This is a genomic window from Rhodopila sp. (genome assembly GCF_965276935.1).
Lineage (GTDB): Bacteria > Pseudomonadota > Alphaproteobacteria > Acetobacterales > Acetobacteraceae > Rhodopila.
Window position 1 is genome coordinate 1,198,006 of the sequence record NZ_CBDIBS010000004.1, and the last position, 55,588, is coordinate 1,253,593.

The 55,588-nt window shown below is 63.9% G+C and carries 54 protein-coding genes, 1 tRNA gene and 1 riboswitch (1 of these 56 cut by a window edge); of the genes, 22 read left to right on the forward strand and 33 right to left on the reverse strand.

The annotated features are described in order from the left end of the window. Positions 1-747: the 3' portion of a LysR family transcriptional regulator gene (locus ACQY4S_RS21825; protein ID WP_428487301.1), read on the forward strand. Its footprint begins 138 nt before the window's first position; the window shows 747 of its 885 coding nt (coding positions 139-885); the start codon falls outside the window, past its left edge; the stop codon is at positions 745-747. Between the two features lie 160 nt (positions 748-907). Here ACQY4S_RS21825 and ACQY4S_RS21830 read toward each other — a convergent pair whose 3' ends face one another. Next, positions 908-1,816, reverse strand: a complete 909-nt coding sequence (locus ACQY4S_RS21830; protein ID WP_428487302.1) for a LysR family transcriptional regulator — start codon at positions 1,814-1,816, stop codon at positions 908-910. 94 nt (positions 1,817-1,910) lie between these two features. Here ACQY4S_RS21830 and ACQY4S_RS21835 point away from each other — a divergent pair, with 94 nt between their 5' ends. Further along, positions 1,911-2,813: an alpha/beta fold hydrolase gene (locus ACQY4S_RS21835; protein ID WP_428487303.1), complete on the forward strand. Its 903-nt coding sequence runs from the start codon at positions 1,911-1,913 to the stop codon at positions 2,811-2,813. A 612-nt stretch (positions 2,814-3,425) separates the two neighbouring features. Here ACQY4S_RS21835 and ACQY4S_RS21840 read toward each other — a convergent pair. The 3 genes from ACQY4S_RS21840 to ACQY4S_RS21850 are packed head-to-tail and all read right to left on the reverse strand — an operon-like array spanning position 3,426 to position 7,311. Next, complete coding sequence (locus tag ACQY4S_RS21840) at positions 3,426-5,105, reverse strand: M3 family oligoendopeptidase (protein WP_428487304.1); 1,680 nt, start codon at positions 5,103-5,105, stop codon at positions 3,426-3,428. Positions 5,106-5,108: 3 nt separating this feature from the next. Beyond that, a complete protein-coding gene (locus ACQY4S_RS21845) occupies positions 5,109-6,887 on the reverse strand; it encodes an ABC transporter ATP-binding protein/permease (RefSeq protein ID WP_428487305.1) in 1,779 nt (592 codons plus the stop codon). 7 nt (positions 6,888-6,894) lie between these two features. Next, positions 6,895-7,311 carry a DUF1499 domain-containing protein gene (locus ACQY4S_RS21850; protein WP_428487306.1) on the reverse strand — a complete coding sequence of 139 codons (417 nt, stop codon included), beginning with the start codon at positions 7,309-7,311 and terminating at the stop codon, positions 6,895-6,897. 193 nt (positions 7,312-7,504) lie between these two features. Here ACQY4S_RS21850 and ACQY4S_RS21855 point away from each other — a divergent pair, with 193 nt between their 5' ends. Continuing rightward, the gene (locus ACQY4S_RS21855; RefSeq protein ID WP_428487307.1) at positions 7,505-8,338 is read left to right on the forward strand and encodes a TauD/TfdA dioxygenase family protein; all 834 of its coding nucleotides are present in this window, start codon (positions 7,505-7,507) and stop codon (positions 8,336-8,338) included. 100 nt (positions 8,339-8,438) lie between these two features. On the opposite strand, the gene ACQY4S_RS21860 is transcribed toward ACQY4S_RS21855, so the two are convergent. Genes ACQY4S_RS21860 through ACQY4S_RS21880 form a run of 5 tightly spaced genes read right to left on the reverse strand, consistent with a single transcriptional unit; the run spans position 8,439 to position 11,447 of the window. Continuing rightward, on the reverse strand, positions 8,439-8,852 hold the full coding sequence (locus ACQY4S_RS21860; RefSeq protein ID WP_428487308.1) for a hypothetical protein: 414 nt from the start codon (positions 8,850-8,852) through the stop codon (positions 8,439-8,441). After that, positions 8,849-9,025 carry a hypothetical protein gene (locus ACQY4S_RS21865; protein ID WP_428487309.1) on the reverse strand — a complete coding sequence of 59 codons (177 nt, stop codon included), beginning with the start codon at positions 9,023-9,025 and terminating at the stop codon, positions 8,849-8,851. The genes ACQY4S_RS21860 and ACQY4S_RS21865 overlap by 4 nt, the downstream gene beginning before the upstream one ends. 13 nt (positions 9,026-9,038) lie before the next feature. Then, positions 9,039-9,584 (reverse strand): 3-phenylpropionate/cinnamic acid dioxygenase subunit beta, encoded by a 546-nt coding sequence (locus ACQY4S_RS21870; protein WP_428487310.1) that lies wholly within the window; start codon positions 9,582-9,584, stop codon positions 9,039-9,041. Next, a complete protein-coding gene (locus ACQY4S_RS21875) occupies positions 9,581-10,945 on the reverse strand; it encodes an aromatic ring-hydroxylating oxygenase subunit alpha (RefSeq protein ID WP_428487311.1) in 1,365 nt (454 codons plus the stop codon). The genes ACQY4S_RS21870 and ACQY4S_RS21875 overlap by 4 nt, the downstream gene beginning before the upstream one ends. A gap of 34 nt (positions 10,946-10,979) precedes the next feature. Continuing rightward, the gene (locus ACQY4S_RS21880; protein ID WP_428487312.1) at positions 10,980-11,447 is read right to left on the reverse strand and encodes a molybdenum cofactor biosynthesis protein MoaE; all 468 of its coding nucleotides are present in this window, start codon (positions 11,445-11,447) and stop codon (positions 10,980-10,982) included. 398 nt (positions 11,448-11,845) lie between these two features. Here ACQY4S_RS21880 and ACQY4S_RS21885 point away from each other — a divergent pair, with 398 nt between their 5' ends. Continuing rightward, the gene (locus tag ACQY4S_RS21885) at positions 11,846-13,171 is read left to right on the forward strand and encodes a cytosine deaminase (RefSeq protein ID WP_428487313.1); all 1,326 of its coding nucleotides are present in this window, start codon (positions 11,846-11,848) and stop codon (positions 13,169-13,171) included. A 238-nt stretch (positions 13,172-13,409) separates the two neighbouring features. On the opposite strand, the gene ACQY4S_RS21890 is transcribed toward ACQY4S_RS21885, so the two are convergent. The 10 genes from ACQY4S_RS21890 to ACQY4S_RS21935 form a co-directional block, all read right to left on the reverse strand. Continuing rightward, entirely contained in the window at positions 13,410-13,952 is a 543-nt protein-coding gene (locus ACQY4S_RS21890; protein ID WP_428487315.1) for a Uma2 family endonuclease, read from the reverse strand. 132 nt (positions 13,953-14,084) lie between these two features. Beyond that, positions 14,085-15,293: an ABC transporter substrate-binding protein gene (locus ACQY4S_RS21895; protein ID WP_428487316.1), complete on the reverse strand. Its 1,209-nt coding sequence runs from the start codon at positions 15,291-15,293 to the stop codon at positions 14,085-14,087. 76 nt (positions 15,294-15,369) lie between these two features. Next, a complete protein-coding gene (gene upp / locus ACQY4S_RS21900; RefSeq protein WP_428487317.1) occupies positions 15,370-15,999 on the reverse strand; it encodes a uracil phosphoribosyltransferase in 630 nt (209 codons plus the stop codon). Between the two features lie 92 nt (positions 16,000-16,091). Continuing rightward, positions 16,092-17,321: an AMP-binding protein gene (locus ACQY4S_RS21905; RefSeq protein WP_428487318.1), complete on the reverse strand. Its 1,230-nt coding sequence runs from the start codon at positions 17,319-17,321 to the stop codon at positions 16,092-16,094. Continuing rightward, on the reverse strand, positions 17,312-18,085 hold the full coding sequence (locus ACQY4S_RS21910) for an ABC transporter ATP-binding protein (RefSeq protein ID WP_428487319.1): 774 nt from the start codon (positions 18,083-18,085) through the stop codon (positions 17,312-17,314). The genes ACQY4S_RS21905 and ACQY4S_RS21910 overlap by 10 nt, the downstream gene beginning before the upstream one ends. Further along, complete coding sequence (locus ACQY4S_RS21915; protein WP_428487320.1) at positions 18,082-18,858, reverse strand: ABC transporter ATP-binding protein; 777 nt, start codon at positions 18,856-18,858, stop codon at positions 18,082-18,084. The genes ACQY4S_RS21910 and ACQY4S_RS21915 overlap by 4 nt, the downstream gene beginning before the upstream one ends. Continuing rightward, entirely contained in the window at positions 18,855-19,931 is a 1,077-nt protein-coding gene (locus ACQY4S_RS21920) for a branched-chain amino acid ABC transporter permease (RefSeq protein WP_428487321.1), read from the reverse strand. Before ACQY4S_RS21920 ends, ACQY4S_RS21915 begins: the two co-directional genes overlap by 4 nt. After that, on the reverse strand, positions 19,931-20,812 hold the full coding sequence (locus tag ACQY4S_RS21925) for a branched-chain amino acid ABC transporter permease (RefSeq protein WP_428487322.1): 882 nt from the start codon (positions 20,810-20,812) through the stop codon (positions 19,931-19,933). Before ACQY4S_RS21925 ends, ACQY4S_RS21920 begins: the two co-directional genes overlap by 1 nt. Before the next feature lie 301 nt (positions 20,813-21,113). After that, entirely contained in the window at positions 21,114-22,337 is a 1,224-nt protein-coding gene (locus ACQY4S_RS21930) for a PA0069 family radical SAM protein (protein WP_428487323.1), read from the reverse strand. A gap of 301 nt (positions 22,338-22,638) precedes the next feature. After that, complete coding sequence (locus ACQY4S_RS21935) at positions 22,639-23,772, reverse strand: ISAs1 family transposase (RefSeq protein WP_428483659.1); 1,134 nt, start codon at positions 23,770-23,772, stop codon at positions 22,639-22,641. A 175-nt stretch (positions 23,773-23,947) separates the two neighbouring features. On the opposite strand from ACQY4S_RS21935, the gene ACQY4S_RS21940 reads away from it, so the two are divergent. From ACQY4S_RS21940 to nusG, 3 genes are all read left to right on the forward strand, one after another. Then, positions 23,948-24,024, forward strand: a tRNA-Trp gene (locus tag ACQY4S_RS21940). A 67-nt stretch (positions 24,025-24,091) separates the two neighbouring features. Next, positions 24,092-24,304: a preprotein translocase subunit SecE gene (secE, locus tag ACQY4S_RS21945; RefSeq protein WP_428488474.1), complete on the forward strand. Its 213-nt coding sequence runs from the start codon at positions 24,092-24,094 to the stop codon at positions 24,302-24,304. Between the two features lie 14 nt (positions 24,305-24,318). Then, positions 24,319-24,849 carry a transcription termination/antitermination protein NusG gene (nusG, locus tag ACQY4S_RS21950; RefSeq protein WP_428487324.1) on the forward strand — a complete coding sequence of 177 codons (531 nt, stop codon included), beginning with the start codon at positions 24,319-24,321 and terminating at the stop codon, positions 24,847-24,849. Positions 24,850-25,175: 326 nt separating this feature from the next. On the opposite strand, the gene ACQY4S_RS21955 is transcribed toward nusG, so the two are convergent. After that, entirely contained in the window at positions 25,176-25,913 is a 738-nt protein-coding gene (locus tag ACQY4S_RS21955; protein WP_428487325.1) for a response regulator transcription factor, read from the reverse strand. Positions 25,914-26,281: 368 nt separating this feature from the next. On the opposite strand from ACQY4S_RS21955, the gene ribA reads away from it, so the two are divergent. Both ribA and ACQY4S_RS21965 read left to right on the forward strand, forming a co-directional pair. After that, on the forward strand, positions 26,282-27,412 hold the full coding sequence (gene ribA / locus ACQY4S_RS21960; protein WP_428487326.1) for a GTP cyclohydrolase II: 1,131 nt from the start codon (positions 26,282-26,284) through the stop codon (positions 27,410-27,412). Positions 27,413-27,493: 81 nt separating this feature from the next. Further along, the gene (locus ACQY4S_RS21965; RefSeq protein ID WP_428487327.1) at positions 27,494-27,751 is read left to right on the forward strand and encodes a DUF3126 family protein; all 258 of its coding nucleotides are present in this window, start codon (positions 27,494-27,496) and stop codon (positions 27,749-27,751) included. Between the two features lie 118 nt (positions 27,752-27,869). On the opposite strand, the gene ACQY4S_RS21970 is transcribed toward ACQY4S_RS21965, so the two are convergent. Then, positions 27,870-28,787, reverse strand: coding sequence for a Tim44 domain-containing protein (locus ACQY4S_RS21970; protein ID WP_428487329.1), 918 nt, complete (start codon positions 28,785-28,787; stop codon positions 27,870-27,872). A gap of 338 nt (positions 28,788-29,125) precedes the next feature. Between ACQY4S_RS21970 and ACQY4S_RS21975 the strand changes: the two genes are divergently transcribed. Then, the gene (locus ACQY4S_RS21975; protein WP_428487330.1) at positions 29,126-30,481 is read left to right on the forward strand and encodes an MFS transporter; all 1,356 of its coding nucleotides are present in this window, start codon (positions 29,126-29,128) and stop codon (positions 30,479-30,481) included. A 101-nt stretch (positions 30,482-30,582) separates the two neighbouring features. Here ACQY4S_RS21975 and ACQY4S_RS21980 read toward each other — a convergent pair whose 3' ends face one another. Together ACQY4S_RS21980 and ACQY4S_RS21985 are read right to left on the reverse strand one after the other, a co-directional pair. Next, positions 30,583-31,914, reverse strand: coding sequence for a TldD/PmbA family protein (locus tag ACQY4S_RS21980; RefSeq protein WP_428487331.1), 1,332 nt, complete (start codon positions 31,912-31,914; stop codon positions 30,583-30,585). A gap of 134 nt (positions 31,915-32,048) precedes the next feature. Next, positions 32,049-33,314 carry a M16 family metallopeptidase gene (locus tag ACQY4S_RS21985; RefSeq protein ID WP_428487332.1) on the reverse strand — a complete coding sequence of 422 codons (1,266 nt, stop codon included), beginning with the start codon at positions 33,312-33,314 and terminating at the stop codon, positions 32,049-32,051. Between the two features lie 541 nt (positions 33,315-33,855). Here ACQY4S_RS21985 and fliF point away from each other — a divergent pair. The 7 genes from fliF (at position 33,856) to ACQY4S_RS22020 (ending at position 41,916) form a co-directional block, all read left to right on the forward strand. Continuing rightward, complete coding sequence (gene fliF, locus ACQY4S_RS21990; protein ID WP_428487333.1) at positions 33,856-35,511, forward strand: flagellar basal-body MS-ring/collar protein FliF; 1,656 nt, start codon at positions 33,856-33,858, stop codon at positions 35,509-35,511. Positions 35,512-35,526: 15 nt separating this feature from the next. After that, on the forward strand, positions 35,527-36,528 hold the full coding sequence (locus ACQY4S_RS21995) for a flagellar motor switch protein FliG (RefSeq protein WP_428487334.1): 1,002 nt from the start codon (positions 35,527-35,529) through the stop codon (positions 36,526-36,528). A 171-nt stretch (positions 36,529-36,699) separates the two neighbouring features. Beyond that, complete coding sequence (locus ACQY4S_RS22000; protein ID WP_428487335.1) at positions 36,700-37,350, forward strand: hypothetical protein; 651 nt, start codon at positions 36,700-36,702, stop codon at positions 37,348-37,350. Next, on the forward strand, positions 37,340-37,639 hold the full coding sequence (gene fliN / locus ACQY4S_RS22005) for a flagellar motor switch protein FliN (RefSeq protein ID WP_428487336.1): 300 nt from the start codon (positions 37,340-37,342) through the stop codon (positions 37,637-37,639). Before ACQY4S_RS22000 ends, fliN begins: the two co-directional genes overlap by 11 nt. Before the next feature lie 2 nt (positions 37,640-37,641). Then, positions 37,642-38,820: a sigma-54 interaction domain-containing protein gene (locus ACQY4S_RS22010; protein WP_428487337.1), complete on the forward strand. Its 1,179-nt coding sequence runs from the start codon at positions 37,642-37,644 to the stop codon at positions 38,818-38,820. A gap of 260 nt (positions 38,821-39,080) precedes the next feature. Further along, the gene (gene flhA, locus ACQY4S_RS22015) at positions 39,081-41,144 is read left to right on the forward strand and encodes a flagellar biosynthesis protein FlhA (RefSeq protein ID WP_428487338.1); all 2,064 of its coding nucleotides are present in this window, start codon (positions 39,081-39,083) and stop codon (positions 41,142-41,144) included. 319 nt (positions 41,145-41,463) lie between these two features. Next, positions 41,464-41,916 (forward strand): DUF29 domain-containing protein, encoded by a 453-nt coding sequence (locus ACQY4S_RS22020; protein WP_428487339.1) that lies wholly within the window; start codon positions 41,464-41,466, stop codon positions 41,914-41,916. 293 nt (positions 41,917-42,209) lie between these two features. On the opposite strand, the gene gcvP is transcribed toward ACQY4S_RS22020, so the two are convergent. From gcvP to ACQY4S_RS22045, 5 genes are all read right to left on the reverse strand, one after another. Beyond that, entirely contained in the window at positions 42,210-45,098 is a 2,889-nt protein-coding gene (gene gcvP / locus ACQY4S_RS22025) for an aminomethyl-transferring glycine dehydrogenase (protein ID WP_428487340.1), read from the reverse strand. Between the two features lie 2 nt (positions 45,099-45,100). Continuing rightward, on the reverse strand, positions 45,101-45,487 hold the full coding sequence (gcvH, locus tag ACQY4S_RS22030; RefSeq protein WP_428487341.1) for a glycine cleavage system protein GcvH: 387 nt from the start codon (positions 45,485-45,487) through the stop codon (positions 45,101-45,103). 13 nt (positions 45,488-45,500) lie between these two features. Next, positions 45,501-46,658, reverse strand: a complete 1,158-nt coding sequence (gcvT, locus tag ACQY4S_RS22035) for a glycine cleavage system aminomethyltransferase GcvT (RefSeq protein ID WP_428487342.1) — start codon at positions 46,656-46,658, stop codon at positions 45,501-45,503. Between the two features lie 152 nt (positions 46,659-46,810). Continuing rightward, positions 46,811-46,904: riboswitch (glycine riboswitch) on the reverse strand. 176 nt (positions 46,905-47,080) lie between these two features. Further along, positions 47,081-48,469 (reverse strand): amidase, encoded by a 1,389-nt coding sequence (locus ACQY4S_RS22040; RefSeq protein WP_428487343.1) that lies wholly within the window; start codon positions 48,467-48,469, stop codon positions 47,081-47,083. After that, the gene (locus ACQY4S_RS22045; protein ID WP_428487344.1) at positions 48,466-48,663 is read right to left on the reverse strand and encodes a hypothetical protein; all 198 of its coding nucleotides are present in this window, start codon (positions 48,661-48,663) and stop codon (positions 48,466-48,468) included. Before ACQY4S_RS22045 ends, ACQY4S_RS22040 begins: the two co-directional genes overlap by 4 nt. Positions 48,664-48,902: 239 nt before the next feature. Here ACQY4S_RS22045 and ACQY4S_RS22050 point away from each other — a divergent pair, with 239 nt between their 5' ends. The 3 genes from ACQY4S_RS22050 (at position 48,903) to ACQY4S_RS22060 (ending at position 50,859) form a co-directional block, all read left to right on the forward strand. Continuing rightward, entirely contained in the window at positions 48,903-49,052 is a 150-nt protein-coding gene (locus tag ACQY4S_RS22050) for a hypothetical protein (RefSeq protein ID WP_428487345.1), read from the forward strand. 60 nt (positions 49,053-49,112) lie between these two features. After that, positions 49,113-49,298 carry a hypothetical protein gene (locus ACQY4S_RS22055; protein ID WP_428487346.1) on the forward strand — a complete coding sequence of 62 codons (186 nt, stop codon included), beginning with the start codon at positions 49,113-49,115 and terminating at the stop codon, positions 49,296-49,298. 121 nt (positions 49,299-49,419) lie between these two features. Further along, entirely contained in the window at positions 49,420-50,859 is a 1,440-nt protein-coding gene (locus ACQY4S_RS22060) for a 4-hydroxyphenylacetate 3-hydroxylase family protein (RefSeq protein ID WP_428487347.1), read from the forward strand. A 78-nt stretch (positions 50,860-50,937) separates the two neighbouring features. Here ACQY4S_RS22060 and ACQY4S_RS22065 read toward each other — a convergent pair whose 3' ends face one another. The 3 genes from ACQY4S_RS22065 to ACQY4S_RS22075 all read right to left on the reverse strand — a co-directional run bounded on the left by ACQY4S_RS22065 (position 50,938) and on the right by ACQY4S_RS22075 (position 53,243). Further along, complete coding sequence (locus ACQY4S_RS22065) at positions 50,938-51,597, reverse strand: hypothetical protein (protein ID WP_428487348.1); 660 nt, start codon at positions 51,595-51,597, stop codon at positions 50,938-50,940. Between the two features lie 129 nt (positions 51,598-51,726). After that, the gene (gene gmk / locus ACQY4S_RS22070) at positions 51,727-52,356 is read right to left on the reverse strand and encodes a guanylate kinase (protein ID WP_428487349.1); all 630 of its coding nucleotides are present in this window, start codon (positions 52,354-52,356) and stop codon (positions 51,727-51,729) included. Beyond that, on the reverse strand, positions 52,353-53,243 hold the full coding sequence (locus ACQY4S_RS22075; protein ID WP_428487350.1) for a YicC/YloC family endoribonuclease: 891 nt from the start codon (positions 53,241-53,243) through the stop codon (positions 52,353-52,355). The genes gmk and ACQY4S_RS22075 overlap by 4 nt, the downstream gene beginning before the upstream one ends. Positions 53,244-53,324: 81 nt before the next feature. On the opposite strand from ACQY4S_RS22075, the gene ACQY4S_RS22080 reads away from it, so the two are divergent. Together ACQY4S_RS22080 and ACQY4S_RS22085 are read left to right on the forward strand one after the other, a co-directional pair. Then, a complete protein-coding gene (locus tag ACQY4S_RS22080) occupies positions 53,325-53,948 on the forward strand; it encodes a ribonuclease HII (protein WP_428487351.1) in 624 nt (207 codons plus the stop codon). A 120-nt stretch (positions 53,949-54,068) separates the two neighbouring features. Next, the gene (locus ACQY4S_RS22085; protein WP_428488475.1) at positions 54,069-55,118 is read left to right on the forward strand and encodes a site-specific DNA-methyltransferase; all 1,050 of its coding nucleotides are present in this window, start codon (positions 54,069-54,071) and stop codon (positions 55,116-55,118) included. Positions 55,119-55,134: 16 nt separating this feature from the next. Here the strand turns inward: ACQY4S_RS22085 and ACQY4S_RS22090 are convergent, their stop codons facing one another. Beyond that, a complete protein-coding gene (locus ACQY4S_RS22090) occupies positions 55,135-55,347 on the reverse strand; it encodes a type II toxin-antitoxin system HicA family toxin (RefSeq protein WP_428487352.1) in 213 nt (70 codons plus the stop codon). Next, on the reverse strand, positions 55,344-55,547 hold the full coding sequence (locus tag ACQY4S_RS22095; protein ID WP_428487353.1) for a type II toxin-antitoxin system HicB family antitoxin: 204 nt from the start codon (positions 55,545-55,547) through the stop codon (positions 55,344-55,346). Before ACQY4S_RS22095 ends, ACQY4S_RS22090 begins: the two co-directional genes overlap by 4 nt. Positions 55,548-55,588: the final 41 nt, after the last annotated feature.

Here is a 55,588-nt window from a genome sequence, read left to right on the forward strand (position 1 = left end):
TTGTTCCATCGCCATGCGCGCGGCCTGATCCTGACCGAGCAGGGCGAGTCGCTTAATCGTACGGTGCGCGAAGTGTTCGCCAAGCTCGCGATCACCGAGGCGCTGCTGACCGAGAGCAAGGAAAAGCCGGCCGGCCGCCTGAAGGTGACCACCACCGTTGGCTTCGGCGCATCCTGGCTCGCGCCGCGGCTACATGGCTTTCTGGAAGCCTACCCGGACGTATCGGTGTCGCTGCTGCTGGACGACGCGGAGCTTGATCTGGCGATGCGAGAGGCTGATGTGGCAATTCGCATGCATCCGCCGAAGCAGCCCGATCTGGTGCAACGTCATCTGATGACGCTGCAATGGCATATCTGCGCGTCGCCGGAATACCTGAAGAAGCATGGCGTGCCGCAACGCGCCGAAGACCTGGACGCGCATCGCCTGATCATGTTCGGACAGCACCATCCGCCGGTGCAGGAGATCAACTGGCTGGCCGAGGCGGGACGCCGGCCCGGCAATCCGCGGCGGGCGGTGCTGGAGGTCAACTCAACCCAGGCGATCCTGCTGGCCATCCGCTCCGGCATGGGCATCGGCGTCCTGCCGGATTTCGCGATGACGGACAATCCGGACCTTGTACAGGTGCTGACCGATCTGAAAGGCCCCAAGGTGGACGTGTTTTTTGTCTATCCGGAGGAGTTGCGGAATTCAAAGCGCGTTGCGGTATTCCGCGACTTCCTGCTGGCCCGGCTGGCGGAAATGCACTAATCGGCGACCGTCACGGCTGCCGACGAGGGGATTTGGGAAGTAACGGAAGGGAATGTATGTAAGGGAGCCGGGTGAGCTGACGGAAAACCCCTACTCGGAGATACCCGCACATTCCCTCAATCCGACCCGGTTGATACCGCTTGCGCGATCAACACAATTCTCATGCTTCCCGGCAACTGCTTTCTGCATAGCGTGTCAGTTCCAACGCCAGGTAATCGAACATTAGCCGGATCCGACGATTGCCGCGCAAGTCGGGATGCATCGCAACCCACACCTCCATAGAAAATATCAGCTCGGCATGAAGCACGGGAACGAGATTGCTGTCTCTCCTTGCGATTCCAAGTTGGCTTGCGCCGATGCCGAAACCTGCACGTAATGCCGCGAGCTGCGCAAGATCGCTATCCGAGCGAAACCCGAACATATCGCGGGTGAACGACGCTTCCATCGTCTCAATCATCCGCGCGTACGCTTGGTCACGATCATATCCAATCAACGCGTGTTGACGCAGATCCTGGATGCTCCGTGGCATTGCATGCGCTTGCAGGTAACGCCGGTGGCCGTAGAGTCCGGCGTCGATCCGCCCGATTCGTTTGGCAACCAGCGCGCCCTGGGTGGGCCGGACCATCCGGACGGCGATATCCGCATCGCCGCGCAACAAATCCTCATTGCGGTTCGACAGTGCGAGCTCCACCGAGATTTGAGGGTGAAGAGCATGAAAGTCCGCGAGGATCGTGGGGAGAACTTCGCCTCCAATGACTTCGCTGGCGGTGATGCGTATGGTTCCTCGCTCCTCATCGACCTCACCGGATGCAGAGCGCTGTGCTGCCTCAGCGGCGGCGGCCATAGCCTCTGCCGACGGGATCAATCGCAAGCCCGCTTCTGTCGGTGACAGGCCATCAAGCGAGCGAGTGAAAAGCTTGACACCGAGCGACGCCTCAAGGGCGGCCACTTGGCGACCCATGGTGGGCTGTGTGGTTCCAAGCGCGCGGGCGGCGCTGGACAGGCTTCCCGCGCGCACAACCGCGAGAAACGCCCGGAATAAGTGCCAATCTGGAATTTGCGTAGCCATGCGTTACTGTATACGCAATGTGCATTGTTAGGCGATTAATGTTTATAAAACGGCGGCTTAGGATGCGGACGATCAACCAGACCTGGAGAACTCCATGGCCATGAAACTCACGTCCCCCGCCCTGGTCGGCACTGCCCCGGTTCCCGCCATTACCCCTATCCCTCACATGCAGGCCGTAGGCTCAACAGCCTCGGAGACCCGCTTCCTGGCCGTCGATGGCGGCCAAATCGCGTATGACGACACCGGCGGAAATGGCCCGCTGATCCTCGCGATTCCAGGCATGGGGGATCTGCGGTCTGAGTATCGGCTGTTGCGCCCGGAGCTACAGGGAGCAGGCTACCGGGTCGTTACGATGGATGTGCGTGGCTTTGGTGAGACGTCGGCGCGGTGGGATGATTACTCGGCGCACGCGGTGGGCGGCGATGCGCTCGCCTTGATCGGACATCTCAATGCGGGTCCGGCAGTGATCCTCGGCAATTCGTTCGCTGCAGGGTCGGCGCTGTGGGCAGCGCACGACGTGCCGGCGCGTGTCAGCGCCGTGGTGCTGCTGGGTCCCATTGTGCGTGACCTGAAGGCGCCGTGGTGGGCAATGCTCGCTCTGAAAGCCGGCCTTGCGGGACCGTGGCGCGTGTGGTTCTGGAGCACTTACTGGAACAGTCTGTTCCCGACGCACAAGCCCGCGGACCAGGACCAGGTCAAAGCTGCAATCACAAGAAATCTGAACGAGCCAGGACGGATGGCTGCGCTTCAAGCGATGATCGGCCTCTCCAAGGCCGACACTGCAGCCATCTTACCCGCGAGTCGGGTGCCGGCCCTCATCGTGATGGGTACCCGCGATCCGGACTTCCCTGATGCAATAGCCGAAGCTCGTTGGCTCGCCACGCAGCTTCACGCCGACAGCCTGATTGTAGACGGGGCGGTGCACTATCCACACACCGAGATGCCGGAGAGGGTTGCGCCTAAGTTGCTGTCCTTCATTGCTCAAGCGCATGGCTAACTTTCAGAAGCCGCTGCATCAGTAAGGCGCGCTGAAACCGCTTCATTGGCCCGCTCGATGCTTGCGGCTTGTTGATGGCTGATGAGAGCCGCCTCGTTATTTCTGGCGGCGAGCATCGACTGCTGTGTGGGAGGATCAGTTCGGTGGTCCACTTTTCACTCGATCAACGACCCGGCTGCTGCCGACAGACCTTGCCTAGAGCGTGATCGCCTGAGGCTGACCCAGTCAGAAGGCGTGAATCAAGCGATCAAACAATAAGTTAAAGCGCGATTCGTGGGTCAACCTAAACCATTCGCGCTTTAACGCGTGATGATCCATGCGGGAGCGATAAAGGCTTCCGCCGGGACCATGCCCTGCGCGGCAACCGTAGGACCCGACAGCATTGGCGGTGTAGTCCGGCTCACCGCAAGCAAGATTGTCGGCGCGGAGGTGCTGTCCCTATCCGGCCAAGCTTGAGTTTAAGACGTTTACATGGGTTTTACGGCCCATTGCTCCCCAGGCCCCACGACGTGATGCGACGATGAAACAAGCCTTGGGTTGCCGCTCATGCGGCAGACGGCGGTAGCCATGAGCCACGATGGCTAGAGGAAAGTGCGCCAGGATCATGGTTGGTTACACCCCGAGAACCACTGCCGCCTCCCGCACCACATCCGACAAAGCCTCGTCGGCGAACGGCGAGACCAAACCGGCGGAACTGACCAGATCCTGAAATGGCGCCGAACCACCGCGTCCGCATAGCGCAACATAGGCCTCCAGCGCCGCCTGATAGTCCCGCCGTGAGCGGACCCAGAACTGCATCGCGCAGCACTGCGCCAGGGTGTAGTCGATGTAGTAGAATGGCGAGCCATAGATATGCGGCTTCGCCTGCCAGCGGCCGCCCTTGTTCAGGAATTCCAGGTCGCCGTAATCGGTCCACGGCATGTAGATACGCTCCAGCCGGCGCCACATCGCGTGACGGTCCGCCGGAGAGGCATCAGGGTTGGCGTAAACCTCATGCTGGAAATGATCGACGCAGACACCGTAGGGCAGGAACGCCAGCGCGCCGATCAGGTGCATGCGGCGGAAGCGATCGGCGGCGGCCTCACCCACCAGCTTGCCGATCCCGGGATAGGCCAGGAACTCCAGGCCCATCGAATGGATTTCCGCTGCCTCCATCGTTGGCCACAGATAATCCACGCCGGGCTGCTCGCGGCTTTGCCAGTTCTGGAAGGCGTGGCCCATTTCGTGCGTGAACACGCCAATGTCGTGATGCGTGCCGTTGAAATTGGCGAAGATGAACGGCACGCCGACGGTGGGGAACGAGGTGCAGAAGCCGCCGCCCGCCTTCCCTGGCCGGTTCTTCAGGTCGAGAAACCCGCCCTGGTTCATCAGGCCGTAGAACGCGTCCAGCCGCGGGTCCATGCCTGCGAACATGTCCTGCGCCCGCGCCACCAGCGTATCATGGTCGCCAACCGGCCTGGGGTTGCCGGCGGGATCGATCAGCGCCTCATCCCAGAAGCGCAGCCGGTCCCAACCATGTTCGGCCCGCCGCGCTTCCAGCAACCGGGCGACCAGCGGCACCACATGGGTGACCACCTGCTCACGATAGCGCGCCACGTCATCGGGTCCGTAATCGACCCGTCGCAGCCGGCGATAGCCCAGCGGCGTATAGGTGGCGAAGCCCAGCTTGCACGCCATGCCGTGGCGCAGTCTGACCAGTTGATCGTACAACTCATCCAATTCGGCGCCGTTGGCTGCGAAGAAGCCCCAGCGCACCTGCTCCGCCCGATGGCGGACCGCCCGGTCCGGATCCTCGGCATAAGGCCCCAGTCCAGCCAGGTTTACCGTCTGACCGTCAATCTCCAGCTTCGCGGAGGCGAGCAGTTCGGTGTAGCGGGCGGTAAGCCGGGATTCTTCTTCCAGTTCCGGCTTGATGGCGGGATCAAAGGTGGTGACATCGGTCTCCCAAAGCCGCAGCGCGTGCTCGCCCACCAGGGCGGCAAGGCCTATCCGATCGGGATCGGACAGAAGGCGGCGCTTGAGGCCGGTTTCCAGGTCGGCGGCCTCCGGTGCCAGGGTATCGGCATAGTCCCGGGCAGCGCGCGCCGCCGCATCGGCGGTATCCTGCGCGAAATGCAGATGCACCAGCGCCGACCATGTGTCATAGCCCCGTCGCAGCCGGTCCCATTCGTCCAGCGCGCCAGCACGGTCCCCGCTGTCCAACGTTGCACCGATCGCGGCATAGCGATCGCCCAGTTCCGCCTGGGACGGTGTCGGTTCACTGATAGCCTCGAAACGCAGCGCCGTGGTCATCTTCTATTCTCCCGCCGCTTCGGGCATGACAGACGACGGTATCATCGTGCCGGGCGTGTCCAGGTCTCGTCTGAACGTCAGCCGCTGTTCGTGAAAAGCCGCCACCGACGGGCGGTGCGCGATGGATACCAGCGTGGCGTTTGGCAGCCGTTTCTTCAGAACGCGATAAAGCTCCTCCTCGGCTTCCGGATCCAGGCTGGCGGTGGCCTCGTCCATGAAGATCCAATCCGGCTTCGCCAGCAGTGCCCGGGCGAAGGCCAGACGTTGCTGCTCGCCCATCGACAGGCGCATCGGCCAGTTGTCGTCGCTGTCCAGCCGGTCGCAAAGCTGTGGCATTCCACAGTCACGCAGCACCTGAGCCATGTCCTCGTTGCTGAAGGCATCCACCGCATTCGGATAGGTGATCACGTGGCGCAAGGTGCCCAGCGGCACATAAGGACGCTGCGGCAGGAAGAACGAGTTTGGCGGAATCTGAACCCGCCCGGTTCCGAACGGCCAAATGCCGGCGAAGGCGCGGAACAGGGTGGTCTTGCCAGATCCCGAGCGGCCGGTAATGACCACGGAATGGCCTGGGGTCAGCATCAGATCCGCGCCTTCTAGCAGCTTGGTCCCGTCCGGCAGGCTCATGGTCACGTCATGCAGCCGCACGTTTCCATCCGACGCCACGGCGGACACGAAGCCTTCGGCGGCGGCGGCACGCGCCTTGACGATCGCCCGATGGAAGGTCGACAGACGCTCGACGATGGCGCGCCAGGTGGCAAGCTGGGCATAGGCCGAGACAAACCACGACATCGAGCCTTGCACGGAGGCGAAGGAGCCGACGGTCTGCATCAGACCACCCAACTGCATGGCACCGGAGAAATAGCGGGGCGCGGCGACGACGATCGGGAAGATGACGGCAACCTGGTCATAGCCCACGACCAGCGAGTTCAGCAGCTTCGTTCGCGTCATGATCTGCCGCCAGTTGACGACAACGGCGGCGAAGCGCTCACGCAGCGAAACGGTTTCCTCCTGCTCGCCGCGATACAGCGCAATGCTTTCCATGTTCTCGCGAATGCGAACCAGGGCGTAGCGGAAGTCCGCCTCCACGCGCTGCTGCTTGAAGCTTAGAAGCGCCAGCGGTCGCCCGACGAGGTGCGTCAGCCAGGTGCCAATGACGGCATAGGCCAGGGCGACCCAGACCATGTAGCCCGGGATCGGAATGCCCAATACCTCAATCGCGCCTGACAGACCCCATAGGATGCCAACGAAGCTGCACAGCGACACGATGTTGGACAGCAGCCCCAGGCTTAAAGTCAGGGTGTTGTCGGTGAAGTCACGCAAATCCTCCGCCACCCGCTGGTCGGGATTGTCGGTGCCCACCGCGGCCCGGTCGGTGGTCAGGCCAATACGATAGTAAGCGCGGTCGGCGAGCCATTCGTGCAGGAACTGGCGGGTCAGCCAGCGTCGCCAGCGGATCTGCAGCAACTGGTTCAGATAGACCTCATACACCGCCAGGATGATGTGGATGGCGGCGACCTCACAGAATCCCGGCAGCAGGCCGATCGGGGTATTGCGATAGAGGAACAGCAGCTCCAGGAAGGCTCGCCAGTCCTTGTTCTGCAACGAGTTGTAGAACTCCCGCCGCCAGAAGCTCAGGACGACGCTCAGGCCCACCAGTGTCAGGTCCATGGCGATGATCGCCAACAGCAGGCCGCGGGCGGACCAGCGTTCCTCCGACGTGACGAAGTAGGGGCGGGTCAGCCGCCAGGCGTCTTTCAGGAAAGGACCGATACCACGCATGAACGGGTCATCTCTCGCTAGATGGGGGGAGTTTCTTGTCGATCGCGCCAAGCCAGGTTTCGACGCGCTGGCGGTTCACGCCGAGGTCGCCCCTGCCATACACACTTCGAGAATACAGGATCAGGTCGCTGGTGTCTTGCGCCTCCGGCCGCACCTGAACCATGACCAGGTCCGGGAAATTGAACAATGCGCTGCGGACGACGTAGTGGACCTGACGCTGGTCCGTGTAGACCGCGGCCTGGTATGTGCGGGGCTGGCGCATGGCAACCGCCTGGACCAGGGCGAAAAATCGATCCGCCGATAGCTTGTAGTGTGGTGTGATGATGTCAGGCTTCGGGCTGAAGCCGCTCGGTGCGGCGAGGGCGGTATTGGCGCTGGCATTGCGGATAATGTGCGCCACGTCCATCAATGGCGGAGTCGGCAAACCCTGCGCCCCTGGAAAGCCACAGGCGGGGAGAACGAGGCCCAGGAGCCAAGCAAGCGGGTTCATACAGCGGCGGTTGGCTTCATCGGTTCCGTGATGCCTGGATTGCTGGAACGCGGCAAGAGGATTACGGTAATTCGATTGTCTCCGGGCACGGTGGCGGAGACGCCGACTGCCGCGCGCGGGAGGATGCATGCAAAGCAACACGATCAGGGTCTCGCCAGTCGGTGCAACCGTCGGCGCCGAGATTGCCGGCGTAAACCTCGCCGAACCCTTAATCGATCAAGCGGTGGCCACGATCAGACTCACGCTTGCCGACCGCGGTGTGGTGTTTTTCCGCGACCAGACGCTGAGGCAGGACCAGCACATCGCGCTGGCGCGCCAGTTCGGCGCCATCAACATCAACCGCTTCTTCGCCCACGTTGAGAACTATCCGGAAATCGCGCTGGTGGTGAAAGAGCCGCGGCAGACCCGGAACATCGGCGGCGGCTGGCATACCGACCACAGCTACGACCAGATCCCGGCGATGGGGTCAATGCTGTATGCGCGGGAGGTGCCGCCGACCGGCGGGGATACGCTGTTCGCCAGCATGTATGCCGCCTATGACGCGCTGTCCGACGGGTTGAAGCAGACGCTGCTGGGCCTGCGCGCGGTGCATTCAAGCCGGCACGTGTTCGGTGTGGCGCGCGACGACATGAAGGGCCGTATCGGCAATGCGGAACTGGCGACGCAGGATGCGGTGCACCCGGTGGTGATCACGCACCCGGACAGCGGCCGCAAGGCGCTGTATGTGAACCCCGGCTTCACCTTGCGCTTCGACGGCTGGACCGACGAGGAATCGCGCCCCCTCCTCGATCTTCTCTACCGCCACGCCGCTCGGCCTGAATTCACCTGCCGGTTTGCCTGGCGCACCGGGTCGATGGCGTTCTGGGACAACCGGTCAACCTGGCATTACGCGCTGAACGACTACCAGGGTGAGCGGCGGCTGATGCACCGGATCACGCTGGAGGGATGTGAGATCGGTTAGAGCGTGATCGCCCGAGGCTGAACCAGTCAGAAGGCGTGAATCACGCGATCAGACAACGAGTTAAAGCGCGACTTCTGGATCAACCTAACCCAATCGCGCTTTAGACGGTCACGGCCGTGAAGTCGACGCCCAGGAAGTCGTCGGTATATTCACCGCGCGACACCTTCACCGTAATGCCGTCCACCGTGCCGCAATCCAGCGCCTCGGACCCGGCGATGCGGCCCGGTTCGGCCAGATCATCCAGCCGATCAGCAAAGCCAGCCGCGAGGTCAGCCGGAACGCGCCAGACGAACGCGCTTTTGTCGCGGCGCTGAACGCCCGCCGAACCAGCCGAACCGGTCAGCAGCAAGTCGATTCCAGCAGTCCGGCAGAACCCCAGGTCGCGAAACGCAAGGTCCCTGCCCTCCCGCGCGAACCGCCGCAACACGCCGCCGAGTGCACGGATATCCTCGGCTTCGGCGAGCATCAGGATCATCGGGTTGAAGTCGCTGGGCAGGAAGCCGATGCGCATCATGCGGTCTCCACCACGTCGGTCGCGTGGCATAGTTCCTCGCTGCCGACGGCCTCGCCGGACAGAAGCCTGACCCGAAGCCATTCGCCGTCGCCGATGTTTTCCGTCACCTCGGCGGTCAGGCCGCCGGCGATGAGCAGCTTCGTGCCGACTGGGATATCGGTGACCGCCAGCATGATGGGTCCTCCGTCAGAACAGGATGCTCAGGTTTTTCGCCAGCAGGACGTTTTGCTCCAGGATCAGTTCGCGCCGAACGATCAGCCAGCCGCCATCGTGCCGCCGCAGGATGTCGGTGCGGCGGCCGATGAAGGTCTGGGTCTCGTACTCGACACGGTTCTGGTGCACCAGAAAGCGGCAGCCGACCGTAACTTCGGCCGGGTCGTCCACCGATGGCCTGACGTCGAGCAATCGCACGTTGCTGACCATGTGGGTGACGCGGGACAGCGGTTCCTCGGCATAATGAACCCCCGTCAGGATCTGCTCGACGCGTTTGCCCAGCGTCCACTTGTCTTCGTCGAACCAGGAGATGCCCTCGCCTTGGCGGGTGTTTTCCTTCTCGGCGTGCTGACCAAACTTCACGTTGCGACGGATCGGCATGAAGTAGACCAGATCCTCGGCCAGCAGATCAAGCCAGTCATGGAATTGCCGCTGATCCAGCAGGTCCGCTTCCCTGTACAGGAAATCCTCGATCTCCTGCTTCAGGGCGAACCAGGACAGCCCATGCTGCACCGTCATTCCGCGGCTTGCCGCAGGGCATCGGACCGGCCGAGCAGGGACTCCCAGACTTTGCCTTTGAGGTAACGGGCATAGACCTGATAATAGTTGCGGGCGTTCTGCTCGGTGATCTGCATGCTGACATCGCCGCGGATCGGATCATTGCGCCTATAGGCGCCCATCGACTGCTGGTAGTTGAATGGATAGCGGCGGGCGATGGTGCCGGTGCTCGCGGATGTCGCATACAGCCAGTTCTCCATGTCGTCCTGCTCGGTCATGCCGGCGGGACCGGAATAGCGCATGTAGAAGCGACGCAGCACGTCCTTGACCTCGGCTGGCGCATCGGCATCGACCAAAAAGAAGCGCCAGGCTTCGGTTTCGGTCGGGCTGTGCGGATGCCAGACACAAAGGCCGCGGGGCTGGCGTCCGTGATAGGATGTGTTTGGGAACAGGTTGCCGGTGAACGGCATGATCCGCGCCTTGTCGCCCTGCCGGCGCTTGCGCTCCTCGAAGCAGTGCCGAAAGTATTCGTCGACGATCGGGTACTGCACGTAGGATGGTTGATACGCGTGGTCCTCCGGCATCCAGACGCTGTGCACGCCATGCCCTTGCGGGAAGCTGACCCAGACGTGCTGGCCCTTGTTGTACTCATTGTCGCGCCGTCCGGATTGGCCAGCCCCGTTATGACCAGTTCGGGCGCTGGGGCCGATGCCGATCATGTCCACTGATCGATGCGACGGATTATGGTAGGTGTCGCCGAGGAAATTCTCGGCGGCGAACTTCCAGTTCGCGGGCAGGATCCATTTGTGGATGCCGATGACCTCCGATCCGCCAGGCCGTCCGTCGCGGCAATCCAATACCTGGTCCAGATGGTCCACCGCGTCGCCCAGATAGGTCATGAAGTCCGGTGCCTCGGGATCCCACGATGCCCAGACCGTGCCCTTGTAGCGATGCAGCTTCGGCACCTCGATCAGCGACCAGTCGGCGCGGTCCAATTGGCCTTCGTACAACACCCGATACAACGGCACGCCTTGCAGCTTGCCGTCCGTGGTATAGCTCCAGGAATGGTAGGGGCAGACGAACAATGAGGTGTTGCCGGATTCGTAACGGCACACCTTCATGCCGCGATGGCGGCAGGAGTTCAGGAAGACATGTACCGCACCGTGGGTGTCGCGGCACAGGATGACGGATTCCCCGCCCATGCGGGAGACGAAGAAGTCGCCGGGATCGGGGATCTGGCTTTCGTGGCCGACGAACAACCAGGCGCGGGTAAACAGCTTCTCCAGTTCCTCTCGATGGAAGTCGGGCGAGACAAAGATCTCGCGGCTGATGGTGCCGCGATCGGTGTCGATCATGTCATCGATCGGCAGTGTTGTCGTCATTCCGCCTCTCCCCTGCTACACTTGAACCGTCAGGTCATGTCGTCATCCAGCGTGACGCGGCGGCGTCATCTTCCTCGCGCGCGTCCACCCAGGCGCCGTCGCCAGTGGTGAAATCCTCGCGCTTCCAAAACGGCGCCTTGGTCTTCAGCCAGTCGATCAGGAAGCCGGTTGCGTCCAGCGCCGCCTGCCGGTGCGCCGAGGCGGTGAGCACCAGCACGATGTTCTCGCCCGGGCGCAGCGCGCCAATGCGGTGGATCACGGTGCAACCGAGAAGCGGCCAGCGGTGCATCGCTTCATCGGTAATGCGGGCGATGGCACGCTCGGTCATGCCGGGATAGTGTTCCAGCGTCATGCCCGCGACGGCCTGCGCCGCGCCCTTCACGTTGTCCCGCACGGTGCCGACGAAGCAGCCGATCCCGCCAATATCGGTGCGACCGGCCGTCAGCGCGGCGATCTCCGCGCCAACGTCGAAATCCTCGGTCTGTACCTTGATGTGCGCCATGACAGATGAACGCTACAGGCGATCCGCCGATTTGTCATGCGGCGAGCAGGGCGGCTCTGCTACCGATATCGCGATCTCTCCCGGTGGTGCCACACTATTGCCCCTGAACCTCCCAACGCCGGACATGAACCAATATTACATAGCCCCTGTGCCCCAGGGCACATCTTCGGCACCTCAGTCGCGGCATTGTCGTGTCACATCAAAGGGGACAGATCATGCGCGCCTACATTCGAGCGATTGCGATCATTCTGGGACTGATCGGCACTTATGCGGCGCTGGTTCCGCTGGTGAGCTGAGCCGCCGGCCCTGCCCGCATCCGGTCATCGGTCTATTGCAGGCTCGTTCATCATGCCGCTGCGAGGTATGGTTCATCAGGTTCACGCACATCGGATGCCACCATGATCGCTTTCTGGTTTCCCACTTCCCTGCCCTCCGACACATGGCTTCGACGGGTACGGGTGCCGCACGCGCTGCTGGACAACATGACGGCACCCGTAGACGCCGAGGGGCTGGCATTGCTGGACCTGCGCATCACCGCCGGACGCATCGCCGTCGTGGCGCCAGCCGGGACGGCGGAGGCTGGCATCGACCTTGATCGTGGCCAGCTCTGGCCCTGCTTCGTCGACGGGCACGTGCATCTGGACAAGACGCAAACCTGGCCGCGGCAGCCCAACCCGGACGGCACGCATTCCGGTGCCAGGAACGCCGTCATCGCCGACCGCGGCCGCTTCTATTCAGAAGCCGATATCGAGCCGCGCTTCGACTTCGGATTACGCTGCGCCCACGCCCACGGCACCGCCGCGATCCGCACCCATCTGGATAGCGACTGGCCGAACGCCCGCGCGCATTGGGCGGTGTTCCGCCGGCTGCGCGACGCCTGGGCCGGACGGATCGATTTGCAGGCTGTCTGCCTCTGCCCGCTGCAACGCTTCGCCGGCGATGACGGCACAGCGCTGGCCAACGAGGTCGCCGCGTCCGGCGGCATCCTGGGCATGACAACCACCGGTGAAGCCGGCCAGGCCACCTCCCCCGCATTTCAGGCGCTGCTGGACCGGTTCTTTGATCTGGCGGAGGAGCGCGGGCTGGCGCTGGACCTGCATCTGGACGAAACCGGCGATGCTTCGTCGCGCACCCTGAACGCAGTGGCGCGCACCGCGCTGCGCCGGGGGTTCAAGGCGCCGATCCAGGTCGGCCATGTCTGCTCCCTGTCGATGCAGTCGGAAGACGATGCGATGGCCACGATCGGACTGTGTGCGCAGGCCGGGCTGCGGGTAATCAACCTGCCGATGTGCAACATGTATCTGCAGGGACGCGAAGCCGGCCGTACCCCGCGTTGGCGGGGCATCACCATGGTGCATGAATTCCGCGCCGCCGGCGTGCCGGTCGCCTTCGCCTCCGACAACTGCCGCGATCCGTTCTACGCCTACGGCGACTACGACATGATGGAGGTGTACCGGGAAGCCGTGCGCATCGCGCAGCTCGACCACCCGTTCGGCGACTGGGCGGCTTCAGTGGCTGCAATCCCAGCCGCCTCCTGCGGTTTCCCCGATCGCGGGCGAATCGGTGTCGGCGCACCCGCCGACCTCGTCCTGTTCCGCGCCCGCTCCATGACCGAGCTTCTCGCTCGCCCGCAATCCGACCGGGTGATCCTGCGCGGCGGTGCGGTGCTGGATGCGACGCTGCCGGATTTCCGGGAAATGGACGCTATCGTGGGCGCGCCATGATCCCCTTTCAGCCAGTCACCAGCACATGCTTGGCAGGTATCGGAGGACCACGCTGATCTTCCATGGCCCAAGGCCGTAGCTCGCCTTTGTCGCGAGTGGCTCCGCCAAAACCAATCACGGTTGACCTGAGCCTCCCCACCATACGAAGGAATTCGCCAGACTGATCCGTGGCGCCGCACTACTGGCGCTGACGGATGAAGCCTTGGGGCATCGGGAGTGCCGGCCGATGCTGGCGGGATCAATCGTCGGTTTCAGGCGACGGCAACTCTATGTTGGCATACAGGTCCTTCAGCCGCAGTTCGACGCCAATCTCCGGCATCGCCAGAACAGCGTCATCGAGCAGCACTGTGCCAACCCAGTTGCTGCCGTCGCGAGCGAAGACCGTGGCGCCGACGCGGACCTGTTCCAGCATCACATAACGCTGGATCGAGGCGGTCGCGGCGTATTCCGCGTTCTTGGTCACCCGGTCCATGGCGGCTGTACTGGCTGACAGGACTTCGAACACGACGACCGGACTTGGAAGAATGTCGGATTGCCCGTCAATCGGGGAACAGGTGACCGCGGCGTCAGGGTAGCGCACCCGACCGGCGACCAGGATTTTTACATCGCCGCGATAGACACGGCATTGGTTCGAAAGCCTGTTCTCGAGCAAGTTCGCCAGCCTTGTCGCAATCGCCGAATGATTAAGCGTCCCACCCGTCATGGCGGAAGGCGCGAACCCGTCGAACTCGTAGCGCAATTCCTGCCGGCGTTCCCACTCCAGGAACTCATCGACCGTCATCGGCTTGCGCTGTGCGATGCTCGTACCTGTGTCATATCACATTCACGGTCGAGCGCACTGCGGTTCGGCGCCCGTTGCGCGCCAGCCAGAACCCGCCCTTGCTAAGTATTCGGCCGCCGTCACTGGCGTGGCTTACGCTGTCGTCCCCTCCAGCACCTTGCCGAACAACTCGAAGTGCTGGCCGGTCCAGCGCGTCAGTTGCATCTGCTGGATCGGGTGAAAGTTGGTCGCGCTGGTATTGACCTTGATTCCGGGCAGCAGCACGGGAACCTCCACATCGTGCAGGCTGGCGGCCTGCTTCATGATGTTGCTGCGAGAAAAGTCTGTGCCGCACTGCTTCAGCACCTGCCACAGGCACATCGTCACGCCATAACCGAATACTGTTCCGCCATCAGTCAGGTCCGCATCCGGCATGTACTTTGCCATGAAGCCGCGCCACTGGTTCATCCCTCCATCGTTCTTCCAGCTTGGGTCCGTCGGGTCCTTCAGATAGGCCGCGCTGATCAGACCAACCGCGTTCTCCGGCCCAGCCGGGGTGATGACGGAACCCACCGAGATAGACACGTTGGTCAAGAAGTGCAGCGGTTTCCAGCCGAGGCCGGCAATCTTGCGGATGGTCTGCGCGGCGAATTTTGGCGTTGCGGCGGTAATCAGGACATTGGCGCCGGCACCCTGCAACGCGACCGCCTGCGAATCGATCGTCGCATCGGTCGTTTCATAAGAGACGACCTTGACCACCTTGCTGTCGAAGTCGGCACCCAGAACGTCGCGCACACCGGCCGGATAGTCTTTGCCGAAATCGTCGTTCTGATAAAGGATGCCGATCTTCGCGTCCGGCTTCTCCCGCAGAATGTAACGCGTATAGATCTGAGCCTCGGTCCGGTAGCTCGGCTGCCAGCCCATCACCCACGGTGCGGTTTTCGGCTCGCCCCACTTGCTGGCGCCGCTGCCCAGGAACAGCAGTGGCACGCCCTTGCCATTGGTGTAGCGGGAAATCGCGGTGTTGGTCGGCGTGCCGATGGTGGCGAAGATAAAGGCGACCCGATCCTGCTCCACCAGGCGGCGCACCTGGTCCACCGTCTTGGGCGGACTGTAGCCATCATCCAGCGAATCATAAGTGATCATCCGCCCGCCGACACCGCCTTGGTCGTTGATCATCTTGAACACGGCGGCCTCGGTACGGGCAATGATCCCGTAGGCTGAGGCAGGGCCGCTGTAGGCGGCGGTATTGCCGATCTTGAGCTCGGTCGCCGTGACGCCCGGCGTGTCGGCGCGCGCGCCACGGACGGTGACAGGCAGACAGGTCGCGGCAAGGCCAGCCAGGAACATGCGTCTGGACATCGGTTTCCCCTTTTTTGTTTCGAAGGAACTCTACATGGTTGGCTCCGTCGGGGTGGAAAATTCCTTGCGAGCCTGCTCACCGCGTTCCGTAAAACCGGTCGCCCGCGTCGCCCAGCCCAGGCCTGATGTAGCCATGGCTGTCCAGCTCCCGATCGATCGCCCCGGTGAACACCGGTACGTCCGGATGCGCCTGGGTAAACCCGGCAATCCCCTCCGGCGCAGCCAGCAGGCAGACGAACTTCATCGTAGCCACGCCGGCCTGCTTCAGGCGGAACGCGGCGGCCGTGGCGGAATGGCCGGTCGCCAGCATCGGGTCCACCAGGATAACCAGCCGCTCCGCGATGTCGTTCGGCAGCTTCAGGTAATACTCCACCGGTTGCAGCGTGACGGGATCACGATACAGGCCGATATGCCCAACCCGGGCCGAGGGAACCAGGTCCAGCATTCCGTCTAGAATCCCATTGCCGGCACGCAGGATGGAGACGATGCACAGCTTCTTTCCCGCGAGGTGCTCCGCCCGCATCGTCTCCAGCGGAGTTTCAATCTCGACCGGCTCCAGCGGCAGATCACGCGTGACCTCATAGGCCATCAGCAGGCTGATCTCTCGCGCGACTTGGCGGAACTTTCCGGTTGTGGTGCCTCTGTCGCGCAGCAACGTCAGCTTGTGACGCAGTAGCGGATGATCCAGCACGGTCACCAGCGGCATGATTTCGCCTCCCCCCTGGCCGCGGGATCGACCGGATCAATACCCCATCGCGGTTTCCCGCGCCGGCTCCCAGTGGCCATCCTGTCGGCGCTTCAGGCGGGAGCACCCTGCATCAAGCTATGATGGCGTGCATCCGGCTGGTGGCCGGTCGGAACGGGTTCGTCAATGCGGTGGATCGTGATGCCCAGACAATTTGCCCAATCCTGTGTCGCCGCGCTGACCGGTCCGCCGCCGACATAGGCCAGCCGCAGCTTGTTCAGCCCCAGTTCGCGCCGCACCGCACGAAGCACAAGCAAATTGGCCAGCGCCGAACCGAGGCCGCCCCTGGGGCTGCCGCTGGGACTGCCCCTGGGACTGCCCCTGGGACTGCCATGTCTTCCGGCGCGCAACGCCCACTCATAGGCCATCCGCTGCGTCGCCGTGGCAGCCTTCGCGAAGCGCGAGGCACGGCCATGCAGGTGCGCCCAGGCCTCGGCGTCCGCACCCAGGACCGTCGGCTGCAACTCCTGCAGGTTCTCCGCCGCGGTGTCCGGACTCTCCAGGTAGTTGCTGATGCAACCAGCATCCAGCGCAACATACAGGCCCCACACGCGCTCCTCCAGATCAGCCAGCCGCAACACCGCCAGCCGCTCGTCGTTCGGCCGAAGCGGCAGCCTGGCGCGGGCGCCGGCGACCATTTGCAGCACCTCGCGGTGAGTCAGGACGCGTCCTTGCGGCCGAGGCTCGTCGCGCGGGAACAGCATGACCGCCGGCTGGTCCGGCATGACGGCGTTGACCGCGGCACTCCAGTCGGCCGCGCTGCTCCGGCCGGCCGCGCCACTGGGGGTGACGAAGCTGGCCAGACTGACACATGCTTGATCCGAGAATTCCCGCAGCCCCTTCATGTCGAAGATGACAATGCGGACCAGCGCCGGACACCGGTCGCGGACCGTCAGGATCCTGTCGAGCTGTTCCTCGCTCTCCACGAACACCAAGCGGCAGCCGGTGGATTGCAGGATATGTCCGATCCGGTCGGCATCCTCCTCCGGGTGGATCATGATACTGGCGGCGCCGGTGCCTTGGATCGCCAGATCGGCATAGACAGCCTCTGGCTTGGTTTCAGACATGATCGCCGCCGAACCGCCGCGGCCAAGATCGCAGGCGAGCAACGCCTCGCCGATCGCCTTTACCTGGTCCGCCAGTTGCGACCAGCTTACCGCCTTCCAGATGCCGCGGTCCTTGCGGCGCAGAATGGTCTTGGCGGCGTGCATCGAGGCGCGCTGAGCGATCAGCGCGGGAATGCTCGCGGCGAAATCGGGCGTGCCGTTGCTGGCTAATTCCACAATCGTTTCTTCTTCCAGCGTCGCTGGCCGCGAACGCCTGCTTCCTTCTGGCCCAGGTAGAATTCCCTGATGTCGGCCCGTTGCATCAGGGTCTTGCAGTCATCCGCGGCGACAATGCGTCCGACCTCCAGCACATAGCCGAAATCGGCGGTCTGCAGCGCCAGGTGGGCATTCTGCTCGACCAGCAGGATGGCGACGTTCTGCTCCTGGTTGATGCGGCGGATGATGCCGAAGATCTGCTGCACCAGCAGCGGCGACAGGCCCAGCGACGGCTCGTCCAGCAGCAACAGCTTCGGTTTGCCCATTAGCGCCCGCCCGATTGCCATCATCTGCTGCTCGCCGCCCGACAGCAGACCGGCGCGCTGATGCTGGCGCTCCTGCAGCCGCGGGAAATAGCTGAAGCAAAGCTCGATATCCTGGGCGATGCCGGCCGTATCGCGGCGCGTATAGGCGCCCATCATCAGGTTTTCCCGTACCGTCAGGAACGGAAAGGTCTCGCGTCCTTCCGGCACATGGCAAATGCCGCGGCGCATCACCTGATCGGGCGGCAGGCGGGCAATGTCCTGTCCGTCAAATACCACCTGACCACGCTCGGGATCCAGCACGCCGGAGATGGTGCGCAGCACCGTCGTCTTGCCGGCGCCGTTCGCTCCCAGCACGGTAACGATCTGCCCGGCATCGACATCAATCGTGACACCACGGATCGCCTGGATCGGACCATAGAAGGTCTCGACGGAATTCACCCGCAGCAGAGGCTCGGTCATGCCGCCGCCTCCAGATCGCCGCCGAGGTAGGCGCGAATCACTTCCGGATGAGTCTGCACCTGCTGCGGCGTCCCCATCGCCAGGACCTTGCCATAGTTCAGCGCCATCACACGGTCGGACACCTGGTTCACCAGCGCCATGTCGTGCTCCACCATGATAACGGTGATGCCGAGGTCCTGCTTGATGTCGTCGATCCAGAATCCCATGCCTTCGGTTTCCTCGACGTTCAGGCCGGAAGACGGCTCATCCAGCAGCAGCAGCTTCGGTTCCATGCAGAGCGCCCGTCCGAGTTCAACCACCTTGCGGACACCGTAAGGCAGGTTGGCGATCAGCGACTCACGATACCTTTGCAAGCCGAGGAAGGCGATGACGTCCTCCACCTTCTCCCGGTGCTTCAGTTCCGTCCGCCGGACCGAGGGCAGGAACGCCATCTGCGGCAGGAAGCCGACGCTGGAGTGGCAATGCCGCCCGATCAGCAGGTTCTGCAGCAACGTCGCGTTGGCAAACAGCTCGATGTTCTGGAAGGTCCGCGCGATGCCAAGTCCGGCGATGCGGTTGGCCGGCGTGCGGGTGAACTCCTGCCCTTCGAACAGCAGCCGGCCAGAGGTCGGGGTATAGATGCGGCTGATCAGGTTGAAAATCGTCGTCTTGCCGGCGCCGTTCGGGCCGATGATCGCGAAGACCTCGCCGTGATGCACATCGAAACTGACCGAATCGACCGCGCGGATGCCGCCGAAACGCACCGAGATGTCGTCGGCCTGGAACAGGATCATCGCAGCCGCTCCGACTTCGCATAGGATTTCTGCCGGCGGAAGCCAGCCTGCCGCTTGAACGGAAATTCCTGGAACCAGCTCTTCACCTTCAGCCACATCCCGTTCAGGCCGCCTGGCTGGAACAGGATCACCAGGACCAGGACCAGACCGAACAGCGAAGGCTCCAGCCCTGGCAGGCGGCCGATGCCGAAGGGCAGGTCATCGCGCACGATGGCGATCAACTGCGGTAGCAGGCGGACGAACATCGCCCCCAGGATGGCGCCGCGCAGCGACCCCAGGCCGCCGATGAAGACAATGGTGACGAACTGCACCGACAGCAGGACGTCGAAGGCATCCGGCGCCAGGTAGCGGACGTAATGCGCGAACAAGGCACCCGCCAGGCCGGTCATGCCGGCGCTGATGGCAAACGCCAGCGTTTTGTACCAGGCCAGGTTGATGCCCATGCTCTGCGCCGACACCTCGCTGTCGCGGATGGCGACCATGGCTCGGCCGACCGGGGAGCGCAGCAGGTTGGCGGAAATCCACAGCACGAACAGCAGCACGACAAGGGAGACGTAGTAGATGCCGGTGGCGCCGTCGACCGGGATGCCGAAGACATACGGCGTCGGCACGGCGAAACCGTCGAACCCGCCGGTCACCGCGGTCCATTTCTGGAAGACAGTGCCGACGATGCTGCCGAAAGCCAGGGTGGCAATGGCGAGGTACAGCCCGCTCATGCGCAAGGTTGGCCGGCCGATCGCGGCGCCGCACAATGCGGTGAAAAGGCCTGCGAGCGGCAGCGTCACCAGGAACGGCACCCCCTGCGCCAGCAGCACGGCGTTGAAATAGGCACCGATGCCCAGGAACGCGGCATGGCCCAGGCTGATCAGGCCGGTGTAGCCGACCAGCAGCATCAGGCCGACGCCGGCGATGGCGAAGATGAACACCGCGCCCAGTTCGCCAATGTAGAATTCGCCCAATACCTGCGGCGCGATCAGCACAAGGACCACCAGCAGGCCATACCAGAAGCGGTCGCCGTTGTGGCGAAACAACGCGATATCCTGCCGATACTGGGTGCGAAACAGATGGCGCATCAGACCCGCTTTCCCATGCGTTCGGCGAACAGGCCCTGCGGCCGGATCATCAGCATCAGCAGCAGAACGACGTTCGACGTGACCTCCTGGAAGCCGGCGGGCAGCTTGTAGCCGGCGAACTGCTCGACAATGCCGACGATGACGCCGCCGATCAGGCAGCCCGGTATGCTGCCAAAGCCGCCGATCACCGCCGCGGCGAACGCCTTGATGCCGAGTGACCCCATGTTCACGTCGATCATCGAGACCGGCGACAGCAACACGCCCGCCAGGCAGGCGACGCCGGCACTGATCGCCCAGATCAGCGAGAAGATCCGGCGCACCGGAATACCCATGTAATAGGCGGCAAGCTGATTCTGCGACGCCGCCTGCATCGCCACCCCGACTCGGGTCTTGCTGAAAAACAGGTACAGCACAGCGCACAGCAGGACCGTGCCGACGATGATCGACAGATTATCCTGGCCGAGGATCAGGCCGCCGACGTTGACCGTCTTGTTGGTGAACGGCGTATTGAAGCCGACCGAGTCATAGCCCCAGGTAATGCCCGCGGCGGCACGGAATATGAATCCCAGCCCCAAGGTCAGCATGACCACGGCGAACTGCGGCTGTCCAATGACTCTTCGTATCACGAACGCATCCAGCACATAGCCGAATGCCGCGGTAATCACGATCGCCAGGAAAGCACCGACCCAATACGGCAGGCCGAAATGGACGATCAGGCTGTACGCGACGAAGCCGCCCAGCATCATGATGTCGCCCTGGGCGAAGTTCACCATCTCGGTGGCTTTGTAGATCAGCACGAAGCCAAGGGCGATCAGCCCGTAGATACAGCCTGCCGCTGCACCGTTGACGACAAGCTGCAATACACGCGCAGCATCTTCCACCGCGGATAGCCTCCCTGACTGAGACCAGGATCGTCTCTTATATTATTCGCTCGGAAGATAGATTGCCGCCCGCCCGCGCGTCAATCTCGGGCCTGCGGCGGGGAGGAAGGCGGGGGCTCCGCCCCTCGACCCCGCCAAGGGCTGACGCCCGTGGAACCCATTTAGGGGTTTGGGAGAGAGGGGGCGACCGAGGCGCTTGTAACAACTGTGTCGCCCCCTCTCCCCCAAACCCCTGGACGGGGATCAAAGGGGCATCCGCCCCTTTGCGGGTCCAGGGCAGCGCCCTGGCCTTTTCCCGTCCTCAGAACAGCGACATCTGACCCGAAGTGGCGGCGGCAGCATCGCCAGGGACGGCGAAGCGATCACAAGCGAGTTGGGCATCGTGGTCGCCCAGTCCAAGCTGGCGGGAAATGCGGGCGTAGCGACGCATCAGCAGGTCGGCGTGGACGCCTTGGCCGGAGAAGCGATGATGGAAGCGCGGGTCGTTCAGGCTTCCGCTGCGGGTTTCGCGGATCAGGCTGAGCACGTGACGGGCTCGGTCAGGGAAATGCGTCTGCAGCCATGCCTCGAACATTTGCCGCAGTTCCAACGGCAGGCGCAGCAGTACATAGCCCGCATGCGTGGCCCCGGCGCGAGCCGAGGCTTCAACGATCTTTTCCATTTCGCTGTCGTTCAGCGCGGGGATCATCGGTGCCACCAGCACGCCGGTGGGCACCCCGGCCCGGGCGAGTTCGGCAATCGCCTGCAGGCGACGCGCGGGCGTCGCGGCGCGTGGCTCCATCACGCGGGCCAGGCGTGGATCCAATGTGGTGACGGACAAATAGACGCGGACGAGATTGCGGCTGGCCATTGAGGACAGGATATCGAGGTCGCGCAGCACGCCGGTGGACTTGGTGACAATGCCGACCGGATGGTTGAACCGATCCAGTACCTCCAGCACCGACCGCGTCAGCTTCAGCGTGCGCTCCACCGGCTGGTATGGATCGGTATTGGAGCCAAGCGCGAGGGTCCGGGCGACATAGCCAGGCCGGCGCAGCTCCTTCTCCAGCAACTCCGCCACCTGCGGTTTGAAGATCAGCTTGGTTTCGAAGTCGAGCCCGGGTGAGTAGCCCAGATAGGCATGGGTTGGGCGGGCATAGCAGTAGATGCAGCCATGCTCGCAGCCGCGGTAGGGATTGACGGCTCGATCAAAGCCAATGTCCGGGGAGGTGTTCCAGCTTATCGCGGAGCGCGTGGCGTCACGCATCAGGCTGGTGTCCAGGCGCGGCAGGTCGCCAACATCCTGGGTCAGCGTGTCCCATCCGTCATCAAAGGCGGAGCTGGCGTGCATATCAAAGCGAACCTGCGGATTGCTCACCGCGCCTCGCCCAGCGGCGCGGCGGCCGGGCAGGCGCTGATCCGCTTCAGGGTCCGGCAGGCCGACGTTTTCCAGCGCCACGATGGCAGCGTGATCTGCCGCATCTTGGTCAATGGCATCATATTTGATGGCATCATGGTCGATCACCACATCCGCGCGCTCAAGCATGATTGTTCTCTGTCCGTTCGACCCTCTTCATCTAATGGGCCATCTCACCTGTCCGTCTCACAGGGCGCGAACGATGTCAAGAACAAATAGGGATCGACGCCGGTCAGGCTGGTGTTGTGGGCTGCCACTCTGGGCTACCAGCCTGGGCTGCGGGTCCGGCTGCCAGGCCGGCTGCCAGGCTAGGCTGCCGGTCTAGCTGCCAGGCCGGCTGTCAGTTTGGGCTGCCAGGCTGCCAAGCTGCCAAGCTGCCAGTCTGCGCTGCTACATGGCACGACACTCCCAGGGGAATCGCTTGAGTGTCTCATGCGATGCGCCGGATGACGTTTTCCAGATAATCCTGATTCCAGCCGGCCTTTTTACGGCGGTTCTTAAAGCTGGTGACGGGTTTCGCCTGGTTCAGTAAATTCATGGCAGTATGTTTCACGACCGCCATGTTGGCAGGGCCATGAGCGGTGCGCAGGCGCGCCAAATCGTCGTGGAATACCACATCCAGCACCCAGTGCAGCCGGTTCTCAATGCCCCAGTGGCTCCGCACGACCCTGGCGAGGGTCTCGGCACTGAGTTTGGTTGAGCACAGGTAGTATCGGGTTTCTGTCTGGATAACGCCGCCCCGCTCGGTTTCGCTTTCGATCATGCCGATGGCGGTCAGGCCAGGGAATGCAAATTCGCCCGGATGACGCCGCTCGGCGAACAGCCAGTTGATGTCGTGGCAGATCGTATGGCGGCGGGTTTCGATCCGGCCATGGTCGCCATCGACGGTCTCGAAGCTTTGCAGCGTCAGCGTTGGTGGTGGATCGGCAAAGACGGTTTCCACTTCGGCATAGGTCGCTGGCCAGTTCTCCTTCAAGGCCAGCACGTAATCGCCACCACCCTCGATGATCGTCTGGGCAATCTCCTTCTGCGTGCCCATGGCATCGATGGTCACCAACGCGCCGGCCAGTTCCAGACGACGCAGCAGCACAGGAATGGCGGTGATCTCATTGGATTTCGCCGACACCGCCTCTTGTCCAAGGACCAATCGCTGACGCGTCGCCCAGGCGGACACCGTATGCAGCGGCAGACGCCCTTTGCCGCGGGCATGGCTGCGACGCGAGGTCTTGCCATCGATCGCGATAATCTCGGGCGTGTCAGTCCGCAACCCGTCTACCCAGGTCAGGAAACATGTCTTGAACAGCTCAGGATCAATCGCCGCGATCACGTCGCACAATGTGTCGTGGCTCGGGATGCCGTGCTTGAACGGCAGAAAACGGCGGAGGAAGCCCTGGCGTTCGCTGCCCCACAGGCTGATTTCGACAAAGTCGTCCGCACCGGCGATGGTCCCGCAGAGCATCAGCAACAGGATTTCCGGTAGAGGATATAGCACCTTCGTCGCTTGGCGCGGGTCCCGGAGGGCCGCGAAGTGGGACAAGAAGCAGGGCTGGCTTGGCATGGACATAGAGACCTCCTGATGAGAGGCTTCCTATGAATCCGATTCTAGCCCGCACGGGAATCCCTCAACCACTCAAGCGATCGCCCTGACGACACTCCGCTTAACCCTTGACAATGGAACGCGCGCATTCTTTCTACGCGGCTTGTCGCGCGTGATCCCATGGTTTGCGTCGGCCCGCTGAAGGGGTGTAGCTCAATTGGCTAGAGCGCCGGTCTCCAAAACCGGAGGCTGGGGGTTCGAGACCCTCCACCCCTGCCAGCTTCGCCGGCGACACCGGACGAAGGGTCGGCTTCCTTCGGGTATGGGATACCGCCTGGCGATCAGCATGGGGATTGGACGAAACGTGGCGTTTCAACCGGCGAAATTCGTGCGTGAAGTCCGAACGGAGATGGCCAAGGTCACTTGGCCGACCCGAAAGGAGACGTTGGTGACGACGGGTCTGGTATTTGCCATGGCCACGATCGCGGCGATCTTCTTCTTTGTGGTCGATCAGGTGATCGGCCTTGGGGTGCGCGCCTTGTTCAATGTGGGCATCTGAGGGATCCTGGATAAATGGCCAAGAACTGGTACGTCGTGCACGTCTACTCCGGTTTCGAGAAGAAGATCGCCCAGCAGATCAAGGAGCAGGCGGCACAAAAGGGACTGGGCGAGCAGTTCGAGGAAGTGCTGGTGCCCTCTGAGAACGTCATGGAAGTCAAGCGCGGCCGCAAGATCAACAGCGAGCACAAGTTCTTCCCAGGCTACGTGCTGGTGAAGATGGACCTGACGGACGACGCCTGGCACCTGGTGAAGAACACGCCAAAGGTGACCGGCTTCCTTGGCAGCAAGACCCGGCCAACGCCGATCAGCGACGCCGAGGCGGACCGCATCCTGAAGCAAAGCCAGGAAGGTGTGGACCGTCCGCGGCCGGCGGTGCTTTATGAAATCGGCGAACAGGTACGGGTTGCCGACGGGCCGTTCACCAGCTTCAACGGCACGGTCGAGGAAGTGGATGAGGAAAAGGGCCGCGTGAAGGTCAGCGTTTCAATTTTTGGCCGCTCGACGCCGGTGGAGCTGGAGTACTCCCAGGTCGAGAAGCTATGACGGCCTGAGAGCCGGTCGGCGACTTAAGCCTCGTTGGTGGCTGGCGGCCAACCTGGAGCGCGGATCGATCCTTTTCGTGTCATGGCCTGCGGCGGTTGGTCATGACACATACGAAGAACTTCGTCCCGGCGTGCTAGGTGAACAGTGTAGCTGGCTCAGCCTGGATAAAGGGCCACTTCATCACTGACCGCCGCAAGCCTTGTCATACCAGTGCCTGAAGGGCCGACTGGTATGCGCGTGGGGTTGGTGGGGCGGCCGCGCGCGAAATCAATAAGATACCGATGGCCCGTTGACCCGCTGTGGGTCAACGTCAAGGGCCGTTGGTATCAGGCATGCACCGGTGTCGGCATGCGAAGCGCCGGAATGCCCTCGGGGTCCAACCGGTAACCACCACCCTCGGTCACCAGAAGACGGGCATTCGCCGGATCAGGCTCGATCTTCTGGCGCAGGCGGTAGATGTGGGTCTCAAGCGTATGGGTCGTCACGGCGGCGTTATAGCCCCACACCTCGTTCAGAAGCACCTGCCGAGCAACCGATCGGCTGCCGGCGCGGTAGAGGAACTTCAGAATCGCCGCTTCCTTTTCGGTCAACCGGATGCGACGGTTCTTCGCCGGTTCCTGCAACAGTTTTGCGGCGGGACGGAATGTATACGGCCCAATGGTGAAAACCGCATCCTCGCTGTTCTCGAAGATCCGAAGCTGCGCGCGCAGACGCGCCAGTAGCACGGCTAGCTTGAATGGCTTCGCGATGTAATCGTTGGCGCCCGAGTCGAGGCCACGTACCACATCCGTCTCGCCGTCCGAGCCCGTCAGCATGATGATCGGCATCCGCTGTCCCTGCTTGCGCAGTCGCGCGCACAGATCACGGCCGTCCCCGTCCGGCAGCCCCACATCCAGGATAATCGCATCGAACCGAGCGTCCTTGGCGGCAAGCCGAGCCTCTGCGTCTTGAATCGAAGCGGCCTCGGTGGCGACAAATTCACCGTCAATGGCAAGCTGGTCAACCAGGGTTTCACGCAGGTCGTCGTCGTCGTCAACGATCAGGACTGGGCGTTCTGCAGACATACTCAGGTTCCTCTTCTGCCAGTGTTTAGATGCGGCTGGTGTCACCGCCGCTACGCTGCTTCGCTCAACGACGACGCACCTACATAGACGTTCTCTTTGCCGGACGAAATCGGTGCTGGTCAGGCATACAATCACCAGACAGCGCGTGGATAGGCCAGTCCCGTGGTGTTCATCCCCTCTGGATTGCTCCAATGTCGCTTATATAAGGCTTAGCAGAGATGGAGGTCATCGCGTGAACGGAGAATTTCGACCTTGACCTCTAATAATGACGAAAGTTCGTCGGAAATGTTCCAAAAGTTTACAACACGTTTTATTGAGGTTGCGTGATTTGGTGTGTCGGCAGGTGATGGATGCAGCCTGATCCCCCCGTGGATCCCCTCGTGGATCCCCCTGGGACGGATGCCGTAAGCCGGTTGCGGATCCGGCAGGTTCACCGTGCGGCATCGGAACTTCGGCGTGGCGTTCCGGTTATCCTGGGCGGCGCTTCACCCCTGGTCCTGCTTGCCGCCGAGACCGCCGATACAGCGGCCTTGGCTGAACTGGAGGCACTGACCGGAGGACCGCCGCTGCTGCTTCTGGCGCCGCCGCGAGCGGCTGCGATCCTGCGTGTACCCATGCCGCGGGAGGCCGAGGCAGCCGCCATCATCATTCCGAAACCTCTTATGGACATCGAGGTCTATCAGAGCCTTTCCGACCCGACTTTGCCGCAGAAGAAGCTTCGCCATCGGCTCGAACCAGGCGCCGCTCCCGCCAGTGCCGCGGCCGCGCTGCGCCTGGCAAAGATCGGCCGACTGCTTCCGGCGGTGCTTGCCGGTCCGCCACCAGCCGATCTCGAAGCCAGGCGCACCTTGCATGATTTGGTCGCGGTCGTGGCCACGGATGTGCTGCACTATGCCGAGGACGAGGTCGCCAGCCTGCGACAGGTCGCCGCCGCCAAGGTGCCGTTGAACGACGCGCCAAACAGCGAGGTCGTGGCCTTTCGCAGCGCCGGTTCGGCGCTCGAGCATCTCGCGATCGTGATCGGACATCCGGCGGAAGCAGACGCGCCACTGGTTCGGATTCACTCGGAATGTTTCACCGGCGATCTGCTGGGAAGCATGCGGTGCGACTGCGGCGAACAGTTGCGCGGCGCGATCCGGCGCATCGCGGAGGATGGTGCCGGCATACTGTTGTACCTGGCGCAGGAAGGCCGCGGCATCGGCCTGGTTAACAAGTTGCGCGCCTATGGCCTGCAGGATCGTGGCCTTGATACCATGGACGCCAACCGCGCCCTGGGCTGGGGCGCGGACGAACGCAACTTTCTGGTCGGCGCCACGATGCTGCGGACCATGGGGATCAGCCGGATCAGGCTGCTGACCAATAACCCGGACAAGATGGCGGCGATGGTGGCATGCGGCATTGACGTGGTCGGGCGGGAACCGCATTCGTTCGAGCCCAACGGCGTCAACGATGAGTATCTGGCGACCAAGGCCGGACGGTTCGGCCATATGCTGGATTGATCACGCCGTCATCGGCGCTCTGGACCACGTCCCGCAATCAGGGGTAAACGGCTTGCTCAATTACCTCATGAGCGTTCCTGCATGACCCCGACGGACATCGAACGTCTGCAAATCTATCTCCGCAAGCTGTTTGGCAGCGAGCGGATTAAAATCGTGCCGCCGCTTCGCAAGGGCCTGTCGGTCGAACTGGCGGTCAATGACGAGACGGTCGGCACAATTCATCAGGACACCGAGGAAGGCGAAACATCCTACTCCATCCACATGACGGTGCTGGAGGAAGACCTTCCGGCGCGGCCACGACCCATGCCGGCGGCGACGAAACGAGGACCGGGGAAATAATACAAGCCAGGTCATGCCGTCGGATGAACTTCGCCGCTTCGTTCAGTCCTGGGTTGCCTCCTCTCCATGGACAAGCCTGCTCCGCATGGACAGGCCGGGGCATGACGAGGCGGCAGGCCTAACGCGTCTGCTGGATCGCCGACAGCAGCCAACGACCGCCGCGTGAGCGGACGAACGTCCAGACCTCGGTCTCCGTCACGTGCTCGGTCGGACTGCCGTCAACCACGCGTCCAGCGGAATCCCGGGTAACGTCGATCATCGAGAACCGCATCGCGACAGTCGCGTATTCGCGTCCCTGCTCCGCCCAGGCCTGTGCCAGGTCACCTGAGGCCAAATGAACGTCGGTCACCGTGTTTCGCACCCCACGGCTGACCTGGTCGGCAAGCTGTTCGGCGAAGTAGCTGACCATTTCCGGCGTGGCCATGGCTTGCAGGCCGTTCAGGTCATGGGCGCTCCAGGCCGCCTGGACGCCAGCCAGAAGCTGCTCGAACTGCTGGTAGTCGGCCGGGTTGATCGCGATCGGCGGAGCTCCGCCGCTACCGCCTGCGCCTGGCAAGGGACCCGAAGCCGGCGGGCTGGTTCTGGCAAAGATGTTGGGGCCGCCGGCCATGGCCGGACGCCGTGCCCCGGGAAACAGACGGAAAACAAACCGGGCCAGCATGACCAGCAGGAAAATCTGCAGCAGGAAGCCCAGGAACCCGCCAAATCCCAGCCCACCACCAAAAAATCCGTGGCCAAACAGCAAGCCGCCAATGCCGGCGCCGATCAGGCCACCCATCAGCCCGGACCCAAAGCTGGACCGCCCAAAGCCTCGTGATGCGTATCCCGGCGACTGATAGCCAGGCGATGGCTGCGTCATGCTCCGCTGCATGGGAGCCGCGTAAGGTGCGGTGTTAGTGGATCGCGGCGCTGAAAAAGTCATGCCCCCACGGCTACCCATGGAACTTCCACCCCCGGCCCGAGCTTCCGCCAGCCCTGGCGTCAGCGCCAGAGCCAGGGCCGCAACGGCGGCGAAGAGGAACTGCTTGCGACGCATCTGATTTCGCTTCTCGGTTGAACGGATACGATATGGTGCGTCGGCGGCACCACGCGTAGAGGTCACGCGCCCGCGGCTGCAAATTTCGGTGGGAGCCGCGGCAACAGAGCCAGGATTTCCCGTATCCGAGGAGCCTAGCCGATGGGCCCGCGTGCGTGCAACGGTCATGCTCCGCTGGCATTAGGCTTCGCCGGCCCATCGGCAAGGGGAAGGCGCTTGACTTGGCAATCCGCTAAGGGTTGCCTCTGGTGCGTACGCTGCCTGCATGGAGCACTCGCTTAAGATCGGCGAAATGATCTTCGTCTGCATAGAAAAGGCCAAACCGGGGGGATTTGAAAATGGAGTCGGGACTCTACAGCGCCGATCGACTGTCACCGATCGTCAAGCGGACGGTTCTCGCCGGCTGCATCGGTTTCGCGGTCGATTTCTTTGACATCTATTTGCCGGTGCTCGCATTGGCACCGGTCATCGGCTACTTCGAACCGCCCGGATTGAGTGCCGCGGCCAGCACGACGATCTACTTCTTCACCTTCGCCGCCACCTTGTTCGGCCGCCCTTGCGGGGCGGTCATCTTTGGCCACTGGGCGGACAAGATCGGCCGGCGCCGGACGACGATGATCAGCATCGCCGGTTTCGGCGTTTTCACCGCGCTCATCGCCTGCCTGCCAGGCTACGCCACGCTCGGCATAGGGTCGCTGGTCCTGCTGATCGGACTGCGTTTCATCGACGGCGTCTTCATGGGCGGCGAATATACCTCCAACAACACGCTGGCCCTGGAGATGGTGCCAAAGCAGCGCCGCGGCTTTGTCGGCGGCATTCTGCAGGGCGCGTTTCCCATCGGCTTCGCCTTGGTGTCAGCGGTTACCAGCCTGCTGCTGGCCATCACCACGCGGCAGCAATACCTCCAGTGGGGCTGGCGGGTCGCCTTCCTGTTCGGCGGCGTGCTCGCCTTCGCTTTTCTGATGTTCTACCGCACGGTCCCGGAATCGCCGGTCTGGATGGCGAGCAAGAAAAGCGTGGCACCATTGAAAGAGGTGTTTTCCGGTGTTCACCGGCGCAACCTGTTCCAGGTCTTCGTCATGATGGTCGGGTTCTGGTTCGCCTCGCAGGTGTCGAGCATCCTGCCCGGCATCCTGATCCAGCACCTGCATCTTCCCGCGTCGATCACCTCCGACATTTTCCTGGGCGGCAGTGTCGTTCTGTTCTTTGGGTTCGTCGGTTGTGGCATGCTCAGCCAGATGATCGGCCGCCGCAAAACGATCGTGCTGTGCGGGATGGCGGTGCTGTTTGGCGGGACCGGGCTGTATTACCTGCTGGTCGCCCACGCCCTGGGCGGAGGTTCTCAACTGGGAACGGCGGTCATAACAATGGCGTTTTATATCCTCATCGTCTCGCCATGGGGCATCGTCTCGACGTATATCTCGGAACGCTTTCCGACGCACATCCGGGCCAGCGGCTACGGCATCGGCTATAGCGCGGCCGTGGTCATTCCGGCCTTCACCGGGATCTACCTGCTTGGTCTGTCGTCGGTGATGCCTTACGTGTTCGGACCGTTGGTGCTGCTGGTCATCGCTGGGGTGCTCATGATCGCGGGCGCGCTGCTCGGTCCTGAAACGCGGGATGTGGACATGCACGAGCCGGTGGCGCGGGTATCGGCCGAGGAAGCGGCCATTCCGGGTACCGCTACGGCGTAGAGCGCGATCGTCCGAGGTTGCTTCGGCCTCGGACGCGCCCCTGATTTACCTGCGGATCGATACAGAGCCGTCGAGCACGAGAATCCTTATCCGCCCGCCCCTTATCCGCCCGCCATTGTCATTCCCTCGATCCGCAGCGTTGGCGAGTCGGTTCCGCGCCGGAATGTCAGGTCGTTCGCCGGACGCAGGCTGGCGAACATCTCCACGAGATTGCCGGCCACGGTGATCTCCGCCACCGGTTCGGCCAAGGCCCCGTCGCGAATCATGAACCCCGCGGCGCCGCGGCTGTAATCCCCTGTCACGCCATTCACGCCCATCCCGATCAGCTCGGTGATATAGAGGCCCAGCTTGATGTCGGCCATCAGCTCAACCGGCGTCACCGTCCCCGCCGCCAGATACAAATTCGTGGCACTTGGCGACGGCGGACCCCCCACGCCCCGCGCCGCGTGCCCCGTCGACGCCATGCCAAGCTGGCGCGCGGTGCGGGAATCCAGCAGCCACGTCGTCAATATCCCGTCCTGAACCAGCAGGCGCGGCGCTGTCGGGGTCCCCTCGGCATCGAAGGCACGCGACCGGCCGCCACGCACCCGCCGCGGGTCATCATGGATGTCGATGCCCGGTGCGAAGATCCGCTTGTGCAGCTTGTCTTTCAGGAAGCTGGTGCCGCGCGCGACACCGGCCCCGTTGATCGCACCAGACAGATGCCCGACGATCCCGCCGGCCACGCGCGGATCATACACCACGGGTAGCTTCGCGGTCTTTGGCCGTATCGGGTTCAGGCGAGCGATGGCACGTTCGCCGGCGCGGTGGCCGATGCCGGCGGGATCGTCCAGGTCAGCAAGATAGACCGTGCTGTGATAATCATAGTCCCGCTGCATCGCGGTGCCGGCGCCGGCGATCGCGGTGGCCGAAATTGAATGGTTCGTGCCGAAACGCCGCCCGGCGAACCCGGCCGACGTCACCAGGGCCAGCTCCGAACGGCTAAATCCGGCTTCGGCGCCCTCGGAGTTGGTGATCCCGGCCACCGCCATGGCGGCCTCCTCGGCGATCGCGGCGCGCTCGACCAGTGTCTCGGCTGAAGGAACCGTCGGGTCTTCCATATCCAGATCAACAGCCTGCGGCGGCGCCGCGGTCTCCGCCAGTCCGGCATACGGGTCCTCCGGCACCACTTTCGCCATGGCGACGGCGCGCTCCGCCAATCCGGCGAAGGCGTTGGGATCGGCCGTTGTCGACGACACGATGGCGGCGTGCCGCCCGACGAAGACGCGCAGGCCCAGGTCCTGTCCCTCCGATCGCTCGACATGCTCGGTCTTGCCCAGGCGGCGGGCAACCGACAGAGAGGTGCCGGAGATCAGCACGGCATCCGCCGCATCGGCACCGGCCTTGCGAGCCTGGCTGATGAGGTCGGCGAGCAGCGACAGAGGATCGGTCATGACGGATTTCCGCTTCTAAATCGGTTACAGCGTGATCGTCCGAGGCAGCATCGTCACAACATGCGAATGACCCGGCCGATCAACCGGCGATACCAGGATCCGCCTGCTGGCATGACGCAACCTGCAATCATCGCCTAGCTGCTCAGCCTGTCCACCACCGTTCCCAGCCGGGGCACAAGCCCAACCGGGCCCAGGGCCGCGAGTGTTGGGGCCTGGTGGAACTGCCGGATGGCGCTGCGCTGGATATCGTCACGGGTGACCGCGTTGATCTTGGCGATCGTCTCCTGCGTCGGGATGATCCGGCCGAAAACCTGAAGCTGGCGCGCCAGTTGCTCACAGCGGCTGCCGGTGCTTTCCAGCGACATCAGCAGGCTGGCCTTGACCTGGGATCGGGCGCGGGACAGTTCCTGCTCGGTCACCTCGGACTGGACCTTGCGCAGTTCCTCCAGCGCGACGGGGACAAGTTCCTCGGCTTCCTTTTCCCCGGTGCCGGCATAGATGCCGAACAACCCGCCGTCGGCATAAGGCGCACTGAAGGAATAGATGGAGTAGACCAGTCCCCGCTTCTCCCGGATTTCCTGGAACAGGCGGGACGACATGCCGCCGCCCAGCAGGGACGACAGCAGCAAGGTCGAGTAGTAATCCGGATCGCCATAGCCGACCGAGGGGAAGCCCAGCACGATGTGGACCTGATCAAGATCCCGCTCTTCGCGAAATTCGCCACCGCTGTACACCGCGTTCGCCATCGCCGCCGGCACGCTGACGGGCAGATCGGCGAAATGCTGGCCAACCAGGTCAAGAATTTGCTGATGTTCCAGATTGCCGGCCGCGGCGACCACGACGTTGCCGGCCCCGTAATGCTGCTTCATGTAGCCGGTCAGGGTGGCGCGGGGCATCTGGCGGATCCCCTCCTCCGACCCCAGGATCGGCCGGCCGATCGGCTGTGACGGGTAGGCAACCTCCTGGAAGTGGTCGAAGATGATGTCGTCCGGCGTGTCGTTCGCCTGCCCGATCTCCTGCAGGATCACGCCACGCTCCCGCTCCAGCTCCTGCCCTTCGAAGGTCGAGTGGGTCAGGATGTCGCCGATGATGTCGGTGGCCAGGGCCGCATCTTCCTTCAGCACCTTGATATAGTAAGCCGTCTGTTCCCGTGCGGTGTAGGCATTGATGTGCCCACCCACGGCCTCGACCTCCTCGGCGATCGCCGCCGCGCTGCGGGAGGTGGTACCTTTGAATGCCATGTGCTCCAGGAAGTGGGAGACGCCGTTCTCCGCCGCCGTCTCGCTGCGCGATCCGGTGCCGACATAGGCGCCGAAGGAAACCGTTTCCACGCGCTCCATGCGTTCGGTTACAACGGTCAGGCCGGATGGCAAGCGGGTCATCTGGATTGCGTCGGACATACTCGCTCGAGACATGCTTGCTTGAGACATACTTGCTTGAGACACTGGGTCGGTTTTCCTTGGCGACTGCATCAGCCTTCCATATGGGGTGTGGTCGAGGGAAGCAAACATTTGGATCGCCGGAGAGCGTCGAGCCAGTGGATCGCCGAAGAGCGTCGAGCCAGTGGATCGCCGAAGAGTGTCGAGCCAGTGGATCGCCGGGGAGTGTCGAACCGGACCATTGGTCAGCGCCCGGGCCGACAGCGTCGTTGATGGCGTCCAGGCAACCAGGATCGTCCCGGCCGGAGGCCATGCGGGGTTCGGCCGTCCGAATGCCGGCGCCACGCATGGACACGGAAATCAGACCCATCGCCCGCCATGGCCGAGCTGCCAAGGGATGTTGCCAGAGGGTGTTGCCAGGGGGTGTTGGGTCACGCCTTGACCCCGATCCGCCGTTAACGAACTGGCAACCATTATCCTGTAGCTCATCCTCACGACATCGCGAGCGCGGCTTGTCGGTGAGCGACATTGGTAGAACCATGCCGATACCTGAGCAAAATGCATGAAGGGCCTTCTCGACAGCCTGCGCAAACTCGGCATGGCGCCGATCCTGGCGCTGGCCGGCGTGGTCATCGGCATGGTCGGCATCGTCGCCTACCTGGAACTGGGCGGCGTCAGCACCTCGCGGATGTCGTTGCTGTACGGCGATCTCGATCTGCATGATTCCGGCCAGATCGTCGATCAGTTGGAGCATCGCCAGATCCCCTACCGGGTCGAGGCCGACGGCAAGCGCATCATGGTGCCGGCCGACGATGTCTTCACCGCGCGGGCACTGCTGGCGAAGGACGGTCTGCCGGCCTCCGGCACGATCGGCGATGAGATTTTCGATCGCGGCAACGACCTGACCCTGACCGAGTTTGATCAGGACGTGAAGCGGACACGGGCCCTGGAAGGCGAACTGGCCCGCACGATCGAGGCGATGCACGGCATCTCGCACGCCCGCGTACACCTCGTGCTGCCGCGCAAGGAACCTTTCGCGCACCGCCACAGCGATGCCCAGGCGAGCATCATGCTGACCGTGGTCGGCAATCAGACGCTGTCGCAGGAAGGCATCCAGTCGATCATCAACCTGGCCGCCGGCGCCGTGCCGGAACTGCGGCCGGAGAACATCAGCCTGGTCGACTCCCACCTGCATCTGCTGGCGCGCGCCGGCGATCCCGACGACCCTCGGACACGCTCCATGGTGGCGGACGATCTCAGCCGCACTCTGGGCCTGCGGCTGGAACATTCGGTGGAGGAGATGCTGGAACGCAGCCTCGGCGCCGGCCATGTGCACGCCGAAGCCTCTGTCCGGATCAACTTCGACAAGACCAGTGACACGCAGGAGCATTTCGATCCGGACAGTCCCGTGGTCCGCAGCACGCAGAACGTCACGTCGAACAACAAGACGACGGACCGTGCCGCGCCGGTTTCGCTGCAGAACAACCTGCCCAACGCCGCCGCCACCGCACAGGCCACCGGCAGCCAGGAAGGCCGCCAGGAAGAGACGACGAACTACGAAATCAGCAAGACCGTTCACAGCACGACGCGAGACCAGCCGAAGGTGGACCGGATCACGCTGGCGGTGATGGTCGATGGCATCGATGCGGTCGGTCCGGACGGCAAGCACACCTGGCAGGCCCGCCCGCAGGCGGATCTGGATCAGATCGAACGGCTGGCGAAAAGTGCCATCGGTTTCGACGAGAAGCGCGGCGACCATGTCGAGGTCGTCAGCATGCCCTTTATCAACCCGGTCGATCCGGCTGAACCCGAGGTCGCCGCACGTCCCGGCAACGCCAGGCATGATCTGATCAGCCTGGTAGCGGCGGTGGCGCTTGGGGTGACCGCCTTTGTCATCATCCTGCTGATGACCCGCTCGATCATCAAGGGCCTGAACCCGCCGCAGGCAACCCTGTCCATTGGCGGCCAGCTGCTGGACGGCGTGCATCAAGGCGAACCCGGCACTGGCGTCATCCTGCCACCTGGCTCCGCCGGTCCGGCGGCGGCTCCGCCGCATGGTGAGCAGGCTGCCCTGGCGGACGAGTCGACGATCAGCCTGCATCAGGTCGAGGGTCAGATCAGGGCCGCGTCGATCCGGCAGTTGATCGATCTCTCAAACCGTCACCCGGATACCACCCTGACCATCATTCGCGGTTGGATGGCAAGTGAACATGGCTGACCCGTGGCACCGCGCATGACAGGGCCGAACCTCCCAGGCCTGCAGAAGGCCGCCATCCTGATGCTGACCCTCGGCGCCGAACACGCCGGGCGGCTGTTCACCATGATGCACGAGGACGAGATCCGCCAGCTATCAGGCGCGATGGCCCAGCTCGGCGTCGTCCCAGCCGAAACGGTCGAGCAGCTTTGCGGCGACTTCGTCCAGACCTTCGGCTCCAGCGGCGGCATCCTCGGCAGCTTCGAGAATACCGAGTTGATGCTGATGAAGGCGCTGCCGAAAGACCGCGTCACCCAGATCATGGAGGAAATCCGCGGTCCGGCCGGCCGCACCATGTGGGACAAGCTGGGCAATGTGAACGAGGAGATCCTGGCGAGCTACCTCAAGAACGAATACCCGCAGACCGTCTCGGTCGTGCTGTCGATGATCAAGCCCGACCATTCCGCCCGCGTGCTGTCCATCCTGCCCGACTCCTTCGCCATGGAAGTGGTCATGCGGATGTTGCGCATGGAGTCGATCCAGAAGGATGTGCTGGATGGGGTCGAACGCATCCTGCGCGCCGAATTCATGTCCAACCTCGCGCGCGCCTCCAAGCACGATGCGCACGAGATGATCGCGGAGATCTTCAACAACTTCGACCGCAAGGCCGAAACCCGCTTCCTGGCCGGCCTGGAGGAGCGCAATCGCGAGTCGGCCGAAAAGGTGAAGTCGCTGATGTTCACCTTCAACGACCTCCAGCGCCTGTCGCCTCCGGCGTTGCAGGTACTGCTGCGTTCAATCGAAAAAGACAAGCTGCCGATTGCCCTGAAAGGTACGTCCGAAACCATCAAGAACCTGTTCATCTCGCAGCTCTCGGAGCGCGCGGCAAAGATGCTGCGCGACGACATGGCGGCGCTGGGGCCGGTGAAGATGAAGGACGTGGAGGAAGCGCAGACCTCCATCACCACCACGGCGAAGGAACTGGCGGCGCTGGGTGAAATCGAGATCGGCGGGAGCAGCGATGACAAAGTCATTGAGTGAAACCAGCCGCTGTCGAGACCGGCTGTTGTCGCCAGCGCCTCGTGGTCCGGCTTGCCCGATGCACCTGTCCAGACCGCACGCCGCGATGACCGGCCCGAACCCGGCGGAGCATGAAGGTCACGGCGGACACGCCGGCATGTCGTTCCCAACAGCGGTCGGGACAAGCATTCGATGACCGTGCACCTGTTCGAAAACTTCAACCTACCCGAAGCGGTGGCGGATGCCGCCGACACCGCGCCAGCAGAGCCGACCTTCAGCGCGTCCGCGCTGTCGGCCGCGCGGCAGGAGGCCTGGAACGACGGCTATCTGGCCGCGTCCGTGGCGCACGCCCGCGATCTGGGGCAGGAATGCAGGCAGGTGTTCGCCGACCTGCTTGCCCGGTCCGAGGACATGGACCGCAAGCTCGGTGCGATAGCAGAGCAAAGTGCCGCCTCGGTGGCGCGCTGGCTTGTCGGCACGTTCGTGGCGGCATTTCCCGTCCTCGCGGCCGCCGGTCCGGATGGACGCATCCAGGTCGTCGCCGATCTGCTTCAGCCGGTATTGCGGTCACAGTCCAGGATCGAACTCCGCGACCGGACCGGATCATCGACCTTCTGCGAGTCCATGCATGACGTCTGGCGGCAGATCGAGACGCGGCAGACCGAGGATCCGACCGCGGGCGACATCATCGTCGCATGGCCACAGGGGGAGGCGCGGATCAGTTCGACACAGATCTGGGACGACATCCGCGCCGCGATCATGCCGCTGGCGACCGATGCCGCCGACGATCCGCCAGTTCATTTCACCATCAAGCGAACGGAGTTCACGGGACATGTCCGATAACGACGAGAATCAGGTCAGCGGCGGGCTCGATAGCGGCGGGCTGAACGAGCTGGAGGCGGTTTACGACATCCCCGTCACGGTCAGCGCGGTCCTGGGCAAGGCCACCATGCAGGTCTGCCAGTTGCTGAAGCTGGGACGCGGCGCGGTGGTTGAACTCGATCGCAAGCTGGGTGAGGCGATCGACATCTATGTCAACAACCGGCTGGTCGCGCGCGGCGAGGTGGTGATGGTCGATGACAGCCGGCTTGGCGTCACCATGACGGAAATCGTCAAATCGGAACGGGCGTAAGTGTGGCAAATCTGATAGCCGCGTCGGCGCTGGCCAGGCACGGCGACCCGGTATGCGTCGCGCCCGGACTGCCAGACAGGTTACCGCAAGACGGGTTTCTGGCAACCGAGCATTGGCACAAGCCCAACCTGCGAAAGCCCAACCTGCGCAAGCTTGTTCCGGATGATCGGTTCGCCGCGCGGTTTGGCGCCCATGCATTGATCTCGCATGATCCCGCCATGACGGCGGTCCTGCAACGGTCGCAGCAGATCGCCTGGTCGGAGGCTTCGGTGCTGATCCAGGGAGAATCCGGCACCGGCAAGGAGGTTCTGGCGCGCCACATCCACCGGCACTCGCGACGCGTGAATGGCCCCTTCGTCGCGTTGAACTGCGCCGCGATCCCCGAACATCTGCTGGAATCGGAATTGTTCGGTCACGAAAAAGGCGCCTTCTCCGGCGCGATCGGCCGGCGCATCGGCAAGTTCGAGGCAGCCGCCGGCGGCACCATCCTGCTGGACGAGATCAGCGAAATGGACAGCCGCCTGCAGGCCAAGCTGCTGCGCGCCCTGCAAGAGCGCGAGGTCGACCGTGTCGGTGGAAAATTTCCGATCAGGCTCGATGTGCGCGTGATCGCGACAACCAACAAGGACCTGTGGGCGGAGGTTGCCGGCAAGGCGTTCCGGCAGGATCTGTTCTTCCGGCTGAACGTCGCACCGCTGCATATCCCGCCGCTGCGCGAGCGGCCCGCCGATATCGATGCCTTGTCGGATTATTTCGCCAGGAAATACGCCGACCAGAATGGTCTGCCGGCGGCGCCCTTCGCGGCACCGGCGCGCGCGCTGCTGCGCGCCTATGCCTGGCCCGGCAATGTGCGGGAACTGGAGAACATCATCCATCGCGCCGTGGTCATGACCGCCGGCGGTGTCATCACGCCGGATGTGCTGGATCTTCGCCGCCGTGGCGGCGTGCCGCGCCTGCTGCCATCGGACGAACATGACAATGCGTCCGGCGGCTTCGTGGCGCGGTCGCTGACCCAGATGGAGCAGGACCTGATCCTGCACACCTTGGCGTTTACCAGGGGCAACCGCACGCATGCGGCAACCATTCTGGGAATTTCAATCCGGGCATTGCGCAACAAGCTGCATGATTATGCCGCGCGGGGGATCGACGTGCCGGCGCCGATGATGCCTGGCGCGGGTTAGAGCGTGATCGCCTGAGGCTGACCAGTCAGAAGGCGTGAATCACGCGATCAAACACAGAGTTAGACCAGCGGCCCGAAGGGCTGACTGGTATGCGCGCGGGGTTGGTGGGGCGGCCGCGCGCGAAATCAACAGGATACCGACGGCCGTTGACCGGCTATCGGTCAACATTAAGGGCCGATGGTATTAGACCATGATCGACCGCCTGGATCGAAGCAACCTTCAACGATCATGGTCTAAATCGGCTGCTTCGTCGGCAAGCCATGAATAGCAGCGCCACCCGCCTGGAATGGCTGCGTAAGCTCGCGCCCGGCGGCGATGTCGGGCTGGCTTGCGGCGTGCTTGCATTGCTGTCGATCCTGATCCTGCCGATGCCGACCCTGCTGCTGGATCTGGGGCTGGCGTTCTCCTTCATGACCGCCGTCCTGATCCTGATGGTCTCGATGTTCCTGCAGCGGCCGCTCGATTTCTCCAGCTTTCCCACCCTGTTGCTTCTGACGACGATCCTGCGCCTGTCGTTGAACGTCGCCACGGCCCGCCTGATCCTGTCGCATGGCAGCGAAGGCCCCTATGCGGCCGGCCGTGTCGTCGCCGCATTCGGCGGCTTCCTGATGGGCGGCGACGTCGCCATCGGCGTGGTCGTGTTCATCATGTTGCTGATCGTGAACTTTATCGTCATCACCAAGGGCTCCAGCCGCATCGCCGAGGTTTCCGCGCGCTTCTACCTGGATTCGATGCCCGGCAAGCAGATGGCGATCGACGCCGACCTTTCGTCCGGCGCGATCGACGACAAGACGGCGCGTCGCCGGCGTTCCGATCTGGAGGCGGAAAGCAGTTTCTACGGGGCCATGGACGGCGCCGCCAAGTTCGTCCGCGGCGATGCGATCGCCGCGCTGATCATTACGATGATCAACATCTTTGGCGGGCTGGTCATCGGCCTGGTCAGGTCGCACCTGTCGATCGCGGACTCCATTTCGGCGTTCACCACTCTGACCATTGGCGACGGCTTGGCCTCGCAAATTCCCTCGCTGCTGGTGTCGACCGCCGCGGGTATTGTGGTGGCCAAGGGTTCCACCGAAGGGGGGATGTCCGGCGCGCTGTTCGCGCAGGTCGGCATCAAGCCGAAACCATTGGCGATCACCGCCGGCGCCGCCGCCTTGCTGGCGCTGCTGCCGGGTCTGCCGGCGATTCCATTCCTGGCGGTTTCGGGGCTGGCGGCCGGCGGCGCCTGGCTGCGTGCCAGGCAAGGCCAGGCCGTGGACCCGGAGCCGTCGCTGCAGCCGGCGGCGGAGGACGCCGCCAGCCGCGGCGTTGCCAGCATCGACATGATCCGCGTTGAACTGGGCTATGGGCTGCTGTCGCTGGCAGGCGGCGACGGCCCGAAGCTGCCAGAGCAGATCAAGAGCCTGCGCCGCACCATGGCATCCGACATGGGGTTCGTTCTGCCGGCAATCCGTATCCAGGACAATGTCGATCTGGGTCCGTACAGCTATCTGATCTACGTAAAGGACATATCGGCCGGCAAAGGCGAGCTGCGCCCGCTGATGATGCTGGCGATCAACACGAGGGGTGAGTTGCCCGCGCTGGCCGGCGAGCCGACCACCGAACCGGCCTTCGGTCTGCCGGCATGCTGGATCGATCCCGCGCTGGCGGACGAAGCGCTTGCGAAGAACTGCACCGTGGTCGATCCCTCCAGCGTCCTGACGACGCATCTGACCGAGCTTCTAAAGGAGAATGTGGCCGAACTTCTGAGCTATGCGGAGACGCAGAAGCTGCTGAGCCAGCTTCCGGCGGAGCAGCAGAAGCTTGTCGCCGACCTGATCCCGACGGCCATCAGCGTCGGCGGGCTGCAACGGATCCTGCAGGTCCTGCTGACGGAACATGTCTCGATCCGCGACCTGCCGACGATCCTGGAAGCGGTGCAGGAGGCATCCGGAATGTCCTCGAAGGTCATGGTCTCGATTGTCGCCCACGTCCGCTCCCGCCTTTCCCGGCAGATCAGCGACAGCCACGTGGGCGCCGCGGGCTATATCCCGATCGTCAGCCTGTCGGCCCGCTGGGAGGAAGCCTTCGCCGAGTCATTGGTCGGACCGCCGGAGGACCGCCAGCTAGCCCTGTCGCAGAGCAGGCTGCACGAGTTCATCGATCGGGTTCGCTCGGTAATCGACGCGGCGGTGCAGGACGGCGATACCCCGGTCCTGCTGACCAGCGCCGGCATCCGCTACCACGTCCACGCCGTGGTGGACCGGATTCGCAGCAACACCCCGGTTCTGGCGCAGACGGAAATCCACCGGCGGGCCCGCATCAAGGTCGTTGGCACGATCTGAATCATTTTCGAAAGCGTTGATCCCAACCCGTTGAAGACGGCACAGCAACGTCATGACGGACGCAGAGCGACCGTCCATTACGCCATCAGCCGAACCATGCGGAAGAACACGCACCGGCCCAAGCGGGCGATTGCCCTGATGCGAAGACCATCCGCAGGCCGTACGAGTTCGCATCGGCGGAGAGCACCATCGCTTCGGAAAACATGAGACCGGTCATCCTGGCAGGGCGCCGTGACATCAAGAAGCAATCATACCAACGGCGACGCAAATATAGTAGTCTATCAGGGTGTGTCTCACACGAGCGCCAGGGGATGACCGCATGAGCAACTTGTACGATACCGATATCGTGGTGTGGTCCGAACAGCAAGCGGAACTGCTGCGGCGGCTCGCGGCTGGTGAGGCAGTTAACGCGGCGGTCGACTGGGACAACATCATTGATGAGGTGGAGACGGTGGGCGAGTCTGAACGATCCCGCTTGGAGAGCCACATCGGAACGGTGGTCGAACATCTCATCAAGTTGCAAGCCTCGCCCGCGACAGGGCCGCGCAATGGCTGGAAGCGTTCTATCCGAAACGCTCGGCGCGGTATCATGCGATGCGTGAAGCGCAGCCCTAGCCTGCGCCACCAGATTGGCGCGATTATTCAGGATGAAACACCGGGTGCGCGGGATGACGCCGCAGCATCAATGCGCGATTACAGCGAGGAACCCTGCGTCGAAATCGACAGTCTGACGTACACCGACGATCAGGTGCTGGGTGACTGGTTTCCGTGACTGGCGTGACCGTGCATTGGGTCAGTCCAGCACCTTCTGAAATCACTGTTCCGATGGCGCGGCTTGCCTGTGTTGACGGTTTAGAGCCCGACCGCCTGAGGCTGACCCGTCAGAAGGCATGAGGTGTTGTGACCAGGCAAGTCGTTCTCGATCCTAAGGAAGCTGCCGTTCACGGCTTTCGCATCCATGGCCTGAAGGCTGGCACTGGAACCGGTTGGTAGCCCCCTTCTGTTTCCAAATTCGATAGCGTGAATGCCGCCTCTCGTCAGCGTGGCGGAAGGCGCCCCTCGCCACTACTCCGCCGCCTCCGCGTACGCTTCCAGCGGCGGACACGTGCAAACCAGGTTCCGGTCGCCATGCACATTGTCGACCCGCTTCACCGGCGGCCAGTATTTTCCCGCCGCGACCCACGGCAACGGAAACACCGCCTGCTCACGTGTATAGGCATGTGTCCACACATCCGCCGCGACCTCCCGGCCGGTATGCGGCGCGTTCTTCAACGGGTTGTCCACCCGGTCAAGCGTGCCGGCGGCGATCGCGGCGATCTCCGCCCGGATCGCAATCATTGCTTCACAGAACCGATCTAGCTCGGCCATCGTTTCACTTTCCGTCGGCTCGATCATCAGCGTGCCGGCGACCGGCCAGGACATCGTCGGCGCGTGGTAGCCGAAATCCTGCAGCCGCTTGGCGATGTCTTCCACCTGCACGCCAGCCTCGGCCGCGAAGCCGCGGCAGTCGACAATGCACTCATGCGCGACGATGCCGCCCGGACCGGAATACAGCACCGGATAGGCGCCATGCAGCCGAACCGCGATGTAGTTGGCCGACAGGATCGCGACCTCGGTGGCGCGTTTCAACCCGGCCGGACCCATCATGCGGATATAGGCGTAGGAGACCGGCAGGATCAGCGCGCTGCCGAAGGGTGCCGCGGACACCGGTCCGATGCCTGTCGCCGGACCCGCATCCGCGCGCAGCGGATGGTTCGGCAGGAAGGCCGCCAGATGCGCCGCCACCCCGATCGGCCCGACCCCCGGCCCGCCGCCGCCGTGCGGGATGCAGAAGGTCTTGTGCAGGTTCAGATGACAGACGTCCGCCCCGATCGAGGCCGGGCAGGTCAGCCCCACCTGCGCGTTCATGTTGGCGCCATCCATATAGACCTGACCGCCATGCTCATGCACCGCGCCGCAGATGTCGCGGATGTCGGCTTCGAAGACGCCATGCGTGGATGGGTAGGTAATCATCAGCGCCGCCAGCCGAGGCCCGTGCTTCGCCGCCTTGGCACGCAGATCGGCCAGATCGACATTGCCATCGCGGTCACAGCCGACGACAACAACCTTCAGCCCCGCCATCGCCGCGCTCGCCGGATTGGTGCCGTGCGCGGAGGACGGGATCAGGCACACATCGCGGTGCGCCTCATCCCGCGATGAGTGCCAGGCGCGGATCACCAGCAGGCCGGCATACTCGCCCTGCGATCCCGCGTTCGGCTGCAGCGATATGGCGTCGAAGCCGGTCACCGCGCACAGCCATGTTTCCAGCCGGCGGATCAGGGTCAGGTACCCGGCGGTCTGGTCGGCTGGCGCGAACGGATGGATGTCGGCGAAACCCGGCAGGGTGACCGCGACCATCTCCGCCGTGGCGTTCAGCTTCATCGTGCAGGAGCCGAGCGGGATCATGCTGCGGGTGAGCGCGATGTCCTTGTCCTCCAGCCGCTTGAGGTAGCGCAGCATCTCGTGTTCGGCGTGGTGCTGGTTGAAGACCGGCTGCTTCAGGAAGCCGGCGCCCCGCAGCAGACCGGCCGGAATGCTGGCGACCGCGCCATCCAGCTCCGCCCCCAGCAGCAACGCCAAGGCGGCCATGTCGTCGCGGGTGACGGTCTCGTCCAGCGCGATCCCGACACCGGTCGCATCCACCTGCCGAAAGTTGAAGCCGGCATCGGCCGCTCGTTGGATCAGGTCGGCGGCGCCTTCGACAACGATGGTGTCGAAGAACGCATCGTGGCGCACCGTCAACCCCGCCCGCAGCGCGCAGTCCGCCAGCATCCGCGCCTGCAAGGAAACCCGGCGGGCGATCCGACGCAGCCCGTCCGGCCCGTGCCACACGGCATAGAACCCGGCGATGACCGCCAGCAGGACCTGCGCGGTGCAGATGTTGGAGGTCGCCTTCTCCCGCCGGATGTGCTGCTCGCGCGTCTGCAATGCGAGCCGCATCGCCGGCTGTCCTGCCGCATCCAGCGATACGCCGACCAGGCGACCCGGCATAGCGCGCTTGAAGCTGTCGCGTGTGGCGAAGAAGCCGGCATGCGGGCCGCCGAAGCCCATCGGCACGCCGAAGCGCTGCGCCGACCCGACAACGACATCCGCGCCCATCTCGCCCGGCGGCGTCAGCAACGTCAGCGCCAGCGGATCGGCGGCGACCAGCGCCAGCGCGCCAACCTCATGCGCGGCGCTGATTTCCGTCGACAGGTCGCGCAGCGCGCCCGTGGTGCCCGGGTATTGCAGCAGCAGCGCGAAGGCGTTGGCGGCACCGATCGCGGCAAGATCGCCAGGAGCGACGGGAACAAACGTGATGCCCAGCGGCTTGGCGCGTGTCGCCAGCACTGCCAGCGTCTGCGGATGCAGGTCCGTTGCCACCGCCAGCACGTCGGATTTCGTCTTGCTGACGGCATGCGCCATGGCCATTGCCTCGGCCGCGGCGGTCGCCTCGTCCAGCAGCGAGGCATTGGCGATCGGCAAGCCGGTCAATTCGCAGATCAGTGTCTGGAAATTCAGCAGCGCCTCCAGCCGGCCCTGCGCGATCTCCGCCTGATAAGGCGTGTAGGCGGTGTACCAGCCGGGATTTTCCAGCACGTTGCGGAGAATGACCGGCGGCGTGACGGTGCCGTGGTAACCCATCCCGATCAGGGATTTTTTCACGACGTTCCGCGCCGCGAGGCCGCGCAGTTCGGCGATCGTGCCAGCTTCGTCCACCGGTGCGGGCAGATCCATCGCCACGTTTGATCGGATCGACTGCGGTACTGCCTTGCCGGCCAAAGCATCCAGCGTTGCGGCAGCGACGCCATCGTTCCGTGTCGCAGCGGCGACGACGCGCAGCATTGCCGTCAGTTCAATCTCGGACGGCCCGATATGACGGCGCGCGAAGCCGTCCGCTTCCTCAAGCTCCGCCAGTTCGGCCAGAACATCCATGCTTACAAGGTCTCCAGATATTCGTCGTAGCCGTCCAGATCCAGCAACTGCTCGAAGGCTGCCGGATCATCCAGCTCGATGCGGAAGAACCAGCCCTCGCCCTCGGCATCGCTGTTGACGATGGACGGATCCTCGACGATCGTTTCATTGACCTCAACGACCTTGCCGGCAAGTGGAGCAAAAATGTCGGAGGCAGCCTTGACGCTTTCGACCACGGCACAGGTCTCGCCTTCCACGACGTTGCGTTCCAGTTCCGGCAGCTCGACGTGCACCAGATCGCCGAGTTGCTCCTGCGCATGATCGGTGATGCCGACGGTGGCGATGTCGCCATCCAGCACCGCCCACTCGTGTTCTTTCGTATAACGCTTGTCTGCACTCTTGCTGGCCATGGAAGCGCTCCTTTCAGCGGATGTACTGATGCGGTGTGAACGGCAGTGGAACGACTGTCGCCGGCACCGCCTTGCCGCGGACGATCAGGTTCAGGCTCGTGCCATCGGCGGCAAGGTCCTTGCGGACATAGCCCATGGCGATCGGGCCGTTTACCGACGGGCCGAAGCCGCCGGAGGTAATCGTGCCGGCCTCGGTGCCATCGTCGGCCATGATGGTGGTCAGCGCACGGGCCGGCGTGCGCCCGTCCGGGCGGATGCCGACGCGGCGCCTAGGGACGCCATGATCGAGCTGATCGCGCATCAGCAGCCCACCGGGGAAGTCCCAGTCAAGCTTGCGCCGTTTGCCGATCACCCAGGTCAGGCCGGCCTCGATCGGGCTGGTCAGTTCGTCAATATCGTTGCCATACAGGCACAGTCCGGCTTCGAGGCGAAGCGAATCCCGGGCGCCCAGTCCGATCGGCACGACCTCCGGCTGCGCCAGAAGCCGGTCGGCCAACAGCTCCGCCTGGGCGGCGGGAACCGAGATCTCGAAACCGTCCTCGCCGGTGTAGCCCGAGCGGGAGACTTGGCAGTCGATGCCATTCAGCGAGACCCAGGCAATGCCCATGAACGCCAGCGCGGCGGCCTGGGGCGACAGGCGGCCGATCACGGCGGCCGCTTGCGGACCTTGCAGGGCAAGCAGCGCGCGGTCTTCCTGGATCTCGAGTGTAGCACCGTCCGGCAGATTGGCGGCCAGATGGGTGAAATCAACATCCTTGCGGCTGGCATTGACCACCACGAACAGCCGGTTCGCGTCGAGTTTGGCGACCATCAGGTCGTCGATGATGCCGCCTGCCGGGTTCGTCAGCAGCGTATAGCGCTGCCGCCCTGGCTTCAGGCCAATGATGTCGCCGGGCACCAGCCGCTCCAGCGCCGCCGCGACATCGGTTCCGGTCAGTGTCGCCTGCCCCATGTGCGAGACATCGAACATCCCCGCGGATACGCGGGTGTGCAAGTGCTCCGCCATCACGCCGCCGCGGCAACGCGACGCGAGATCGCTGGAAAAATCGTATTGCACCGGCATTGCGTAGCCGGCGAACGGCACCATCCGCGCACCATGGCGACGGTGCCATCCATCCAGCGGGGTCAGTCGCAACGGCAGGGGGTCGTCTGGCTGTACAATCTGCGCCACGCATGGTCTCCGCCAACAGGGTCATCCACCGGCGGAATGCCGGCGGAATTGACCCCCCTCTGTCGCGGAACCTGAGAGATTCGGGGGCCTGACCCCTTACTCCGTCGGTGCGAACCGACGCTTGCGCGACGGTTCGGCTTTCCAGAGATCCCTAACCCGTCGCGGTCCTGGATGCCTGAGCGTTTCCGGGGGTCGGTTGCGCCTTCGGCGGCGGGATCGGCTCCCGCACTCTCCCGCGGCGGGTGCCTGGGACGAACGCAACATGCCTCCTTAACAGGGTGGATGCCAAGCGGTTTGATGCAATACGAAGGTTTAAGCGGCGGCGGCGCAAGATCCATCAAGCCTCCCACGCGATACCGCTGGCATGACGTGAAGCGAACGCACGGTAACGGCAAGCCAGGCGCTTCTTTCCACGCGACCGCTCAAGCCACCAGCGCCGGCCGCTGCGAGCGGTAATCAGTCGCCTTCTCGAACGCATCCGCGACCTGGAACACCTTTGCCTCCTGGAACGGCTTCCCGGCGATCTGCATCGACACCGGCAAACCGGCCGGTCCAAAGCCCGAGCACACCGCAATCGCCGGATACCCCGACACATTGAACGGCATCGTCAGGCTCGGCTTTGCGAACAGGTCCCAGGGCGGGATCGCGTCCAGCTTGGGTGCCTCACCCGCCGCACCGGCGGTGATCACCACATCCAGCCCGGCCATCGCCGCCCGCAGCTCGGCCCGCAACTCTCGCCGCCGCCGCACTGCCTGCACGTAATCCACGCCGGACACCAGCGCGCCCATCATCAGCCGCCGCCGCACCCGCTCACTGAAGTCGCCCAGCCTGGTGCGCGCCCATTCCTCATAGGCGGCGGCGCGTTCCGTGATCGAGATCAGTGAACCGCACGCGTGCCAGTCCTGCAGCGGCGACAACCTGACATCGGTGACCAATGCGCCGAGGTCCCGCAACAGCGTCACCGCCTCGTCGATGCCGCGCTGGGTGGCGGCGGCGACCTTGTAGTCCTGCTCGTGGAAATGCCGGATCACGCCGACCTTCACGCCGGCAAGCGGAACACCGATCAGCGCGCTGTAATTCGGGATCGGCCGGGTGGCGCTGGCCGGATCGGCCGGATCGTGACCAGCGAGCACCTGCAGCATCAGGGCGCAGTCCTCGGCGGTCCAGGCCATCGGGCCGATATGATCCAGGCTGAACGCGGCGGGTGCGACGCCGGCGCGGGAGACAACGCCGTAGGTCGGCTTGATCCCGGCGATGCCGCACAAGGCCGCCGGCCCACGAATCGACCCGCCGGTGTCGGTGCCAATGCCGCACAGGATCATCCCGGCGGCCACCGCCGAACCGGTGCCGCTGGATGACCCGGCGGTGAAGTGGGCCGGATTCCACGGATTGACGGCGGGCGGCTTTGGCAGATCGAATGAAGGGCCGCCGTCGGCGAACTCGTGCGTCGTCAGCTTGCCCATCAGCACCGTACCGGCGGCGGCCAGTTTCGCCGCGCAGGTCGCATCGGTGGTGGGAACGTTGTCCTGCAGGATGGCCGATTGGCAGGTGGTCGGTATGCCGGCGGTATCGACGATGTCCTTCAGGCCGATTGGGATGCCGTGCATTGGGCCGGACGGCCCGGACTTCATGATCGCCGCTTCCGCCGCCTTCGCGTCGGCCAAGGCGCGTTCTTCCGTCGGCAGGACGAAAGCATGCAGCGTGTCGTTCAGCGCGCGGATGCGGTCCAGGCAGGCTTTCGTCAGTTCGACCGGCGACAGCTTCCTGGCCGCGATCAGCCTGGCGGCCTCGGCGATGGTGGGAATGCTCATCCCAGGTCCTCCGCCGTGAAGCCGAACGTGTGCGCCGGTTCCGCCATGCGGCCGCGCGGCTGGCGTACCCGAGCCTTCATCTCAGCCAGCAGGTCATGGATGGATGTCAGGTCGGCCTTCTGCGCATCGGTCAGTTCGATGCCCGATGCTGCAAGCAGATATGACAGCGCGGAGTCGTTCAAAGCAGGTGGCATGGTTTGTACTCCTGATGGTCCGGATGGTCCGGCGATACACAGCAAGAAGCGGGCCGTCGAAAAGGATGCCGTGGCACGAGCATGCGGGTTCGCCACGATCGGCTTCGTACTGACCATCAATCACCGTTGGCCCGAGCCCAGGCTTTGCCATGCAGCACCAGGATGGCCGGTGAATACCGCAACGGGGGTATGGCGCCGGGTCCTCCTTCGGATCGAATGCGGCGCTGTCGGAGCAGGACGTGGACCGCGACGGCGACATCCCGCTTGATGCCTTTCACGATGGCTTGATCGCCAAGCGCGGTTATGCGGGAAGGCCGAAAATCCGGCACTCCATGTCGTTCGTCACGGCTGCCTCCGATGAAGTGCCCGCCCTTCGCGTTCGTGGTTAGCAGGAATGCTGCATCCGTAGCCGAGATCTCGCGTTTCAGATGGATACGGAGGAGAATGCCATGCCGCTACCGCCGATCTCGCCGCCGGACGCACCCCCGCCGGACCCCGCGCCGGATCAGGCGCCCGGTGGTCCGATCGAGAACCCGATCCCGCCGCCGGACATGCCACCAGGTGTGCCGCCAGGAATTCCGGGGGAGCCGATGCCGACACCGCCGAATTCTCCACCGGGACCGATCGTGGCATAGCGCCACAAGCCGGATGCGGGATCGATTGGCGCTGCATTGACAGGTGGCGAGCCGGCGTTACGTCGCATCGCTTTACACCAGCGCGGACCACAACCCGCTCCACGTCAAGGAGTTCCCGTCCATGCCAGCCCGCACCGGCGTCCAGTTCCTCAACGCCCTGCGAGACAAGCGCGCGCTTTGGCTTGGCGCTGAACGCGTGACCGATCCGCTCGATCACCCGGCCCTGCGTGGTGCGGCACAAGCCATCGCGGCGGTCTTCGACCTGCATCACCAATATCCCGAAGACTGCCTGATGCCCGATCCGCAAACCAACGAGCCGATCGCCGTCAGTCACATCATCCCGCGCTCGAAGGACGATCTGCGGCGCCGCCATACCGCGCTGCGCCGCGTCGCCGAGTTCTCCGTCGGCCTGATGGGCCGCACGCCTGACTACATGAACGTTACTTACGCGGGTTTCGCCGGCCGATCGGACGAATGGGGCATCAATGGCAACGAGCAAGGCGCCGCCAATCTTGTCAGGTTCCAGAAGCAACTTGCCCGCGACGACCTCAGTCTGACGCACACCCTGATCCATGCCACGATCGACAAATCCAGGGGCCATGTCCCGACCGGACTGGACGACACCCAGTTGCACAAGATCGAGGACACCGAACACGGCATCCTGGTGAAAGGCGCGCGCGTGCTGGCCACCCTCGCTCCCTTTGCGGACGAACTGGCGGTCTATCCAAGCCAGCCGATGCCCGACGCCTCCGCTCGCCATGCGCTGTCGTTCTGCATCCGCATGGACACCCCAGGCCTGAAATTCATCTGTCGCGACAGCGTCGCCATGCCTGACAACCGCTTCGACCACCCGCTGTCAGCCCGCTTCGATGAGCAGGACGCCTTCGTCATCTTCGACAACGTCGAGGTCCCGCGCGACCGCGTCTTCATCGACGGCAACCTGCCGGTCTACAATACCGTCATGTCGGCAAGCTGGCGTGGCAACGCCATGCAGCAGACAATGATCCGGGCCTGGACGAAACTCGAATTCGCCTGGGGCATCGCCAACCGCATGGCCGACGCGATCGGCGCCAACGATCCGGTCACGCAGCAGATGCTCGGTGAGATCTGGTCCTATGCGGAACTCACCCGCGCGGCGGTCCACTCCGGCGAGGAAAGTGCATATGAATACGGCAACGGCGCCTGGTTTCTCGACCGGCGGCCGATGGACGCGTTGCGGGCCGTGCTGCCGTACTGGTTTCCCAGGGTGAACGAGATCATCCGGCTGATCGGCTCGCACAACGTGCTGGCGACGCCCACCGCCGCCCAGTTCGCCGATCCGCAGCTACGCCCGCTGATCGACAAATACCTGCGCGGTGCCGGCGATGTCTCGGCGCAAGACCGCGCGAGGATCTTCCGTCTCGGCTGGGATTTCGCCGGCAGCGCGCTGGCCAGCCGGAATGAGCAGTACGAGCGGTTCTACCTCACCTCCGGCGCCCGCAACCGTCAGGGCGCCCAGATGCGCGCCGACCGGACAGAGGCGAACCGTCTGGTCGATCGGTTCCTGGACGAACCGGCGTAGCTACACCAGTGGCCGCCTTGTCGCCCACTGACTTGACATAGACCGACACATGCCGCCGTTTCATCGATCGCCGCAAGATTACAAGTCAAGCCGAGAATTTATCGCCTCTACTATTTTGAATACGTAATTGACGTCATTCTTCGAGGTGCTGACGTTGAGGTCTCCATGGACCAGTGAATTACGAATTGAGCTTAGACCGCGTAGACGTTTGGCCTCCTGGTGACTGATCTGCCCGTCCATGGCGAGCCGTTCGATGACTTGCATGGAAGTGAGAGGCTTCAAGGACATTCTGATATCTTCAGGGTAAAGGCGTTGAGCAAGCGCTTCGAGTAGCGACCAGCCTTCAACCATTGCGGCTCGCATATGGCCTAATTGCTCTAAGCTGCGCGTCTCTTGGATCGCTTGATCAACCTGAGACTTTCGCGGGCGAGAGAGCTCAATGATTTCGCTGGGATCTTCGCCAGCATAAACGAGCAAATACCTCCATCTGCTTCGCGACGAAGCAGTCTGGCTAAGCTGGGCTAGTAAGAGCTTAGGGTCGGGCGAACCCTGCTGCTTCACCTCTATGATGACTTTGTCATGCGGTTCGATCGCCAGCGCATCGGGTCTACGATTACCCAGAAAGTCGGGCACCTGATCGATAGGTGGTTGGATTATGAAATCATAGCCCTTGGATCGAAAATCGTCACGTAGACGTTCCAGCGTTACCCGCTCAGAATCCGCAATACTCGTGCTCACGACGCATACCTCCAGGCCAGATCATCCTCAAGACGAATGTACAGCGCTGGACGGAAACGTCCTTACGGTCGTGGCGCGTCGCCGTCCGGCGGCAGTGCGATGCCAGCTCGATGACGAGCCACGGCCCAGTTATGCAAGTCCAGCAACAAACCGCGGCAACTCCGCCTGGCGCACGGTCGCCAGCCTGGCGGCGTGCAAGACCGCGCGAACCGCCTCCGTGGCGGCGGGAAGATTATCGTTCACCACCACATGATCGAACTCCGCCCAGTGGCTGATCTCATCCCGGGCGACCCGCATCCGGCGTTCGATTTCCGCCGCGACATCGCCCGCCCTGCGGCGCAGCCGAAGCTCGAGGGTGGCAAGGTCAGGCGGCAGAATGAACACGCTGACGACATCACCCGGAAGTTTCTGCCGTAATGCGCAATGCCCCTGCCAATCGATGTCGAACACCACGTCGCGGCCAGCCTCCAGCGCCGCCTCCACCGGCGCGCGCGGTGTGCCATAGGCATGTGTGCCACGCAGCACCCGCGCCCATTCCAGCAGGGCGCCGTCGGTGATCGCCGCCTGGAACAAGGTCTCGCTGATGAAGTGGTAGTGCACGCCGTCGATCTCACCGGCGCGCGGCTGCCGGGTGGTGACGCTCACCGAGCGTTCCAGCGCCGGCTCGGTGGCCAGCAGCGCATCGGTGATCGCAGTCTTGCCGGCCCCGGATGGCGCCGACAGAACCAGGCAGACGCCGCGGCGCGCGATCTCGATCATTCGATGTTCTGCACCTGCTCGCGCACCTGCTCGATCGCCGCCTTCAGCTTCAGACCGGTGGCGGTCAGCGCGGTGGAGGCGGATTTGCTGCACAACGTGTTCACCTCCCGGTTGAACTCCTGCGTCAGGAAATCCAGCTTGCGGCCGATCAGCTCTGCCTCCGCCAGCAGATCATGCGCGGCGGCGATGTGGCTGGACAGCCGGTCAAGCTCCTCCCGCACATCGGACCGGCTGGCGAGGATCGCAACCTCCTGCGCGATCCGCTCTTCCGACAGATCAGGTGTTTCGCGCAGCAGGGTTCGCAGATTGTCCAGCATGCGCGCGCGCTGCGCCGCCGGCTGTCCGGCCGCCTGTTCGGCGGCCTGATCGCGCAGCCGCGTGATCTCCTGCAACTGGCTGGTCAGCAGGCTCGCGAGGCGTTCGCCCTCGGACCGGCGGAAGTCCACCAGGCCGGCCAGGGCGGCGATAAAGCCGGTGTGGACGTCCGCGCCGGCCAGCGTCCGTTCCTCCTGCTGGTCCGCCTGCGCCTGGCGCAGCACGCCGGGCAGCGACAACAATGCCGCCGCCGACACGGGCGGGCTGCCGGGAAGCCGCCGGTGCAGGTCAATCGCGATCGTCAGCACCTGCTCCAGCGCCGCCGGGTCCAGTTCCAGCCGGGTCTCCGACTGGCGCTTGAGCGTCAGGTTGGCGGTAACATTGCCACGCTTCAGCGCCTTGCCCGCAAGCTCGCGCCATCCAGCCTCCTGGCTGTCCCAGCCGTTCGGCAGGCGGAACCGCAGGTCGAGCGAGCGGCCGTTGACGCTGCGGACCTCCCATGCCCAGGCGATGCCGCTGGTGTTGCCCTCGGTGCGGGCAAAGCCGGTCATGGAGGCAATCGCGATTCGCATGGGATGGTTTCATACCAGCGCCGCGGGCGGAAGCGAAGCGATTGCTTCGACGACTCGGCAAGGGCCTGCTAGGCAACGCGGATGCCCAGTCTGGACATGGAACTGGCCGCCGGCGGCCGAGTCGCGGGGGTGGACGAAGCCGGACGTGGCCCGCTCGCCGGCCCGGTGGTCGCGGCCGCCGTGGTGCTGGGCGTGGCGACATCACCCGAACTGGCCGAATTGCTCGATGATTCGAAGAAACTGACGCCGAACCAGCGGCTGGCCGCGTATCTGGCACTGCGGGCGTCGACCGCCGAGATCGGCGTCGGCGCCGCGTCGGTCGCCGAGATCCACCGGCTGAACATCCTGCATGCCTCCATGCTGGCGATGCGCCGAGCCGTCGCTCGCCTTGGCATCCCGCCCGATCTGGCGCTGATCGACGGCAATTATCCACCGAAAATGGACTGCGTGGTGCGCTGCGTGGTCGGCGGCGACGCGCTGTGCCTGTCGATCGCCGCGGCCTCCATCGTGGCGAAAGTGGTGCGCGACCGGGCGATGGTTCGGCTGGCCGGGCGCTGGCCGGGCTACGGGTGGGAGGTCAACGCCGGCTACGCGACGCCGCCGCACCGGGCGGCGCTGCGGCGGCTGGGGCCGACCAGGCACCATCGGTCAGGCTTCGGCACGGTGGCTCGCCTGCGGCTGGAACTCGCGTCGTTTGCCGATTGACGTGACTTCGAGCGGCCCGTCACGATAAGCCAGGAATGGGCATAAGGTTGGAATCAGGTCTTGGACCTCTATCACGAGTTGCCGCTGGACCAGATTCTGCGGGGCGAGTGTGTGCAGATCATGCGCATGCTGCCCGAGGCCTCGGTGGACTGCGTCTTCGCCGATCCGCCCTACAATCTGCAACTACGCGGTGAACTGCGGCGTCCCGACGAAAGTCTGGTGGACGGTGTCGATGACGACTGGGACCGCTTCACCGATTTTCCCTCCTACGACGCCTTTACCCGCGACTGGCTGACCGAGTGCCGCCGCCTGTTGCGCAAGGACGGCACGATCTGGGTCATCGGCGCCTACCACAATATCTTCCGCATCGGCGCCATCCTGCAGGACCTGGGCTTCTGGATCCTGAACGACGTGATCTGGCGCAAGTCCAACCCGATGCCCAACTTCCGCGGCCGACGCTTCACCAACGCGCATGAAACGCTGATCTGGGCGGCGCGCGGCAAGGATTCTCGATATCGCTTCAACTACCAGGCGATGAAGTCCCTGAACGACGACATCCAGATGCGCAGCGACTGGTTCATCCCGCTGTGCACCGGCCCGGAGCGGCTGCGCAACGCGCATGGCCTGAAGCTGCATCCGACGCAGAAGCCGGAGGCGCTGCTGCATCGTGTCCTGCTGGCCAGCACCAACCAGGACGATATCGTGCTGGACCCGTTCACCGGCACCGGCACCACGCCCGCGGTTGCCAAACGGCTGCGGCGGCGCTTCATCGGCATCGAGCGCCATCCAGCCTATGCCGAGGCGGCCATTGGGCGGGTGCGGCGGACGCGCGCGGTCTCGGTGGAGGGCGCGACAGCGGCGCCAACCCGGCGGGAGGCGCCGCGCATCCCGTTCGGCAGCCTGGTCGAGCAGGGGCTGATCGCGCCCGGCACCCAGGTCTTCGACAAGCAGCGGCGGGTTACCGCGATGGTCGGCCCGGACGGGTCGCTCAGCGCCGGGGACATCCGCGGCTCGATCCACAAGGTCGGCGCGCTGCTGCAGAACGCGCCGAGCTGCAACGGCTGGATGTTCTGGCACTTCGAGCGAAACGGAACGCTGCTGCCGCTGGACGTGCTGCGCGCCGGGATGACAGGTACCGTGGACGCTTTGTCGGATCCCTTGCCGGCGTGAGGAAACACGCTACGGACTATAGGTCGTCGGGGCGAAGGCCCGTACGCTTCGAAATCCGTGCCAGCATACGTGGTCCGATTTCCTCTCCATCGTGGAAAGCGAAGATGTAATCCGGCCAGTCGGGCCGTGACAAAAGGCGATGCGAGCCAGACTGCCGCTTGAGCGTCCAGCCAATGCGATTAAGCGCCCGTAACACCAAGCCCGCGTTGACGGCGGGCCAGTTGCTCACGCGGGGGCGAAGAGGTCGCGCGCCTCGTCCGGCACCGGATCGCCGTGCTCGATCAGGTCAGCAATCACACGACATGCGAGAGCGGCAACGCGGGAGCGCGCCTCGGCCGCGGTTGCGCCATATGCCAGCGCACCGGGTACTGCCAGGACTTCAGCGATCCAGCGTCCGTCTTCTTCTTGCTCAACCTCGATTGTCAGCATCGGCAACTCCTTTAGAGCGAATATGGAACCTGCGCCACGCG

Excerpts from the sequence above, each read along its gene's own strand:
- ACQY4S_RS21830 (WP_428487302.1), bottom strand. The coding sequence starts at position 1,816 with ATGGCTACGCAAATTCCAGATTGGCACTTATTCCGGGCGTTTCTCGCG.
- ACQY4S_RS21835 (WP_428487303.1), top strand. The coding sequence starts at position 1,911 with ATGGCCATGAAACTCACGTCCCCCGCCCTGGTCGGCACTGCCCCGGTT.
- ACQY4S_RS21840 (WP_428487304.1), bottom strand. The coding sequence starts at position 5,105 with ATGACCACGGCGCTGCGTTTCGAGGCTATCAGTGAACCGACACCGTCC.
- ACQY4S_RS21845 (WP_428487305.1), bottom strand. The coding sequence starts at position 6,887 with ATGCGTGGTATCGGTCCTTTCCTGAAAGACGCCTGGCGGCTGACCCGC.
- ACQY4S_RS21855 (WP_428487307.1), top strand. The coding sequence starts at position 7,505 with ATGCAAAGCAACACGATCAGGGTCTCGCCAGTCGGTGCAACCGTCGGC.
- ACQY4S_RS21860 (WP_428487308.1), bottom strand. The coding sequence starts at position 8,852 with ATGATGCGCATCGGCTTCCTGCCCAGCGACTTCAACCCGATGATCCTG.
- ACQY4S_RS21865 (WP_428487309.1), bottom strand. The coding sequence starts at position 9,025 with ATGCTGGCGGTCACCGATATCCCAGTCGGCACGAAGCTGCTCATCGCC.
- ACQY4S_RS21870 (WP_428487310.1), bottom strand. The coding sequence starts at position 9,584 with ATGACGGTGCAGCATGGGCTGTCCTGGTTCGCCCTGAAGCAGGAGATC.
- ACQY4S_RS21875 (WP_428487311.1), bottom strand. The coding sequence starts at position 10,945 with ATGACGACAACACTGCCGATCGATGACATGATCGACACCGATCGCGGC.
- ACQY4S_RS21880 (WP_428487312.1), bottom strand. The coding sequence starts at position 11,447 with ATGGCGCACATCAAGGTACAGACCGAGGATTTCGACGTTGGCGCGGAG.
- ACQY4S_RS21885 (WP_428487313.1), top strand. The coding sequence starts at position 11,846 with ATGATCGCTTTCTGGTTTCCCACTTCCCTGCCCTCCGACACATGGCTT.
- ACQY4S_RS21890 (WP_428487315.1), bottom strand. The coding sequence starts at position 13,952 with ATGACGGTCGATGAGTTCCTGGAGTGGGAACGCCGGCAGGAATTGCGC.
- ACQY4S_RS21895 (WP_428487316.1), bottom strand. The coding sequence starts at position 15,293 with ATGTCCAGACGCATGTTCCTGGCTGGCCTTGCCGCGACCTGTCTGCCT.
- upp (WP_428487317.1), bottom strand. The coding sequence starts at position 15,999 with ATGCCGCTGGTGACCGTGCTGGATCATCCGCTACTGCGTCACAAGCTG.
- ACQY4S_RS21910 (WP_428487319.1), bottom strand. The coding sequence starts at position 18,085 with ATGACCGAGCCTCTGCTGCGGGTGAATTCCGTCGAGACCTTCTATGGT.
- ACQY4S_RS21915 (WP_428487320.1), bottom strand. The coding sequence starts at position 18,858 with ATGATCCTGTTCCAGGCCGACGACATCTCGGTGCGTTTCGGCGGCATC.
- ACQY4S_RS21920 (WP_428487321.1), bottom strand. The coding sequence starts at position 19,931 with ATGCGCCATCTGTTTCGCACCCAGTATCGGCAGGATATCGCGTTGTTT.
- ACQY4S_RS21930 (WP_428487323.1), bottom strand. The coding sequence starts at position 22,337 with ATGCTTGAGCGCGCGGATGTGGTGATCGACCATGATGCCATCAAATAT.
- ACQY4S_RS21935 (WP_428483659.1), bottom strand. The coding sequence starts at position 23,772 with ATGTCCATGCCAAGCCAGCCCTGCTTCTTGTCCCACTTCGCGGCCCTC.
- secE (WP_428488474.1), top strand. The coding sequence starts at position 24,092 with ATGGGGATTGGACGAAACGTGGCGTTTCAACCGGCGAAATTCGTGCGT.
- nusG (WP_428487324.1), top strand. The coding sequence starts at position 24,319 with ATGGCCAAGAACTGGTACGTCGTGCACGTCTACTCCGGTTTCGAGAAG.
- ACQY4S_RS21955 (WP_428487325.1), bottom strand. The coding sequence starts at position 25,913 with ATGTCTGCAGAACGCCCAGTCCTGATCGTTGACGACGACGACGACCTG.
- ACQY4S_RS21965 (WP_428487327.1), top strand. The coding sequence starts at position 27,494 with ATGACCCCGACGGACATCGAACGTCTGCAAATCTATCTCCGCAAGCTG.
- ACQY4S_RS21970 (WP_428487329.1), bottom strand. The coding sequence starts at position 28,787 with ATGCGTCGCAAGCAGTTCCTCTTCGCCGCCGTTGCGGCCCTGGCTCTG.
- ACQY4S_RS21975 (WP_428487330.1), top strand. The coding sequence starts at position 29,126 with ATGGAGTCGGGACTCTACAGCGCCGATCGACTGTCACCGATCGTCAAG.
- ACQY4S_RS21980 (WP_428487331.1), bottom strand. The coding sequence starts at position 31,914 with ATGACCGATCCTCTGTCGCTGCTCGCCGACCTCATCAGCCAGGCTCGC.
- ACQY4S_RS21985 (WP_428487332.1), bottom strand. The coding sequence starts at position 33,314 with ATGTCCGACGCAATCCAGATGACCCGCTTGCCATCCGGCCTGACCGTT.
- fliF (WP_428487333.1), top strand. The coding sequence starts at position 33,856 with ATGAAGGGCCTTCTCGACAGCCTGCGCAAACTCGGCATGGCGCCGATC.
- ACQY4S_RS21995 (WP_428487334.1), top strand. The coding sequence starts at position 35,527 with ATGACAGGGCCGAACCTCCCAGGCCTGCAGAAGGCCGCCATCCTGATG.
- ACQY4S_RS22000 (WP_428487335.1), top strand. The coding sequence starts at position 36,700 with ATGACCGTGCACCTGTTCGAAAACTTCAACCTACCCGAAGCGGTGGCG.
- fliN (WP_428487336.1), top strand. The coding sequence starts at position 37,340 with ATGTCCGATAACGACGAGAATCAGGTCAGCGGCGGGCTCGATAGCGGC.
- flhA (WP_428487338.1), top strand. The coding sequence starts at position 39,081 with ATGAATAGCAGCGCCACCCGCCTGGAATGGCTGCGTAAGCTCGCGCCC.
- ACQY4S_RS22020 (WP_428487339.1), top strand. The coding sequence starts at position 41,464 with ATGAGCAACTTGTACGATACCGATATCGTGGTGTGGTCCGAACAGCAA.
- gcvP (WP_428487340.1), bottom strand. The coding sequence starts at position 45,098 with ATGGATGTTCTGGCCGAACTGGCGGAGCTTGAGGAAGCGGACGGCTTC.
- gcvH (WP_428487341.1), bottom strand. The coding sequence starts at position 45,487 with ATGGCCAGCAAGAGTGCAGACAAGCGTTATACGAAAGAACACGAGTGG.
- ACQY4S_RS22040 (WP_428487343.1), bottom strand. The coding sequence starts at position 48,469 with ATGAGCATTCCCACCATCGCCGAGGCCGCCAGGCTGATCGCGGCCAGG.
- ACQY4S_RS22045 (WP_428487344.1), bottom strand. The coding sequence starts at position 48,663 with ATGCCACCTGCTTTGAACGACTCCGCGCTGTCATATCTGCTTGCAGCA.
- ACQY4S_RS22055 (WP_428487346.1), top strand. The coding sequence starts at position 49,113 with ATGCCGCTACCGCCGATCTCGCCGCCGGACGCACCCCCGCCGGACCCC.
- ACQY4S_RS22060 (WP_428487347.1), top strand. The coding sequence starts at position 49,420 with ATGCCAGCCCGCACCGGCGTCCAGTTCCTCAACGCCCTGCGAGACAAG.
- gmk (WP_428487349.1), bottom strand. The coding sequence starts at position 52,356 with ATGATCGAGATCGCGCGCCGCGGCGTCTGCCTGGTTCTGTCGGCGCCA.
- ACQY4S_RS22075 (WP_428487350.1), bottom strand. The coding sequence starts at position 53,243 with ATGCGAATCGCGATTGCCTCCATGACCGGCTTTGCCCGCACCGAGGGC.
- ACQY4S_RS22080 (WP_428487351.1), top strand. The coding sequence starts at position 53,325 with ATGCCCAGTCTGGACATGGAACTGGCCGCCGGCGGCCGAGTCGCGGGG.
- ACQY4S_RS22085 (WP_428488475.1), top strand. The coding sequence starts at position 54,069 with ATGCGCATGCTGCCCGAGGCCTCGGTGGACTGCGTCTTCGCCGATCCG.
- ACQY4S_RS22095 (WP_428487353.1), bottom strand. The coding sequence starts at position 55,547 with ATGCTGACAATCGAGGTTGAGCAAGAAGAAGACGGACGCTGGATCGCT.